Annotated in this window: 42 protein-coding genes and 1 pseudogene (2 of these 43 cut by a window edge); 7 read left to right on the top strand and 36 right to left on the bottom strand. The window is 72.3% G+C overall.

Annotated elements, in window-relative coordinates:
• From ACGFW5_RS08830 to ACGFW5_RS08815, 4 genes and pseudogenes are all read right to left on the bottom strand, one after another.
• Positions 1–48, bottom strand: partial view of a cation acetate symporter gene (locus tag ACGFW5_RS08830; protein WP_393833485.1) — the start only. The gene continues 1,551 nt to the left of window position 1, outside the view; only the first 48 of its 1,599 coding nucleotides appear in the window; its start codon is at positions 46–48; the stop codon falls past the left edge of the window.
• Positions 49–362: 314 nt separating this feature from the next.
• Positions 363–818: pseudogene (locus ACGFW5_RS08825) on the bottom strand (DUF485 domain-containing protein); the annotation flags it as partial.
• A gap of 302 nt (positions 819–1,120) precedes the next feature.
• Positions 1,121–1,636 (bottom strand): DUF1453 domain-containing protein, encoded by a 516-nt coding sequence (locus ACGFW5_RS08820; protein ID WP_393833484.1) that lies wholly within the window; start codon positions 1,634–1,636, stop codon positions 1,121–1,123.
• A 203-nt stretch (positions 1,637–1,839) separates the two neighbouring features.
• Positions 1,840–3,957 (bottom strand): type IIA DNA topoisomerase subunit B, encoded by a 2,118-nt coding sequence (locus tag ACGFW5_RS08815; protein ID WP_393833483.1) that lies wholly within the window; start codon positions 3,955–3,957, stop codon positions 1,840–1,842.
• A gap of 433 nt (positions 3,958–4,390) precedes the next feature.
• Here ACGFW5_RS08815 and ACGFW5_RS08810 point away from each other — a divergent pair, with 433 nt between their 5' ends.
• A complete protein-coding gene (locus ACGFW5_RS08810) occupies positions 4,391–4,621 on the top strand; it encodes a hypothetical protein (protein ID WP_100575885.1) in 231 nt (76 codons plus the stop codon).
• A gap of 110 nt (positions 4,622–4,731) precedes the next feature.
• Here the strand turns inward: ACGFW5_RS08810 and ACGFW5_RS08805 are convergent, their stop codons facing one another.
• From ACGFW5_RS08805 to ACGFW5_RS08740, 14 genes are all read right to left on the bottom strand, one after another.
• Entirely contained in the window at positions 4,732–5,550 is an 819-nt protein-coding gene (locus ACGFW5_RS08805) for a serine protease (protein ID WP_393833482.1), read from the bottom strand.
• Between the two features lie 132 nt (positions 5,551–5,682).
• Complete coding sequence (locus ACGFW5_RS08800; RefSeq protein ID WP_393833481.1) at positions 5,683–7,236, bottom strand: RNA polymerase sigma factor; 1,554 nt, start codon at positions 7,234–7,236, stop codon at positions 5,683–5,685.
• A gap of 322 nt (positions 7,237–7,558) precedes the next feature.
• Positions 7,559–8,443, bottom strand: coding sequence for a FadR/GntR family transcriptional regulator (locus ACGFW5_RS08795; RefSeq protein WP_393833480.1), 885 nt, complete (start codon positions 8,441–8,443; stop codon positions 7,559–7,561).
• A 160-nt stretch (positions 8,444–8,603) separates the two neighbouring features.
• The gene (locus ACGFW5_RS08790) at positions 8,604–10,328 is read right to left on the bottom strand and encodes an ATP-binding cassette domain-containing protein (RefSeq protein ID WP_393833479.1); all 1,725 of its coding nucleotides are present in this window, start codon (positions 10,326–10,328) and stop codon (positions 8,604–8,606) included.
• Between the two features lie 224 nt (positions 10,329–10,552).
• Positions 10,553–11,317, bottom strand: coding sequence for an NUDIX domain-containing protein (locus ACGFW5_RS08785; protein ID WP_393833478.1), 765 nt, complete (start codon positions 11,315–11,317; stop codon positions 10,553–10,555).
• 95 nt (positions 11,318–11,412) lie between these two features.
• Positions 11,413–13,440, bottom strand: coding sequence for a glycogen debranching N-terminal domain-containing protein (locus tag ACGFW5_RS08780; RefSeq protein WP_393833477.1), 2,028 nt, complete (start codon positions 13,438–13,440; stop codon positions 11,413–11,415).
• A gap of 261 nt (positions 13,441–13,701) precedes the next feature.
• Positions 13,702–15,150, bottom strand: coding sequence for a DUF4192 family protein (locus ACGFW5_RS08775; RefSeq protein WP_393833476.1), 1,449 nt, complete (start codon positions 15,148–15,150; stop codon positions 13,702–13,704).
• Positions 15,151–15,528: 378 nt separating this feature from the next.
• Complete coding sequence (locus ACGFW5_RS08770; RefSeq protein ID WP_393833475.1) at positions 15,529–15,726, bottom strand: acyl-CoA carboxylase subunit epsilon; 198 nt, start codon at positions 15,724–15,726, stop codon at positions 15,529–15,531.
• A gap of 53 nt (positions 15,727–15,779) precedes the next feature.
• Positions 15,780–17,348 carry an acyl-CoA carboxylase subunit beta gene (locus tag ACGFW5_RS08765; protein WP_393833474.1) on the bottom strand — a complete coding sequence of 523 codons (1,569 nt, stop codon included), beginning with the start codon at positions 17,346–17,348 and terminating at the stop codon, positions 15,780–15,782.
• Positions 17,345–17,536: a hypothetical protein gene (locus tag ACGFW5_RS08760; RefSeq protein WP_393833473.1), complete on the bottom strand. Its 192-nt coding sequence runs from the start codon at positions 17,534–17,536 to the stop codon at positions 17,345–17,347. The genes ACGFW5_RS08765 and ACGFW5_RS08760 overlap by 4 nt, the downstream gene beginning before the upstream one ends.
• The gene (locus ACGFW5_RS08755; RefSeq protein WP_393833472.1) at positions 17,536–18,324 is read right to left on the bottom strand and encodes a BTAD domain-containing putative transcriptional regulator; all 789 of its coding nucleotides are present in this window, start codon (positions 18,322–18,324) and stop codon (positions 17,536–17,538) included. Before ACGFW5_RS08755 ends, ACGFW5_RS08760 begins: the two co-directional genes overlap by 1 nt.
• A 147-nt stretch (positions 18,325–18,471) precedes the next feature.
• Positions 18,472–19,221: a 4'-phosphopantetheinyl transferase family protein gene (locus ACGFW5_RS08750; protein ID WP_393833471.1), complete on the bottom strand. Its 750-nt coding sequence runs from the start codon at positions 19,219–19,221 to the stop codon at positions 18,472–18,474.
• On the bottom strand, positions 19,218–20,666 hold the full coding sequence (locus ACGFW5_RS08745; RefSeq protein ID WP_393833470.1) for a hypothetical protein: 1,449 nt from the start codon (positions 20,664–20,666) through the stop codon (positions 19,218–19,220). The genes ACGFW5_RS08750 and ACGFW5_RS08745 overlap by 4 nt, the downstream gene beginning before the upstream one ends.
• Positions 20,663–22,102: an MFS transporter gene (locus ACGFW5_RS08740; protein WP_393833469.1), complete on the bottom strand. Its 1,440-nt coding sequence runs from the start codon at positions 22,100–22,102 to the stop codon at positions 20,663–20,665. Before ACGFW5_RS08740 ends, ACGFW5_RS08745 begins: the two co-directional genes overlap by 4 nt.
• Positions 22,103–22,262: 160 nt before the next feature.
• Here ACGFW5_RS08740 and ACGFW5_RS08735 point away from each other — a divergent pair, with 160 nt between their 5' ends.
• Positions 22,263–23,162 (top strand): LysR family transcriptional regulator, encoded by a 900-nt coding sequence (locus ACGFW5_RS08735; RefSeq protein ID WP_393833468.1) that lies wholly within the window; start codon positions 22,263–22,265, stop codon positions 23,160–23,162.
• Positions 23,163–23,273: 111 nt separating this feature from the next.
• Here the strand turns inward: ACGFW5_RS08735 and ACGFW5_RS08730 are convergent, their stop codons facing one another.
• The 5 genes from ACGFW5_RS08730 to ACGFW5_RS08710 form a co-directional block, all read right to left on the bottom strand.
• Positions 23,274–23,516 (bottom strand): hypothetical protein, encoded by a 243-nt coding sequence (locus tag ACGFW5_RS08730; protein WP_393833467.1) that lies wholly within the window; start codon positions 23,514–23,516, stop codon positions 23,274–23,276.
• The gene (locus ACGFW5_RS08725; RefSeq protein ID WP_393833466.1) at positions 23,513–24,145 is read right to left on the bottom strand and encodes a VOC family protein; all 633 of its coding nucleotides are present in this window, start codon (positions 24,143–24,145) and stop codon (positions 23,513–23,515) included. The genes ACGFW5_RS08730 and ACGFW5_RS08725 overlap by 4 nt, the downstream gene beginning before the upstream one ends.
• A 94-nt stretch (positions 24,146–24,239) precedes the next feature.
• Positions 24,240–25,961 (bottom strand): (2,3-dihydroxybenzoyl)adenylate synthase, encoded by a 1,722-nt coding sequence (locus ACGFW5_RS08720; RefSeq protein ID WP_393833465.1) that lies wholly within the window; start codon positions 25,959–25,961, stop codon positions 24,240–24,242.
• A gap of 85 nt (positions 25,962–26,046) precedes the next feature.
• Positions 26,047–31,305 carry a type I polyketide synthase gene (locus ACGFW5_RS08715; RefSeq protein WP_393833464.1) on the bottom strand — a complete coding sequence of 1,753 codons (5,259 nt, stop codon included), beginning with the start codon at positions 31,303–31,305 and terminating at the stop codon, positions 26,047–26,049.
• 90 nt (positions 31,306–31,395) lie between these two features.
• Positions 31,396–33,312 (bottom strand): FAD-dependent monooxygenase, encoded by a 1,917-nt coding sequence (locus tag ACGFW5_RS08710; RefSeq protein ID WP_393833463.1) that lies wholly within the window; start codon positions 33,310–33,312, stop codon positions 31,396–31,398.
• 217 nt (positions 33,313–33,529) lie between these two features.
• Here ACGFW5_RS08710 and ACGFW5_RS08705 point away from each other — a divergent pair, with 217 nt between their 5' ends.
• Positions 33,530–35,701 (top strand): RecQ family ATP-dependent DNA helicase, encoded by a 2,172-nt coding sequence (locus ACGFW5_RS08705; RefSeq protein ID WP_393833462.1) that lies wholly within the window; start codon positions 33,530–33,532, stop codon positions 35,699–35,701.
• 233 nt (positions 35,702–35,934) lie between these two features.
• Positions 35,935–36,603 carry a hypothetical protein gene (locus ACGFW5_RS08700; RefSeq protein WP_393833461.1) on the top strand — a complete coding sequence of 223 codons (669 nt, stop codon included), beginning with the start codon at positions 35,935–35,937 and terminating at the stop codon, positions 36,601–36,603.
• 196 nt (positions 36,604–36,799) lie between these two features.
• Here ACGFW5_RS08700 and ACGFW5_RS08695 read toward each other — a convergent pair whose 3' ends face one another.
• From ACGFW5_RS08695 to ACGFW5_RS08670, 6 genes are all read right to left on the bottom strand, one after another.
• A complete protein-coding gene (locus ACGFW5_RS08695; RefSeq protein ID WP_393833460.1) occupies positions 36,800–37,477 on the bottom strand; it encodes a hypothetical protein in 678 nt (225 codons plus the stop codon).
• A gap of 235 nt (positions 37,478–37,712) precedes the next feature.
• The gene (locus tag ACGFW5_RS08690) at positions 37,713–38,423 is read right to left on the bottom strand and encodes a ribonuclease HII (RefSeq protein WP_393833459.1); all 711 of its coding nucleotides are present in this window, start codon (positions 38,421–38,423) and stop codon (positions 37,713–37,715) included.
• 229 nt (positions 38,424–38,652) lie between these two features.
• On the bottom strand, positions 38,653–39,573 hold the full coding sequence (locus tag ACGFW5_RS08685) for an ADP-ribosylglycohydrolase family protein (RefSeq protein ID WP_393833458.1): 921 nt from the start codon (positions 39,571–39,573) through the stop codon (positions 38,653–38,655).
• 12 nt (positions 39,574–39,585) lie between these two features.
• A complete protein-coding gene (locus ACGFW5_RS08680; protein WP_393833457.1) occupies positions 39,586–40,245 on the bottom strand; it encodes a histidine phosphatase family protein in 660 nt (219 codons plus the stop codon).
• A 136-nt stretch (positions 40,246–40,381) separates the two neighbouring features.
• Complete coding sequence (locus tag ACGFW5_RS08675; RefSeq protein ID WP_393833456.1) at positions 40,382–40,987, bottom strand: YdbC family protein; 606 nt, start codon at positions 40,985–40,987, stop codon at positions 40,382–40,384.
• Between the two features lie 91 nt (positions 40,988–41,078).
• Positions 41,079–41,924 (bottom strand): arylamine N-acetyltransferase, encoded by an 846-nt coding sequence (locus ACGFW5_RS08670; RefSeq protein ID WP_393833455.1) that lies wholly within the window; start codon positions 41,922–41,924, stop codon positions 41,079–41,081.
• A 154-nt stretch (positions 41,925–42,078) separates the two neighbouring features.
• Between ACGFW5_RS08670 and ACGFW5_RS08665 the strand changes: the two genes are divergently transcribed.
• Positions 42,079–42,612: a TerD family protein gene (locus tag ACGFW5_RS08665; RefSeq protein ID WP_393833454.1), complete on the top strand. Its 534-nt coding sequence runs from the start codon at positions 42,079–42,081 to the stop codon at positions 42,610–42,612.
• Positions 42,613–42,842: 230 nt separating this feature from the next.
• Here the strand turns inward: ACGFW5_RS08665 and ACGFW5_RS08660 are convergent, their stop codons facing one another.
• Together ACGFW5_RS08660 and nrdR are read right to left on the bottom strand one after the other, a co-directional pair.
• Complete coding sequence (locus ACGFW5_RS08660; RefSeq protein ID WP_393833453.1) at positions 42,843–45,746, bottom strand: vitamin B12-dependent ribonucleotide reductase; 2,904 nt, start codon at positions 45,744–45,746, stop codon at positions 42,843–42,845.
• Between the two features lie 154 nt (positions 45,747–45,900).
• Complete coding sequence (gene nrdR, locus ACGFW5_RS08655; protein ID WP_393833452.1) at positions 45,901–46,422, bottom strand: transcriptional regulator NrdR; 522 nt, start codon at positions 46,420–46,422, stop codon at positions 45,901–45,903.
• 573 nt (positions 46,423–46,995) lie between these two features.
• Between nrdR and lexA the strand changes: the two genes are divergently transcribed.
• On the top strand, positions 46,996–47,787 hold the full coding sequence (gene lexA / locus ACGFW5_RS08650) for a transcriptional repressor LexA (RefSeq protein ID WP_393833451.1): 792 nt from the start codon (positions 46,996–46,998) through the stop codon (positions 47,785–47,787).
• Between the two features lie 101 nt (positions 47,788–47,888).
• On the opposite strand, the gene ACGFW5_RS08645 is transcribed toward lexA, so the two are convergent.
• The 5 genes from ACGFW5_RS08645 to ACGFW5_RS08625 all read right to left on the bottom strand — a co-directional run bounded on the left by ACGFW5_RS08645 (position 47,889) and on the right by ACGFW5_RS08625 (position 56,530).
• Complete coding sequence (locus tag ACGFW5_RS08645) at positions 47,889–49,859, bottom strand: ATP-dependent DNA helicase (protein WP_393833450.1); 1,971 nt, start codon at positions 49,857–49,859, stop codon at positions 47,889–47,891.
• A gap of 47 nt (positions 49,860–49,906) precedes the next feature.
• Positions 49,907–51,898: an IucA/IucC family protein gene (locus ACGFW5_RS08640; protein WP_393833694.1), complete on the bottom strand. Its 1,992-nt coding sequence runs from the start codon at positions 51,896–51,898 to the stop codon at positions 49,907–49,909.
• Positions 51,899–52,250: 352 nt separating this feature from the next.
• Positions 52,251–53,156: a GNAT family N-acetyltransferase gene (locus ACGFW5_RS08635; protein WP_393833449.1), complete on the bottom strand. Its 906-nt coding sequence runs from the start codon at positions 53,154–53,156 to the stop codon at positions 52,251–52,253.
• A 43-nt stretch (positions 53,157–53,199) separates the two neighbouring features.
• Complete coding sequence (locus ACGFW5_RS08630) at positions 53,200–55,071, bottom strand: IucA/IucC family protein (protein ID WP_393833448.1); 1,872 nt, start codon at positions 55,069–55,071, stop codon at positions 53,200–53,202.
• 37 nt (positions 55,072–55,108) lie between these two features.
• Entirely contained in the window at positions 55,109–56,530 is a 1,422-nt protein-coding gene (locus ACGFW5_RS08625) for a diaminobutyrate--2-oxoglutarate transaminase family protein (protein ID WP_393833447.1), read from the bottom strand.
• Between the two features lie 336 nt (positions 56,531–56,866).
• Between ACGFW5_RS08625 and ACGFW5_RS08620 the strand changes: the two genes are divergently transcribed.
• Positions 56,867–57,671, top strand: the 5' portion of a protein-coding gene (locus ACGFW5_RS08620; RefSeq protein WP_393833446.1) for a hypothetical protein. It continues 419 nt past the right edge of the window; the window shows 805 of its 1,224 coding nt (coding positions 1–805); the start codon lies at positions 56,867–56,869; its stop codon lies beyond the right edge, outside the window.

Below are 57,671 nucleotides of genomic sequence, written 5' to 3'. Positions count from 1 at the left end.
GCTGAACAGCAGCAGCGCCAGAGTCTGGTGGTCCCCGCCGACGTTCATCTGTTGGTCCCTCGTGTCGTTCCCTGTCCGTCGCCCTGCCGGCCCGTCTCGGCCGGTGCGGCCTGCCGGCCGAGCCGGTGGCGCGGTTCCTGCCCGGCCTGCCGGTGGCGCGCGCTCTGGCGGTCGCGCTGGTCGTAGCGGTCACGCTCGTCCTGCTGGTCCTGCTGGTCCTGCTGGTCCTGCGGGCTGCTCGGGCGCTGGTAACCGGCCACGGGGTGCTCGCTGTGCGGGAGTTGGCCGCTGTGCAGATATTCCTGACTCCGCAGGTGCTGCTGGTGCTGCCGGCGCTGCTGGTTGTTCCGGTTCTGGTGGTTCTGCTCGAACACCACCCAGCGCAGTTCGAGCGCGGCCCGGTCCCGGCGCAGCCGGGCATGGCGTGCGTACGCCCAGGTCAGCAGGAACGTGGTGAGGAACTGGGCCACACCGGCGACCATCGCGACGTTCACCGCGCCCGCCACCGGGCGTGCCATGAGGTCGGGAGCGCCGACCGCGGTGATCACATAGGCCAGGTACCAGGCGAAGAAGGCGAGCGTGGCCGGGACCACGAACCGGCGGTAGCGGCGCCGCACTTCCTGGAAGGCGGGGCTCCGGTGCACTTCGAGATAGATCTCGGCCGGGCTGAGGCGTTCGTCCTCGTCGCCCCGTTGCTGCGCGGGCACGGTCGCGGCCGCCGCCTCGCCGTCCAGCTCGCCCCACCCGGAGGCGAGGACGTCATACCAAGGGTCGTCGATCCGCGCCGCCGCGGGATCACGCCCTTCCTGCTTCTCCACCGAACAACTCTCCTTGCCCACGGCCCCGTTCGGCCACGTGCCCAAGGATGGGCAGAGGCGGCCGGACCCGGGCCACCCGGGACGGCCCCTTCACCCCATTAGGTGACGGAAAAGGCGTCAGGAGAGTGAGCTGCCGGACGGCCGGGTCAGCCCATTGCGGTAGGCGTACCGCACGGCCCGGGCCGGTAGGCGTACCGCACGGCCCGGGCGGTAGCCTCGGCGTCGAGTCGCGGCACATGGCCCACGTGCCCGGCCCCGACCGCGGTCTTCCCGCCGGGGCCGGCCGAGCCGGGTCCGCGGGGTCACACGCGGTCCTTCCCCATCTGCGGCACGCTGCTTCGGGCTGCGCCGCCGTACGGCGTGGCGGCCGGGCCGGCCCGCCACATCAGGATGCCGCCGCGGACGAGCAGGGAGGCGGCCAGGGCCAGCAGGATGGCGCCGGTGCCCAGGTGGATCCCGGCGAGGGCGCCGAGGCCGGCGAGCCCCAGCCGAAGGACGATGCCGAGGACCCATGTCCCGGCCGTGGCTTTGGTGCCGCGGGACCACATCGTGCCGTCCGCCTCGGTCCATGTCTTCGACGTCCAGGCCCAGCCCACGCCCATCAGTACCCCGATCAGGGTCTCCGCGGCGAGCAGCGCGACCGACGCCGTCGGATGGTGGTGATCGACCAGGTCGCCGTTCTTGACCGAGAAGAACAGCAGGATCGCGGGGACGAGCCACCAGCGCCGGGAGCCGTCCAGCCGCTGCGGCTTGAACTGGCGGGCCAGGATCAACGCCACCACGGCGACGGCCACCAACACATTGAGGAGCGCGGACATCGAAGCCTCCGGACGATGGGACGGACGGAACGGTCGGTACGTCCAGAACGCTACGGAAACCGGGTGGTCACAGGCATCGGAGCAGGGGTGGAGCGCGGATGGACGTTCGCTCTCCACCCAGGGGTGGAGACGGCGAACGCCGGCCCGCGAAAGGTTCGCGGACCGGCGTTCGTCAGGACCGGGTCAGGCAGGCGTCGAGCCCGTCACGCGTCGATGCGCGAGCGGTCCAGGGTGGCGGCGGAGCTGGTGATGAACTCCTTGCGCGGCGCCACCTCGTTGCCCATCAGCAGATCGAAGACCTGCTCGGAGGCTTCCAGATCGCCGATGTTGATCCGGCGCAGGGTGCGGAACCGCGGGTCCATGGTGGTCTCGGCCAGCTGGTCGGCGTCCATCTCTCCGAGGCCCTTGTAGCGCTGGATGGTGTCCTTGTAGCGGACGTTCTTGCGCTGGAATTCGAGCAGCGTGGTGCGCAGCTCGTTGTCCGAGTACGTGTAGACGTACTTGTCCTGGCCCTTCTTGGGCTGGACCAGCTCGATCCGGTGCAGTGGCGGGACCGCGGCGAAGACCCGGCCGGCCTCGACCATCGGGCGCATGTAGCGCTGGAAGAGAGTCAGCAGCAGGATGCGGATGTGCGCGCCGTCGACATCGGCGTCGACGAGGAGCACGATCTTGCCGTACCGCGCGGCGTCGATGTCGAAGGTCCGGCCCGAGCCCGCCCCTATGACCTGGATGATCGCGCCGCACTCCGCGTTCTTCAGCATGTCGGAGACCGACGCCTTCTGAACGTTGAGGATCTTGCCGCGGATCGGCAGGAGCGCCTGGAACTCGGAGTTCCGCGCCAGCTTGGCGGTGCCCAGCGCCGAGTCGCCCTCGACGATGAACAGTTCGCTGCGCTCCACGTCGTCACTGCGGCAGTCGGCCAGCTTGGCCGGCAGCGACGAGGACTCCAGCGCGGTCTTACGGCGCTGCGCCTCCTTGTGCTGGCGGGCCGCGATGCGGGTGCGGGCGGCCGCGACGATCTTGTCGAGGACGGCCCGTGCCTGGGCCTTGGCATCCCGCTTGGTGGAGGTCAGGAACTCCTTGAGCTCCTTGGCGACCACGGCCGCGACGATCCGGTTGGCCGCGGACGTGCCGAGGACTTCCTTGGTCTGGCCCTCGAACTGCGGCTCGGCGAGCCGCACGGTGACGACCGCGGTGAGCCCTTCGAGCGCGTCGTCCTTGACGACGTCGTCCTCGGCGACCCTCAGCATCTTGGTGGAGCGCAGCACCTCGTTGACGGTCTTGGTGACCGCGCGCTCGAAGCCGCTGACGTGGGTGCCGCCCTTGGGGGTGGCGATGATGTTCACGAAGGACTTGAGGTTGGTGTCGTACCCGGTGCCCCAGCGCAGCGCGATGTCCACGCCCAGTTCCCGGGTGACCTCGGTGGGTGTCATGTGACCGCGGTCGTCCAGGACCGGGACGGTCTCCTTGAAGGTGCCCGAGCCGGTGAGGCGCAGGACGTCGTTGACGGCCTTGTCCTGCGCCAGGTACTCGCAGAACTCGCTGATTCCGCCGTCGAAGCGGAACGTCTCCTCGGTCTTGCCCTCGCCGTCGAGACCGCGCTCGTCCCGTACGACGATGGTCAGGCCGGGCACCAGGAAGGCCGTCTGGCGGGCCCGCTGGTAGAGCGTGTCCAGGGAGAGCTTGGCGTCCTTGAGGAAGATCTGGCGGTCGGCCCAGTACCGGATGCGGGTGCCGGTGCGGCCCTTGGGCACGCGCTTGCCCTTGAGCAGCCCGTTGCCCGGGTCGAAGGGCGCGTCGGGGCCCTGCTCGGTGAAGATGCCGGGGACGCCGCGCCGGAAGCTGATCGTGTGCGTGGTGCCCCGGTCCACCTCGACGTCGAGGCGGGCGGAGAGCGCGTTGACCACGGAGGCGCCCACGCCGTGCAGGCCGCCGGACGCGGCGTAGGAGCCGCCGCCGAACTTGCCGCCGGCGTGCAGCTTGGTCATCACGACCTCGACGCCGGAGAGCCCGGTCTTGGGCTCGACGTCGACGGGGATGCCCCGGCCGTTGTCGCGCACCTCGACGGAGGCGTCGTCGTGCAGGATCACTTCGATGTGGTCGCAGTGGCCGCCCAGGGCCTCGTCGACGGAGTTGTCGATGATTTCCCAGAGGCAGTGCATCAGGCCGCGGCTGTCCGTGGACCCGATGTACATGCCGGGTCGCTTGCGGACCGCTTCGAGGCCTTCGAGTACGAGCAGATGCCGAGCGGTGTAGTTGGAGCCGTCGCGGTCTGCCCCGCTCAGCAGCGCAGTGGACGGAACGGACGTCTCGGCGGTCACGCAGTTCGCTCCTCGCTGAATTTCAATGGCGCCCCGATGGGTAAGGGGCCGGCGTCGGTCGCCGGTGAGAGGGTACCGAGGCCTGGTAGAGCCGTTGTAACGCCACCCTCGCGAAACCTCATGCTAGTCCAGCGTCGCAAGCATGTTCGATCCCTCGTTGGGGTGATGCGGATATCACGTTCCCAATCAGGCATGAACCATTTAGGCTCCGGGCACGTCCTCATGAACAACCGGCAACCCCGCCGGGAGGGCCAAACAAGACAAGCAACGCGAAACCCGTAAAGCTCCGCAATACGGCTCATTCGCCGCCAACCGGCAGCAGACAGCCACCTTGACCAAGAAGTTTCGAGGAAAAGCCACGAGCGGGAACGTTTTCGGCCTGGTTGGATGTTGACCCTGGTACGACAGCTCGTCGAGCTAGAGAAGAGGCGACGTGACTACTGTTCTGACCCCCGCGAGCCCCCTGACGGCCGCCGACCGTTGCGACCGCTGCGGCGCACAGGCCTACCTTCGCGTAGTCCTCACCAGCGGCGGCGAGCTGCTCTTCTGCGCTCATCACGGACGTAAGTTCGAGCCGGAACTGAAGAAGATCGCCGCTGACATACAGGACGAGACGGACCGCCTCACGGCGGTGCCCGAGTCCACGGGCGACGAGGATCGCTGAGACCTCGCACCACGACGAGCCAGGGCCGGTCCAGGACCGGCGACGGGCGGCACTCCCCGTGCAGGGGGAATGCCGCCCGTTCTCATGTCCGCTTCACACGGCGGTGCGCGTCACACGGCCGGGGCCGATGGCCAGGGCACGGCCGACACCCGGGTGTAGACCCCGGGGTAGCCGCGCTGCCCGCAGCCGTTCCCCCAGGACACCAGGCCGATGAGCTTGCCTCCGGCCACCAGCGGGCCCCCGCTGTCGCCCTGACACGCGTCGTGACCGCCCTCGGGATCGCCTGCGCACAGCATGGTGGCCCGCAGGTACGTGCCGTCCGAGTTCGGCGGGTAGGGGGCCTCACAGGCCGCGTCGGTCAGGACCGAGACCTGGGCCGCGCGCAGGGCCGTCGGATAGCTGCCACTGCCCGTCGTGTCGCCCCAGCCGTACACCGTGGCCCGTGCGCCCGGCTGGTAGCCCGGGTCCGCGGCCGCGGCCGTCGGGATCACGTACGAGGCCGGCAGCGGCTGGGCCAGGGTCAGCATCGCCAGGTCGCCCGCGTTGGTGCCCGGGTCGTAGCCGGGGTTCACCCAGGTGGTCTTCACCGGGATCTCCTGGCCGGTGGCCGAGCGCAGTTCGGTGCGGCCCGCGATCACCTTGAGGTCGCGCACCTTGGAGACGTCCATGCCCAGCACGTCGCTGCGCAGGCAGTGGGCGGCGGTGAGGACGGTGGTGGGCGAGACCACCGCGCCCCCGCAGAACTGGCCCGCCCGCGTACGTCCGAACCGGTCACGGCTGGACAGCGCCACGGCCCAGGGGCTGTCCGTGATCTGGACCTGTTGACCGCCGATGACGATCTCGTCGGCGGCCGCGGGTGACGGCGCCCCCAGGGCGGTGACCGCGAGGACGGCCGTCCCCGTGACGGCGCGGGCGATGGAGGGGCGCATACGGTCTCCTGACTCTCGGTGACACAGGCACACCCAGCGTCATTCAGGGACTGCCGCATCGCACCCCCGGACACGCGGGAGGGCCCGGTCTCCGTTGGGAAGACCGGGCCCTCGCCGGGGTGGGACCGCGACCTAGTCGAGGTAGTCGCGCAGCACCTGCGAACGCGACGGGTGGCGCAGCTTCGACATGGTCTTGGACTCGATCTGGCGGATCCGCTCGCGGGTCACGCCGTAGACCTTGCCGATCTCGTCCAGGGTCTTGGGCTGGCCGTCGGTGAGGCCGAAGCGCATGGAGACCACGCCCGCCTCACGCTCCGACAGGGTGTCGAGCACCGAGTGCAGCTGCTCCTGGAGGAGCGTGAAGCTGACCGCGTCGGCCGGGACGACCGCCTCGGAGTCCTCGATGAGGTCACCGAACTCGCTGTCGCCGTCCTCACCCAGGGGGGTGTGCAGCGAGATCGGCTCACGGCCGTACTTCTGGACCTCGATGACCTTCTCGGGGGTCATGTCGAGCTCCTTGGCCAGCTCCTCCGGGGTGGGCTCACGGCCCAGGTCCTGGAGCATCTGGCGCTGGACGCGCGCGAGCTTGTTGATGACCTCGACCATGTGCACCGGGATACGGATGGTGCGGGCCTGGTCGGCCATGGCGCGGGTGATCGCCTGACGGATCCACCAGGTGGCGTACGTGGAGAACTTGTAGCCCTTGGTGTAGTCGAACTTCTCGACCGCGCGGATCAGACCGAGGTTGCCCTCCTGGATCAGGTCGAGGAAGAGCATGCCGCGGCCGGTGTAGCGCTTGGCCAGGGAGACCACCAGACGGAGGTTGGCCTCCAGGAGGTGGTTCTTGGCGCGGCGGCCGTCCTCGGCGATGATCTCCAGCTCGCGCTTGAGCTTCGGCGCCAGCTTGTCGGCGTTGGCCAGCTTGTCCTCGGCGAACAGGCCGGCCTCGATGCGCTTGGCGAGCTCGACCTCCTGCTCGGCGTTGAGCAGCGGGACCTTGCCGATCTGCTTCAGGTAGTCCTTGACCGGGTCCGCGGTGGCTCCGGCGACGGCGACCTGCTGGGCGGGCGCGTCGTCCTCGTCCTCGTCGGACAGGACGAAGCCCTTGCTCTCGCCCTCGGGCTCCTCGTCGTCGCCCTTGCCGGGAGCGGCGTCCTCAAGGAGCTCGTCGCCCTCGACGGCCTCTTCGTCGTCGCCCTTCTTGGCGGCGCTCTTCTTCGTCGCGGTCTTCTTGGCCGCCGTCTTCTTGGCAGCGGTCTTCTTGACGGCCGCCTTCTTGGCCACGGCCTTCTTGGGGGCGTCCTCGGCCTCGTCGGCCGGTACGCCCACGGTCTCGGACGGGGTCGCGGAGGCGGCGACGGTCCTGGTGGTGGTCACGGTCGTCTTGGCCGCGACCGTCTTGGTGGCGGTGCGCTTCGCCGGGCTCTTCGCTGCGACGCTCTTGCGTGTGCGCTTCGGTGATTCCGCGGCACTGACCATCAGCGTCACACCCTCTTCCTCGAGGATCTGGTTGAGGCTGCGCAGAACATTCTTCCACTGGGTCGGCGGAATCTGGTCGGCTTCGAAGGCCCGACGCACGTCATCGCCGGCGATCTGTCCATCAGCCTTTCCTCGCTCGATGAGCGCCATCACAGACTCGGACTCGGCGATCTCCGGCGGGAGCGTACGGGATGTGCTGGCCGACACGAACAACCTCTCGAAACGATGGAAAACGGCTTCCGGCCCCGCCCAGGATCGGGCCGGAGCCGACGACCACCGGCTGGGGATGTGCCGGGGGCGCGGGCTGAACCTCGGAGCTGCACAGCGCCACGCTTGGCCGCTGTATTCCCTCCTCGGCTGTTACCTCTTAAGTCATCGCATGGTTCCGAGGAGTGTTACGCGCAATCTTCGTGGCCCGAGTCACACCCCAAAAGCGACCAAGGGCCCACAGGGGACCAATACCCCGTATTCGAGCCCGCCGGACCCCTTCGGGGGATCCGGCGGCACCGCGTGTCCTGCGGGGCTCCGGTCAGTGCTCGCGCGGCGCGGGAACGACGCGCTCCACCTCCGGGTGGACCGTGAGCAGTTGCCGCACGGCCGCCTCGGCGGCCAGGGCGTCGCCGTTGGCCAGGGCGTCCACGATCCGGCCGTGGTGCGCGAGAGAGCCGTCCGATGGCCGGTCACAGCCCGTGGCCGGGGCGCCGGAGACCTGGAGGGCGGCCGAGACGATGCCGGACAGGTGCTCAAGCATCCGGTTGCCCGCGAGCTGGATCAGCAGGGAGTGGAACTCGGCGTCGGCCCGCGAGAACGTGAGCGCGTCACCCTGGGCGAGGGCGTGGCCCATGATCTCCACCATGTCGCCGAGTCGCTGCTGGACGTCCTCGCGGCCGTGACCCGCGGCCAGGCGCGCGGCGAGCGGTTCGATGGTCCAGCGCAGCTCGGCCAGCTCGCGGCGCTGGTCGTCACGCTGGGGGCCGAAGGCGCGCCACTCGATGATGTCGGGGTCCAGCAGGTTCCAGTCGCTGACCGGACGGACCCGGGTGCCCACGTTGGGGCGGGCGCTGACGAGACCCTTGGCCTCCAGGACGCGCAGGGACTCGCGGACGACCGTGCGGGAGACCTCGAAGCGCTGGCCGATCTCCTCGGGGACCAGCGGGCGGTCCGCGCCGAGGTCCCCGGAGACGATCATCTGGCCGAGCTGCTGGACGAGTTGACCGTGCAGACCACGGCCGCGGCTGCCCGTCGACCTTCGGCCCACCCGGCCCAGCTCCGTGTCACCGCTGTCCCAGGAGGGGGCCCCGAGCCGGCCGGCCGGGCGCGCCTCGCCGTAGGGGTAGCGGTCGAGTTCGCCCGCGGCGGAGAGGCCGGCTTCGGCGGTGCGGGCGGTCATCATGGTGTGCGCAAGGGTGCTCATGCACCCTTTGTCGGCGGGACTCCCGCGCCCCTTGAGGTCTTTGGTGAAAAGCACACGAAAGGGTGATCACCGCCACCCCCGCAATTGACGCTTTATCGGAAAGAAGCGGGCATTCCCCTGGGAGTTGTGGGCAGATCCTCGCTCCCCGTGCACCAGCGACTCACCAACGGGCCCTCGCCCGAAGGTTGGTGAGCAGGTAGGCGCAGACCAGAACGGTGAGCGAGAGCGCGAGGGCGGCTCCGACCGGTGTGGCGACCAGGTGCAACACGGCGACGAGCACATGGTCCAGTGCATGGGGCCAGCGCACCCAGGCCAGCTCGCGCAGCCGGTCGGGAAGTCCGGCGACGGAGTGCACCGAGCGTCCGGCCACGGCCTTGCGCAGGAGCGGTACGACGACGACGGGCACGGCGAGCACCGCGGCGAGGCCGGCGCTGGTGGCCCGGAAGATCCCGGCGGCGAGCAGTCCCGCCCAGGCGCAGCCGACGGCGAGCCCGGCCCAACTCGCGCTCAGGGCGGGCCATTCCCGGAGCGGGCCCACCACGCCCCCTCCGTACACCAGGCGCAGGACCTGGTGGTCGACGGCGACGGCGAGGGCCGCGACGACCAGGGCCATCGTCGCGGTCACGACGAGTTTGGCCAGGAGCAGGCCGAGCCGGCGCGGCACGGTGCCCCGGTCGGCGGCGAGTGCCGGGTAGCGGTATTCGTCGCCGAAGGCGAGCGCGCCGAACAGGCCCGCGCCGAGCGCCGCGGGAGGCAGCGGGAGCAGCCCGGGCCAGGCCGCGAGCAGACGCGCCGGCGGGGTGTGCCCGCCCCGGGCGAGCAGGACCGCGAGGACCGCCGAGAGGGCCAGAACTGCCGCAGCCAGCAGGAAAGTTGTCCGTACGCCGAGGAGCCTGCGCAGTTCGTAGCGCAGGGGGCGCAGCGGCGTGCGGGGGGGCCTGCGGGTGAGGGGCAGCGGGTGGGAACTCCGGGGCTGCGCGGGGCGTTCCTGGGGTGGGACGTGGACGCTCGGGCCGGCGTCTGCGACCTCGTCGGCGAGCCGGTGGAGCAGCACGCCGTTGCGGAAGGCGGTCTCCCCGACCTCCGCGCAACTGCTGCCGTACACGGACAGATGACTGCCGTCCTCGGCGACCACTTCGACGGAGCGCCGGGCGGCGCGTGCCTCGCGGCCGACCAGGGCGCCGAGGCGGGCGGCGTGCGGGGTGGCGACGGCGACGCGTGGGCGCAGCCGGGTGCGGGCGAATTCGGTGGCGTCCTGGTCGGCGACGAGCCGGCCGCCGTCGATGGTGACCACGCGGTCCGCGACCCGGGCCGCCTCCTTGGGGTCGGCGAAGGTGCACAGAACGGTTCCGCCGTGCTCGGCGTGACCGCGCAACAGGCCGTGGAGCCAGGCGTTCTCACGGGGCGAGAGGCCTTCGGCGGGCTCGTCGAGAAGGAGGGTGTGCGGGTCGCCGAGCAGGGCGGCGGCGAGGCCGAGGCGCCGGTCCATACCGAGCGAAAGGATGCCAAGGCGCTCGTCGGCGAGGCCCGAGAGCCCGACGACCTCCAGCATCTCCTCGGCGCGCGACACCGGGACGCCGGCCACGGCGCACATCAGCTTGAGCTGGCCCCTGACGGTGCGGGCCGGATGGCCGGGCACATCACCGAGGAGGGTGCCCACTTCGTGCGCGGGGTGGGCGAGCGCGTGCAGGGGGCGGCCCCGGAAGTAGGTCACGCCCCGGCCGGGTTCGAGTTCGAGCATCAGGCGCAGGGCCGTCGTCCGGCCCGAGCCCGGTGCGCCGAGGAGCGCGGTGAGCTGCCCGGGTCTCGCCTCGAAGGTGAGATCGTCCACGGCGGGGGGAAGGTCGGGGCGGGGGGCGCTGGTGAGTCCGATTGCCTGGAGCATCGCTTCTCCCGCGGTAGGTGAGACCGCTCGGCCGACTGGGCGGGTACCGCAGCAAGATAACGCGACATTTCGGACTTTTCATGCAGGGTCGGGGTGCGGGGCTCCCGAATGTCGGCCCTTCGGCCGCGCCGCTGTCGGCCCTTCGGCCGCGTCACCACGGGCCTCTCCCCGCAGGCCGTGGCCCGCCCGCGTGCCGACCCTCAGCGGCTGCGGCTCACCCCACCTCAGACCTCGGGCCGCAGCATCGGCGGGTTGAGGAGCGTCGCGCCGCCGGCCCTGAACAGCTGGGCGGGACGGCCGCCCTGGCGGGTCGTGGTGCCGCCGGCCGGGACCAGGAAGCCGGGCGTGCCGGTCACCTTGCGGTGGAAGTTGCGCGGGTCGAGGGCGACGCCCCACACCGCCTCGTACACCCGGCGCAACTCGCCGACGGTGAACTCGGCCGGGCAGAACGCCGTCGCCAGCGAGGAGTACTCGATCTTCGAGCGGGCTCGCTCCACCCCGTCCGCGAGGATCCGGGCGTGGTCGAAGGCGAGCGGCGCCGGCTGCTCGCCGTCCCGGCCGAACCCGCCGTCCTGCCCGAGCAGATCCTCCACGGGCGCCCAGCGCGCGCTGTGCGCGTCGCCTCCCGCGCGCGGCGCCGGCAGGTCCGGGGCCAGGGCGAGGTGCGCCACGCTGACCACCCGCATCCGGGGGTCCCGCCGGGGGTCGCCGTAGGTCGCGAGCTGTTCGAGGTGGGCGCCGTTGGCGAGCGCCGGAGCCGAGGGGTCCGAGGCACAGAGCCCGGTTTCCTCGCCGAGCTCCCTGGCCGCCGCGGTGGACAGGTCCTCGTCGTCGCGGACGAATCCGCCGGGCAGCGCCCAGCGCCCCTGGAAGGGTGGCTCACCGCGGCGCACCACGAGCGCGCAGAGCGCGTGGCGGCGCACGGTCAGCACGACCAGGTCGACGGTCACGGCGAAGGGCGGAAAGGCCGACGGGTCGTAGGGCGACATGCGGCGATCATAGTCGTCTGCCTGACGATAAACACTCCCTTCGACACCCTCCGCCCCTTCTTCTCCCGTGTCACCTCCCGGCGCGTCCCGTGCGCTCAACCTCCCAACTGGAGCCATGCGGCGGCCTGCTCGACCATCCCGACCCCGAGCCTGCTGACCCGAACCGTGAACGGCTCTCCCCCGACGCTCAGACCGGCGAGCCGTACCTCGCCCAGCGGGGCCGAGCGCAGCGGGTGCAGGGCGACCGACCCGGCCGGTACGTCCGGACGGACCCCGGCCAGGGTCGTGAGCAGCTGGATCCCGGCGGCGGCCGCCACCGCGGCGGGGCGGCATGCGGCGGGGTGCGGCACGGGCGCACCCCCCGCGGTGCGCTGCTCCCCCGCGTACATCTCCGGCAACCGGTGCCCGAACGCCTCAGCGGCGGCCAGCACACCCCGCAGCAGGGCGACGGCTTCCTTCTGGTACCCGGCGCCCGCCAGGCCCGCGACGGCCACCGCGCTCTCGTGGACCCGTACCGCGCCGGCCCGGTGCCCGAACGGGTTGTACCCGGGCTCCTTGACGGCGAGCCCGCGCAGCCCCCAGCCCGAATCCAGCGCGGGTCCGCTCAGCAGCCGGGCCAGCTGCTCGGTCCGTACCTTGTCGAGCAGGCCGGGTGCGAGACGGCCGCCGCCGAGCAGTCCCGTGTCCAGGAGATGGGCGGCGCCCCCGCCCAGCAGCGGCATCGGCCGCCCGTCGGCGGTACGGGCCGCCGCGGGGCGGCCCCCGCCGACGTCGTCCACCCAGAACTCCGCCCGGAACCGGTCCCGCAGGGCCCCGGCCCGCGTGAGCCAGGCATCCGCTCCGGGACGGCCGCACTCCCGCAGCAGGTCGGCGCCGAGCACCGCGGCCCGGTGCGCGTGGGCCTGCGTCTCGGCGCGGACGAGCCCGGCCCCAGGGCCGCTCTCGGCAAGGTAACCGTCCGCGCCAAGGGCCGCCGCCAGCCAGCTCAGACAGCGCTCGGCGGCGGGCAGCAGCTCGGACACCTCCGGCTCGGGCAGGCCCCAGCGCCGGGCCTCGGCAAGCACGACGGGAAAGGCCAGCGTGGCCTCCACCCCCGTACAGCCCGGCGGAAGGAAGGGCCCGGCGTCCCTCAGCGGCCCCGGAATGCGCCCCGACTCGGCGCCGGGACCGGCCAGTTGGGTTCTGGCCAGAGCGCGCAGCGTGGTTGCCGCGAGCCGGGTGGACAGCGGCAGCGCCATCCGTGCCGCCCAGAGCGCTTCGGCGGGCGCCATCCCGCACCGCCACGGGACGCCGGCCGCCGCGTACAGATCGGCCGGGTACGCCGGGTCCCGGATCAGCAGCGCCCGCAGGTCGTCGATGCTGCACGCCAGCAGCGCCGCCACCCGGGGATCGTCCCCCTCCGCCCTGGCTTCCTGGGCCGAGGGCAGCGGGCTCGCGCCAGGGCCCGGCGGCCGCACGGGCCGGCCGGTCCTGATGTGCAGCTGGATCGTGCACGAGCCGCCCGGGGGCAGTTCCACGGCCCAGCGCAGCACCCCGGCGGAGGCGAGCGCGTCGGTCGGCGGGGGCTGCGCGGTCACCGCGCAGTGGGCACCGCCCGAGGTCCAGCGCATTCCCGAATCGTGGACGGTGGCGGGCAGTTCGGGTCCGGCGCGCCCCGCGGCCACGGCTCCCAGGTCCGCCAGGTCGGTGCCCAGGGCGATCTCCACCGGGAACCTCATGGGGCGGCCCGCGGAACTGGTCAGAGTGATCCGCTCGGTGCCGTCCGCGTGGCGCAGCCGCTCGACAGAGATCCCGGGGTCGGGCCCGCCGTCCGCGGCGGTGCGCACCACGGCGAGGAACCGGGCGCGGCCGGCCGATATCGACCTGCCCTGCACGGCGATCGGGTCACGGCCCGCCACCCTCAACTGGCAGCGTGAGAGCAGACGTCGGCCGTGCTGATAGAAGCCTTCGAGGCCGTACCCGGTCAGCTGGCCGTGCTCCGGCGACACCACGAGGCCGGGCAGGGCCACGCAGACGACGGCCGCGTGCACCGCCGGGAGTTCGCCGGGCGCCGGGCCGGGCGGCCTCGGCGGGACCGGCCCCGGCGCGCTCCCGATGCCGGCGCGGAGAGGTGTGCTGGACACATGCGTACCCTTCTGCGCGTTCTAGACGACGAAGGCGCCCGGCCGGGCGGACCGTGTCGCCCGCAGGGCGCGGCGCTCGCTACCGCGCTGCTCCCAGGTGAACGCCGCGGGGCTCGACCGGGTCACGGACGGTTCGGCCACGCGAGCCGCCCCGGAGCCGGGTGGGCCTTCCCCCTACCTCACAGGCCTTTCCCCGCGCCCCGCCCCTCCCTTCCGCCACACTCCGCCCCAGCCCCTTCGGCACCTGCGGCACCACACGTGTCACCCCTCCCCCTTCACCCTGTCCCCGCTCCTGCGGCGGGTCCGGACACGTGGCTTCCGCGCCCTGGGGCCTGCCGACGGAGGCCCGGCGGGTGTGGGCCGGGCCGGGCCGCCCGACTGCCCCTTGCCGGCGCCGTCCGGCGCGGGAACGCTCCCCGGTGCGAGGCCGCCCGACTGCCCCTTGCCGGCGCCGTCCGGCGCGGGAACGCTCCCCGGCGCGAGGCCGCCCTCCGGCGCCGGAGCGCCCGTTGCATTCACCGCGCCAGGGCCCGCCAGCCGGGCCGCGCGTTCCTCCCGCAGGCAGATGCGCAGTTCTTCCGGGTCGAGGCCCTGGTTGCAGGCCTGGTGGAGCAAGTAGGCGAACCGGTAGTCCGGGTCGGCCCGCAGGGCGAGGCCGAACGCCACCCGGGCGTGCGGGTCGTCACCGGTCGACCAGGAGACCCAGCCCGCCAGGGTGAGCAGCGCGGCCGCGTGATCGCGGTACGGCCCGACACAGCGGCGGGCCAGCGCCCGCCACAGCCGCAGGGCGAGCTGCGCCTCGGCGCCCTCCATCCACTCGGCGGCCCAGTCGCGGGTCGTGCGGTCCTGGAGGCCGAGGATCACGGCCGCCGCCTCGTCGTGGGAGATGAGCCCGTCGTCCAGCTCGTCCGACGCGTTCTTGCCGAGGAGGAGGGTGCCCGCGCCCCGGCCTGCCGCGGCGCGCGCCTCCGTATCGCGGGCCGGTGCCTGCTGCGTCTTGCCGATGCGCCGCATCAGCCGGGCCGCCAGGTCAAGCGTCTCGTCGGCCACGCCTCGCCGGTCGCCCTCGCTGAGAATGCGGGGGAACATCGCGGCGGCCGCGGCGTCCAGCGCCCGCTCCTGGTCCTGCGCCGCCGCCGTCCGCCACGGCGCGAACCGCTCCTCCATCTCCCGCAGGGACCCGCGTACGTGGATTCCCGCGTAGGTGGCGGCGGCCGCCATGACGGACGTGCCCGGCAGCGCCAACACGTTGCCCTCCGGCGGGCAGCAGCGGGTGTCCGGGCAGCAGTACGACCAGTAACGGCCGTCGGAGATGCAGAGCGCTTCGAGCACCGGGACGTCGAGGCTGCCGCACGCGGTGCGGAGCCGCTGGGCCAACGGCCGCAACCGCTCCATGACCTCGTGCGCGCTGCCGCCCCGATCCGGGTCCTGGCACAGGAAGACGACGATGCCGTCGGGCCGGGGCCCTCGCTGCTCGCTCCCCGTGACCAGGCAGTCGGCGAGCTGCTCGGCGATGTCGGGCCATTCCTGCGGTGAGGCAGGCAGCCCCACCCTGACCCGGCCGCCGAACCGTCCGCTCTCGCCGTGCAGCGCGACCAGGACCGCCGAGTCGGTCGGGTGGAAACCCAGCAAGTACGGCAGGGCGTCCGCCAGTTCGGCCGGCCCGCGCAGGGTGAGCCGGGGCTCTCCCGACGGACTGGACGGGCCCAACGGACTGGACGAGCTGGACGAGCTCGATGGGCTCGATGGGCTCGATGGGCTCGATGGGCTCGATGGGCTGGACGAGCTGGACGAGCTGGACGGACTGGATGGGCTGGACGGGCTGGGGGAATCGGATTCATGGGATTCGGATGGATGAGGTCCACTCATGTCTCGCATGACCCGAGGATTTCGCGATCCCGAATTCCCCGCCACCCCTGTGGATAACCTCTGTCCACAGAATAAAGGCGCTGATCATACAAATATCGCAGGCCTCGAATCACGCATTCAAATACCGTGAACAGGACGCCAGTTGACACCTCGCCGGGCCCAACTCCGCCCCGCTGCCCCCGCCCCCCGCCGGCCGCAAGCCACCCCAGCGACCTTGCCTCAGCCCCGCCAGGAGTGTGGCGCGCGGAACCCGGGCGCGCGCTCCAGGCGGCGCCAGCCCGCGGCGGAGCGAGCCCGTTCGAAGGCCACGGCGACGGGCTGGGCGGCGGCACGCGCGAGGAGCACCGCGGTGATCGCGGCGAGCTCTTCGGGGCCGGCCTCGCCCCGCTCGATACGTACAACGGCTTGGGTACTCACAGCGTGAACTCCCTTGTTTCTCAGGGGCTTTGACGGCGGCTGAAGAATCCCGGCTACTGGGGCGGGTTGCCGTGCTTGCGGGAGGGCAGGTCGGCGTGCTTGGACTTGAGCATCGCGAGGGAGGCGATCAGGACGGCCCGCGTCTCGGCCGGGTCGATCACGTCGTCGACCAGGCCCCGCTCGGCCGCGTAATACGGGTGCATCAGCTCGGCCTTGTACTCCTTGACCATCCGCGCCCGCATCGCCTCCGGGTCCTCGGCATCCGCGATCTGACGGCGGAAGATGACGTTGGCCGCGCCCTCCGCACCCATCACCGCGATCTCATTCGTCGGCCACGCATACGTCAGATCCGCGCCGATGGACTGCGAATCCATGACGATGTACGCACCGCCGTACGCCTTGCGCAGAATCAGCGAGATCCGCGGCACCGTCGCATTGCAGTACGCGTACAACAGCTTCGCGCCATGGCGGATGATCCCACCGTGCTCCTGCGCCACACCCGGCAGAAAGCCAGGCACGTCCAACAGGGTGACGATCGGAATATTGAAGGCATCACACATCTGAACGAAACGAGCCGCCTTCTCCGACGCCTCGATGTCCAGCACGCCCGCCAGGGACTGCGGCTGGTTCGCCACGATCCCCACCACCTGCCCGTCCAACCGGGCCAGCGCGCAGATGATGTTCCGCGCCCACCGCTCATGGATCTCCAGGAAGTCCCCGTCGTCGACAAGCTCCTCGATCACCCTGCGCATGTCATACGGCCGGTTCCCGTCCGCCGGCACCAGATCCAGCAGCACCTCACAGCGCCGGTCGGCTGGATCCTCGGCAGCGTGGACCGGCGGGTTCTCCCGGTTGTTCGACGGCAGCATCGAGATCAAATACCGCACCTCCGCCAGGCACGTCTCCTCGTCGTCGTAGGCGAAATGCGCCACACCCGACGTCTCGGCATGCACATCCGCACCCCCCAGACCGTTCTGGGTGATCTCCTCGCCCGTCACCGCCCGCACCACGTCCGGACCGGTGATGAACATCTGCGAGGTCTCGCGGACCATGAAGACGAAGTCGGTCAGGGCCGGGCTGTAGGCCGCACCCCCCGCACACGGACCCAGCATCACGCTGATCTGCGGGATCACACCCGACGCCCGCGTGTTGCGCTGGAAGATCCCGCCGTACCCGGCCAGCGCCGAAACACCCTCCTGGATACGGGCGCCCGCGCCGTCGTTCAACGACACCAACGGCGCACCCGCCGCGATCGCCATGTCCATGATCTTGTGGATCTTCGTGGCGTGGGCCTCGCCCAGGGCGCCGCCGAAGATCCGGAAGTCGTGGGCGTAGACGAAGACCGTGCGGCCCTCCACCGTGCCCCACCCGGTGATCACACCGTCCGTGTACGGCCGCTTCGCCTCCAGACCGAAGCCCACCGCACGGTGGCGCCGCAACTGCTCCACCTCATGGAACGAACCCGGATCGAGGAGCAGATCAATACGCTCGCGCGCCGTCAGCTTCCCCTTGGCATGCTGCGCCTCGGTCGCACGCTCACTCGGCCCACGACGGGCCTCCTCACGCAAGGCAAGAAGCTCGGCGACCCGGTGGCGCGTCGCCGTCGGCTGCGGTGTGTTCATGCCGGATCCCCCTCGGTTCGCGCCGCCCCCTGATGGGGCGGCCCTGCGGTGTGGTGTGCGGCGCCCTCGGGGGCCGCGTGTGCGTCGCCCTCGGACACGTCGCGTGCGGCGCCCTCGGGGGCCACGTGTGCGTCGCCCTCGGACACGTCGCGTACGGCGCCCTCGGCCGCGTCGCGTACGGCGGGCATCAGCCGGCCTGGCCCACGACGGCCATGCCGCCACCCTGGGCGGCCCAGCGCTTCTCGCCTGCGCCGTGCAGGATCTCCCGTTGCAGTTCCCGCAGTTCGGACATCGGGTCGATGCCAAGCTCCTCGCGCAGGGCGGTGCGCAGCCGGGTGAAGGCCTCAAGGGCCTGCCCGCGGCGGCCGGTGCGGTGGAGCACGAGCATCAGTTGGGCGTGGAAACCTTCGTGCAGGGGGTGGTTCTCGGTTAAGTAACGCAGCTCTCCGAGGACTTGGCGGTGACGGCCGTTGCGGATGTCCGCCTCGATGCGGCCTTCGAGGGCGGTGAGCCGGAGCTCTTCGAGGCGGGAGACCTCCAGGGAGAGCCGCGGGCCCAGCGGTACGCCGTCCAGGGGTGCGCTGCCGCGCCACAGCGCCAGACCGCGCTGGAAGGCCCTGGCGGCCTCCGCGTTGTCGCCCTCGCTGAGCGACTGACAGCCTTCGTCCACGGCCTGTTCGAAGAGGTCGGCGTCGACGGTGCCGTTGCCGAGGTCGAGGCGGTATCCGCCGCGCGAGGTGATCAGGACGTCCTTCGGGTCCAGCCGGCCGTGGGAGGACCGCGAGGTCATCAGCGACCGCAGGTTCATGACGTACGTCTGGACCGCGGTGACCGCGCTGCGCGGCGGCACCACCCCGAACCAGAGCTCGTCGATCAGGCTCGACATGGTCACCACATGGCCGACCGCGAGGGCCAGGGTGGCGAGCAGCTGCTGCTGCTTCGGTGCCGTCGGACCCCAGCCGAGTTCTCCGTCCATTATCTGGACGTCACCAAGCACTCCGATATCCAAGACAACTCCCCCTGAGCTATTGATTGCTCTGCCTTGTCAATGTTCCGAACATACCGCACGGTTTGCTTTTTCGGGTCCCCACCCTTTGCCCCAAGCACATGGACGGGGTGCAGGCTACCCAGCTTTGGCCACGCCTGTTGCCGAAATCAGATGAGTGGAGCCGAAATTATTGGAAGCCACTCCCAGGCCGGGCACGTAGAAGCGCCCGTCCTTGCCCAGGAGATGACATCCGTCGTGGTCCGTCGCCAATCCGAAATCGGCGTACGGAATCCTGCGGCCGCTTCCCATCGCCTTGGCATAGGAATTCTTCTGGGTCAGGAACCGCAGCAGCAGCGGGTGGCGCGCGGAGGGCCCTGCCGCGTGCAGGCGCTCCAGTTCGTGCCGGGTGAGCAGGTGTTCCACGGACGGCAGCCGCAGCCGCGGGGGGTGCAGGGGTGCCACGTCCACGCCCACCCGGCCGCCGTCCATCAGGCCCACGGCCACGAGCCCATCGCAGTCGCCGACGCTGATGTCCAGGTCGTCGCAGCCCCTCAAGTAGGGCCGCCCGACCGGGGTGTACGCGATGTCGAAGAGGGCCGGGTCGGCGCCGAGCAGGGCGCCCGCGGCGGCTCTGAGCATCAACCGCGAGACGATGAACCGGATGCGCCGCTCCGGTGTGGGCTGCCGGTCCGCCCGGGCGCGGTCCGCGCCGAGCAGCACCCGGATGTCCTCCGGGTCGGGTGCCGTGTCCTGCGACCACCAGTCCTCGGTCCTTCCCGCGACGACGACACACCGGCTCTCCTCCAACTCCTTTCTGATCCCTGCCACTTCCAGGTCGTCCGGCCCCCGCGCCGTGTAGAGCGCGGGGGTCGGCCCTCGTGTCAAGCCGTGCTCCCGATCTCCAGGTCGATCCGTTCCCGGGACAGGTCATACGCCAGGCCCTCCCGGTCGCGGGTGATCAATTCCTTCAGGACGAGCCCCACTTGGCCCCTCGGCAGTCGCGGCGCCGGGTGGCCCAGACGGCGCAGCACCCTGCTCAGGGCGATCAGCAGCCAGGCGCGGTCGGTGTCCTCGCCCGCGGGGGGCGCGGTGTGCCGCCGCAGTCTGCTCAGTCCGCAGGCCGCCGCCGTCAGCAGAGCGAGCCGGTCGGCGACCGCCAGGGCCGCGGGGTCGGGTGCCCCGGACGACGGCGGGCGGCTGAGATAGGTGCGGCGCCTTTCGAGGCCGCGCAGTTCCCGGTTGAGCACCCGTATGAGGTCCCGGAAGGCGCCGCCGACCGGGTCGCGGTCGGCCGGCAGTCCGGAGAAGTCCCGGAACTCCCTTCCCAGCGGCCGCAGTCCACGGCCGCCGGCTCCGGGCAGGAACTCGGTGAGCAGGTGGGCCGGGCGCCCGGGGACGGGCCCGGCCGCGGCCATCAGGGCCTCGGCCTCGCGGGCGGCGGAGAAGTCGTACGCGGATGTGGCGACACCGCCGTCCCTGCGCCGCGCACTCAGCGGAATCAGCTCCTCCGCCCCTTCGCGCAGCAGCCGGGGAACCAGATATCCGCAGACCGCGGACAGCATCCGGGTTTCGGTGCCGCCCCGCAAAGCGTCGGTCGCGGCGCCGACCACACAGTCGGCGAGCAGCGTGTCGGCGAAGGTCCCGGTCAGCGCCGCGACCGCGGACAGGTCGTCCACGGGTGCGTAGTGCTCCTGGTAGGCGTGCACCGCGGTCCGTAGCCGGGTGTCCGCGGCGGCGACGAGCCAGCCGGGCAGCACGGTCCGCACGAACGCCTCCGTCAGGTCGGGGTCACAGTGACAGTCCGGCTCGTGCCGGGGGTCCGAACAGGCCGGGACGGTGAGCCAGACCCGGGAATCGGGGCCGCCCCGGTGCGTGGCCCCGGTGTCGGGGCCACCCCGGCCGGCCGTCCCGGTGCCGGGGGCGCCCCGGCCAGTCGCCCCGGCGCCGAAAGCGCCTTGACCAGCTGTCCCGGTGCCGGGGCCACCCTGGTGGGTGACCCCGCCGCCCCGGTCCGTCTCGTACGCCTCGTACGCCTCGTACACCCGGGGAGCGTGTCCGGCGACGTACGGGCCGGGGACGGCCAGGACGAGCCGTCCGCTCTCCTTGAGCGCGGCGGCCAGGCGGGCCGCCGTCGGGGGGTGCGCCACCGGGGGCGGCGGCCAGCCGCGTTCCACGGTGGGCACTCCGTGGGAGCGGATGAGCGCCCGCACCCGGTGGATGGTCTCGTCACCGCGGTGCGCGTCGCCCCGCAGGACGGGCGGGGAGCCCGCGCCGGTGCCGCGGAGCGGCAGGCCGGCGCCGGTGGACCGGCTCGCCCGCCGCTCGCTCACTGGGCCGTACGCCGGCCGATGTAGCCGACGGCGAGCAGGGCGCCCGCCGCGAGGGCCGCCGCGGCCACCGAGAGGGCGACCTTGGTGCCGCCGTCGCCGGGCGATGCCGTCAGGACGGAGCCGAGTACGGCGACGCCGACCACGGCGCCGGTCTGGCGCGCGGAGTTGAGCGCGCCGGACGCGATGCCGGCCTGCTCCTTGGGCACCGAGGAGACCAGCGTGGTGACCAGGGAGGGGATGGCGAAGGAGACGCCGAACCCGAAGACAAGCAGTCCGACGGCGGTCAGGGCGTACTGGCCGGCGCCGTCGCCGCCCACGAAGGCGAGCTGGATGAGCGCGCCCACCGTCATCAGCGAGAAGCCGAGGATCGAGGGGATGCGCGGGCCCTTCTTGGCGACCAGGCGCCCGGTGTAGATCGGGTTGAACGCGGTGGGCAGGGTCAGCGGCAGGAAGGCCAGGCCCGCGGCCATGGCGGAGTAGCCGAGGCCCTGCTGGAAGTGGAGCGACATGACGAACAGGACGCCGGAGAGGCCGAAGTTGACGAGCAGGCCGTTGAGCAGGCCGACCGAGAAGGTGGCCTTGCGGAAGAGCTGGAGCGGCAGCATCGGGCCGCGTACCCCGGGTTCACGGCGCTCGACCACGATGAAGCCGATCGCCGCGGCGACACCGATGACCAGGGCGATGAGCACGGGAGCGGACAGCCAGCCCTCGGGCTCGCTCTGGATGACGCCGAACGTCAGGCCCGCCAGGGCGAGTACGGCCAGCAGCTGGCCCGGCAGGTCGATGGCGCGCTCCGGGTTGCGGGGCGACTGCGGCGCGACGGCGCGGGTGATGAGCACGCTGCACAGGGCGACGGGCACGTTGATGACGAAGATGAAGCGCCAGCCGAGCGTGTCGGTGAGGACACCGCCGACGACGGGGCCCGCGGCGAGCGCGACTCCGGTGATGGCCGCCCACGAACCGAGGGCGCGGGCCCGCTGCGCGGGGTCGGTGTAGGCGGTCGCGATGACGGCCATCGAGGCCGGCAGCAGAGCGGCGCCCGCGATGCCGAGGACACCGCGCATGCCGATCAGGACGCCCAGGTTGGGTGAGGCGGCGGTGAGCCCGGAGGCGATCAGGAAGGCCCAGGTGCCGGTGAGGAAGACCTTGCGGGCGCCGAAGCGGTCGGACAGGGCGCCCATGGTGAGCAGCAGCGCGGCGAAAGTGAGGGTGTATCCGTTGACCACCCACTGGAGCCCGGAGAGCCCTCCGCCGATATCATCGCGGATGGCGGGCAGTGCCACGTTCACCACGCTGGTGTCGAGCAGCACCATGAAGTAGCCGAGCGAAAGGCCCAGAAGCAGGAGCCCCTTGCGCCGGATCCCGGCCTCGGGCTTGGCGCCCGCCACAGCGCTCCCTCCTTGTGCGGCCGTCACCGTCGATGACTGCGAGGACATAGTTGTTCCCTTCTCAATTACTGACGCGGAAAAGTGAATTCGAGGCGGCCGGGGTCGTGAACCTGCGGCTGTTACAGCCTGGCGGGAGCCCGGGCGAAAGAGAAACGGGAAATTCCGATTGCACCATCGGAAGCGCCGATGGATCGGGGGAGGCCGAGAGATGCAGTTCCGTCAGTTGAACACGTTCCGCACCGTTGCCGAAACCCTCAATATCACCAGGGCAGCCGAGCGCCTGAATTATGCCCAGTCAAGTGTGACCGAACAGATCCAGTCGCTCGAAGCGGATCTGGGGGTGGCCTTGTTCGACCGTTCCGGCCGTCGGATACGGCTGACGGCGGCCGGAAATCGTTTGGTCGAATACGCCGAGCGCATGCTCCAGCTCGCCGAGGAGGCGAGAGCCGCGGTCGCCGGAATGGCGGACCCGGCCGGCGAACTCACCATCGGCGCGCCGGAAACGCTCTGTGTGTACCGGCTGCCTTCCCTGCTGACCCGGTTCCGTGAAACCCATCCGAAGGTCCGGGTCGTGCTGCGCCCGGGCAACCGGTCGGAGTCCCGCGGCGGGGTGCGTGAGGGAACGCTCGATCTGTGCTTCACCTTCGGGCCTCCGCCCACGGAGCCGGAGTTCGAGAGCATGGCGCTGGCGCCCGAGTCCGTCGTCGTGGTGGCGCCGCCCGGGCACCCGCTGACCAAGATGAAGGAAGTACGCACGGCCGAACTCGCCGGCGTGGACTTCCTGGTGACCGAGCCCGGGTGCAGCTACCGCCGGATGTACGACGAGACGCTGGGCTCCGCGCAGGGCCCCCGGCCCAACGTGGTGGCCGAGCTGACCAGCATCGGCGCGCTGCGCAGCTGTGTCGCCGAGGGCATGGGCTGCGCCCTGCTCCCGCAGATCGCGGTGGCCGCCGACCTGGCGCGGGGCGCCTTGGAGACGGTCCCGTGGACCAACGCCCGCCGGGAGACGGAGGTACAGGTCTCCTGGCGTGCGCAGGGCACCGGGTCGCCGGGGCTTCGCCCCTTCCTCGACACCGCGCGCGAACTGCTCGGCAGTCCCGTCCTGTAGGGCCCGCCCCGGCGCGGCACGCACAGCGCCGCACCGGGGCCGTCCGGCCGGGCGCGGCGGCGCGCCGGGCCGGAGGTCACCGGTGGGACGGCGACGCCCGGCGGTGGGCCCTCAGCCCTCGTCCAGGCAGAGTTCGTCCTCGTCGAGGCGGACGAGACGGCCGCTGTAGCCGCCGGTCAGCGCGGCGAACCAGATCGCGGGGCGGGCGCCGACCGCCTCGCGGGCCAGCACCAGCGGCCCGTCCGCGCTCACCTCGACGTAGTCGCCCGCGGGACGGATGCCGTACCCGGTGTCGCGGGCGACGCGTACGAGATCGTCGAACTCGGGGATGTCCAGGACGTACAGCGTGGTCATCGGGTGCTCACCTTCTCCTCGGCCGCACCGGCGGCCTGCTCGGCGTGGTCGCGGGCCAGTTCGCCCTTGCGGCGCCACATGTCCTCGACGGTGGGGCGCTCGCCGCGCGCGATGTCGGACAGCGCCCGCAGCGTCAACTCGGCGTCCCGTGCGTCCACTTCGGCGAAGGCGCGCAGCGGGCGGGTGATCTCCAGCTGGATCCCGTTGGGGTCGTCGAAGTAGAGGGATTCCAGGAGTTCGTGGGCGAGCGGCGGCGTGACCCGTACGCCGTGCTCCTTGAGGCGTACGCGCCAGGCGGTCAGCTCCTCCTCGGTGTCGACGTGCAGCGCCAGGTGGCGCGAGCGGTGCATGAGGTCGCCCGGGTCCTCCTCCTCCGGAAGACCGAAGTAGTAGAAGAACGCCAGGTGGTTGCCCTTGCCGAGGGCGAAGAAGAAGTGCACGAAGTCGGGGAAGTCCTCGGTGACCCAGCCGGTCGCCGTGATGGCGTGGACCAGGGGCAGGCCCAGCACGTCGCGGTAGAAGTGCAGGGTCTCCTCGGGCTTCCAGGTGACGTGCGCGAGGTGGTCGACGCCCTTGAGGCGCAGCGACCCGGTGTCGAGCGGCGCACCGGCCGCCGGTGTCTGCGACATGGCTTGTTCCTTTCGCTGTGCAGCGCGAAGCGTGGAGCAGGAAGGGGGAGGGACGGTGTGTCCCCATTCGGTGGCGCGGCCGGCCCGTTGGGGTTCAGGCCGGCGCGGGCGCCTGGCTCGGTTCGGTGGCGGGGTGGGCCGCGGGCCGGGCCGCGGGCTGGGTGGGGACCGACGCGCGGGAGAGCGCGAGGATGTGCTCGCGCAGCGTCCTGCGGTCCACCTTGCCGATGGGAGTCAGCGGGAACTCCGCCACCAGGTGGAGGAGTTCGGGCCGCTTGAACGCCGCCACCCCGCGTGCCGCGAAGAAGGCGTGGATGGTTTCCAGGGTGGGCCGCCGGCCCTCCGCCGGGATCACACACACCCCGACGCGTTCGCCGAGTGCCGGGTCGGGCAGGGCGAGGGCCGCCGCGTCCGCGACGCCCGGCACCGCGCGCACCAGGTCCTCCACCTCGTCGATGGAGACCTTCTCGCCGCCCCGGTTGACCAGGTCCTTGAGCCGGCCCTCGACGACGAGGTTGCCGCTGGGGTGCCACCGCACGAGATCGCCGGTGCGGTACCAGCCGTCGGGCGTGAAGGCCCGCTGGTTGTGCTGCGGTGCGCGGTAGTAGCCGCGCGGTGTGTAGGGGCCCCGGGTGAGCAGTTCGCCGGTGGCGCCCCGCGGTACGGGCCGGCCTTCGCCGTCCACCACCAGAATCTCGTCGGCCTCCGACACCGGCCGGCCCTGGGTCTCGCGCAGTACCGGCGCAAGGTCGCCCGGCCGGGTGTAGTTGAGCAGGCCCTCGGCCATTCCGTACACCTGCTGGAGGGTGCAGCCGAGGCCCGGGCCGAGGTCGCGGGCGAGCTCGGTGGGCAGCACGGAGCCGCCGACCTGGAGCAGGTCAAGGCTCGCGAGGGCCGAGGGCCGCTCACCGGCATGCTCCAGCCAGCGGTGGGCCACGGCGGGCACCACCGAGGTGACGGTGACGCGTTCGCGGGCGATCTCGGCGAAGGCGGTCCTGGGGTGCGGCGAGGGAGAAAGGACCGCGCGGCCGCCCACCGCCAGGGTGCCCAGCACGCCCGGGCAGCCGAGCGGGAAGTTGTGCGCGAGCGGCAGGACCGCCAGATAGGTGGTTTCCTCGGTGAAGCCGCAGACCTCGGCGCTGCGCCGGAAGTTGTACTCGTAGTCGTTGTGCGTCCGGGCAATGATCTTGGGGAGTCCGGTGGTGCCGCCCGAGAGCAGGAACAGCGCCACCTCCCCCGCGTCCGGGGCGCGTGCGTCGAGCCGGCGGCGGCGCTCCTCGACGTCGCCCTCGATCCGCAGTGCGGCCCGCAGGTCGACGTGGCCCGGCGCCACGTCGTCGCCGACGACCAGGACGGGCACCGGCCGCGGCCGGCCCGCGGCGATCTTGGCGCCCAGCGCCTGGTGGTCCACGCCCCGGCAGGTGTCGGGGACGGCGACGGCCGCGACATCGGCGAGGTCGGCCAGGTACTCCAGCTCGTGCTCGCGGTGCGGCATCAGGGCGAGGACCGGCGCGACACCGATCCGCTGGCAGGCCAGGAACAGCGCCACGAACTCCCAGCGGTTGGGGAGCTGCACCAGCAGGTTGTCGCCGTCCTTGAGGCCGAGCGCCGCGAGGTGGTCGGCCAACGCGTCGGCGCGGGCGGCCAGTTCGCGGTAGCTCATCCTGGTCGCGCCGTCCACCAGGGCCGTACGGGCTCCGTAGCTCTCGCTCCAGCTCCACATCCAGTCACCCAGCGGGCGCCCGCGCCAGTAGCCGGCCGCGGTGTAGCGCTCGGCCTCGGGCTCGGGCCACGGGACGGTCCCGGCGCGCTTCATCTGCTCCTCCTTCGCTCGATCGGGTGGGTCCGTGCAGGGGTGCGGCCCGGCCCCGACCTCTTGCGGACGGGGCCGGGCCGCGGTCTCAGGCGGCGAGCCGCTCGGCGAGGTAGTCGGCGATGGCGGTCACCGTCGGGCGGTCCCACAGGAGGGTGGCGGGCAGCGCCAGGCGGAACAGCTTCTCCAGGCGCCGGCGGATGACGAGGGTCATCACCGAGTCCAGGCCCATCTCCATGAGCGGCTTGCGCACGTCGAAGGAGTCGGGCGCCCACTTCATCTCGGCCGCCACGAGGCCGCGTACCGCGTCGACCAGGTGGGCGCGCAGCTCTTCGGGCTCCAGCGTCGCCCAGGCCGCCTCGCCCTGGTCGGCGCCGGACTCGGCCACCTCCACGGTCAGTTCGTCGAGCAGGGCCGGACGGACCGCGGAGGGCTCCAGCTCGATGGTGCGCAGCACCGCGTAGTACGGGGCGTCGTAGCGGGAGGCGAACTCCCAGCTGCGGAACGCCTCGGCGGCACAGATGTCGGCGGTGCCGCGGGCGGCGAGTTCGGCGTCGATGAGCTCCGACGAGGTCGACATGCCGAGCCCCCGCCACGAGGTCCAGGCGTAGCTGACGGTGGCGGTGTCGCCGAGGGCCGCGCGGTGGGCGGCGAGCGCGTCCAGGAAGGCGTTGCCACAGGCGTAGCTGGCCTGGCCGGGCAGTCCGAGCAGCAGGCCGCAGGAGGAGAAGAGGGTGAAGAAGTCCAGGCTGCCGGGTGCGAACAGCTCGTGCAGGACCATCGCGCCGGCCACCTTGGGGCCCATGACCTTGGCGAGCGATTCCTCGTCCACGTCGACGGCCATCCGGTTGTCCAGGACACCCGCGGCGTGCACGACACCGCGGATCGGCGGCAGGTCGAGGGCGCCCGGGGCGAGCGCCGCCGCGACGGCCTCGGCGTCGGTGATGTCGACGCAGACGACACGGACGCTGACTCCCAGGCCCTCAAGGGCGCGGACCGCCTCGATCTGGCGGCGGGTGGTCATGTCGGTCATCTCGTCCCAGGCGGACCGCGGCGGGAGGCCGCGCCGGCCGGCCAGGACGAGGCGCCGGGCGCCGCGCCCGGCGAGCCAGGTGGCGATTTCGAGGCCGAGCACACCGAGCCCGCCGGTGATCAGGTACGTGCCGTCGGGCCGGCATTCCAGGGCGGCCCGTACCGGCTCGCGCTCGATGGCCACCAGGCGTGCCGTCTCGATGCCGGCGCCGCGCACCGAGACGAGGTCCTCGCCCGGCTGGGCGCGTACGACGGTGACGAGCGCGGTCAGCGTCTCGGGGTCGGTCTCGTCGGCGAGGTCGACGGTGCCTCCCCACAGTTCGGGGTGCTCACCGCCGATGACCCGGCCCAGGCCCCACAGCGGGGCGTCGGTCAGCGACTCGGCGGCCAGCGATTCCCGTACGCCCCGGGTGACGCACCACAGCGCGGGCTGGGTCCCGGCCGCGGCGAGGTGCTGGGCGGTGCGGGTGACCAGCCAGGCGGCGTCCACGGCGGCGCCGCTGACGCTGTCGGCGGCGCCGGCCCGCTCGGGCACCACGAGCACCGCGGTGGTGGACGTCGGCGGCTCGGCGAGCGCGCCCAGGTCGTCCGGGGTGTCGACGGCGGCCCAGGGCAGGCCGGCCGCGGACAGCGCCTCGCCGATGCGCAGGCCGGTCTTGCGGTCGCCGACGATCACCGCCGAGGTCATCGCGGCGCGTTCCCGGGCGGGTTCGGCGGGCAGTTCCAGGGGGCGCCAGGCAATCTCGCTCACCAGGCGCCGGGGGCTGGCGGTGGCGCCGGGGTCGCCGTCGAGGACGCCGTAGCGCAGCCCGGTGAGGCGGGCCAGGAGGCGCCCGTCGGTGGCGGCGATCGACACGTCGACGGTGTCCACGGCGGCGGTGCCCTCGGCGGTCGCGACGTGCAGCAGCACCTCGGCGGGGCACTCGCCGCTCACGGCGGCCTCACGGATGTGCGCGGGCATCCGCAGGATCGGCTCGCCGGGGAAGACGACCGAGGCGATGGACAGGGCCGCGTCGAGCACCGACGCCCAGGAGCCGGGGGCAGCGCCGTCCGGCTCGGCGGCGACGACGGCGAAGATCTGGCCGTCGGCGCGCCGCATCTCCTTGACCTCCCACGGGAACCCCATGGCGGCGACGCCGATGCCGGCGAGCCGGTCGATGGTGAAGCGGTTGTCCAGGACTTCCGCGCACGCGGTACGCAGCCCGGCGGCGTCCAGGGTGCGTGGGCCGACCGTGGTGCCGGGCGACACGACGGCGGTGGTGTGCGTCAGCCAGGACGCGTCGGTGTCGTCCACGGTGGCGTCGCCGACGATCCGCGAGGCGAGGCGCACGGTGCCTTCCTGGTGGACGACCTGGAGTTCGCGCGGGGTGGAGACGGCGACGGGCACCTTGAGGGTGACGTCGGCAAGGCCCGGGCGCTCGGCGCCGTCGGCCGCGGCCGTGAAGAAGGTGTTGAGCAGCACGGTGGCCGGGATGATCTCGACGCCCTGGACGGGGTGGTCGCCCGGGTAGGGGCGGCACGATTCGTCGAGGTAGGTCGCCCACAGGCGGGCCGGGGTGCTGCCGTTGACGGCGGTCTGGCCGCCGAGCAGGGTGTGGCTCTCGACGTCGTGCTGGGTGCCGCCGCCGACGGCGCCGGCCGGCTCGTACCAGTAGCGCTGGTGCTGCCAGACGGTGTGCGGGAGGTCGGCGAGGCGGCCGGGGGTGGACGACGCCCAGTCCAGGGGCACGCCGTGGCAGTGCAGGGCGGCGAGGTTGGCGAGCAGGGTGTCGCGCTCGGGCTTGTCGCGGCGCAGGCTGTGCGCGACGACACCGTCCTCGATGCCGAGTCCGTCCAGGATCTCGCCGATGGAGTGTGCGACCACGGGGTGGCCCGACACCTCGACGAAGGCGCGGTGGCCGTCCTCGGCCGCGGCGGTGACGGCCTGGGTGAAGCGGACCGGGTTGCGCAGGTTCCCGGCCCAGTAGGCGCCGTCGCGCGGGGTGGTGGCGCGGGGGTCGGCGAGCATGGTGCTGTAGACGGGCAGCTGGGGTGCTTTGACCGTCAAGTCGTGGGCGGCGGCGGCCAGTTCGGCGAGCAGCGGGTCCATGTGGGGGCTGTGGAAGGCGACGTCGGACGCCACGCGGCGCACGGTCAGCGACTGCGCCTCCCAGGCCGCGGCGAGTGCTTCGACGGCGTCGGTGTCGCCGGCGACGACGGTGGAGCCCGGCGAGGCGGAGATGGCCGCCGTGACGTCGGCGCGGCCGGCGAGGCGGTCGGCGACCTCGTCGAAGGGGAGCGCCACCATGATCATGGCGCCCTTGCCCGCGACGCGGCTCAGGAGCGCCGAGCGGCGGCAGATGAGGCGGGCGCCGTCGGCGAGCGAGAGGATGCCGCCGACCACGGCCGCGGCTATCTCGCCCACCGAGTGGCCGATGACGGCGGCGGGTTGGAGGCCGCGTTCGCGCCAGACGGCGGCGAGGCCGACCTGCATGGCGAAGATCATCGGCTGGATCCTGTCGACGTCGCCCAGGTCGCCGTCGAGCAGCACCTGCCGGGGCGAGAAGCCGATCTCGGCGAGGAAGACGGGGTCGATCTCGTCGAGCGTCTTGGCGAACTCGGCCTCCTCCGCGAGGAGTTCGCGTCCCATGCCGGCCCACTGCGAGCCGTGCCCGGAGAACACCCAGACGGCGCCGCGTGCGGCGGCCGACTGCACGGTCCCCGACTCGACGCCGTCCTCACCTCCCTCCTCGGCGAAGGCTCTGAGTCTGGTGGCGAGCTGGGACGCGCCGGACGCGGCGACGACGGCGCGGCTCGCGGCGTGGCCGCGGTGCACGGCGAGGGTGCGGGCGACGTCGTCGAGCGGGGTGGTGGCGCCGTCGGCGTCCAGCCAGTCGGCCAGCGCGCCGGCCTGGGCGCGGGTGCCCGCCTCGGTCGCCGCGGACAGCGGGAACAGGCGTACACCGTCCCCGGCCGCCGGGGCGGTGATCGAGGTGGCGTCCTCGTCGTCGGGGGCCTGCTCAAGGACGATGTGCCCGATGGTGCCGCCGTAGCCGTAGCCGGAGACACCGGCGCGGCGGGGGCGCCCGGTCTCGGGCCAGTCGGTGGGCTCGGCGACGACCTTGAGCCGTGAACCCTCCCAGTCGATGGCCGGGTTGGGGGTGTGGAAGTTGGCCTGCGGCGGGATGTGCCCGTGGTACAGGGCGAGTACGGCCTTGATCAGCCCCGCCACTCCGGCCCCGGCCTCCAGGTGGCCGATGTTGGGCTTCACCGAGCCGATGAGGACGGGCCGGTCCACGGGGCGCCCTGCGCCGAAGACCTCCGCCATGGCGGTGGTCTCGATGGGGTCGCCTGCCCGGGTGCCGGTGCCGTGCGCCTCGATGTAGTCGACGGTCAGCGGGTCCACTCCGGCGCTGCGGTAGGCCTGGCGCAGCAGGTGCGCCTGGGCCTCGGCGCTCGGCGCCATGATGCCGTTGGTACGGCCGTCCTGGTTGACGGCGGTGCCCTTGATGACGGCAAGCACCCGGTCCCCGTCGCGACGGGCGTCGGCGAGCCGCTTGAGGACGACGACTCCGGCGCCCTCGCCGCGTCCGTAACCGTCGGCGGCGGCGTCGAAGGACTTGCTGCGCCCGTCCGGGGAGACGGCGCCCGCGGCGTCCAGGACCATGGTCAGGCCCGGGCCCGCCATGATGTTGACGCCGCCGGCCAGCGCCACCGGCACGTCGCCGTCGCGCAGCGCCTGGACGGCGAGGTGGAAGGCGACGAGCGAGGCGGAGCAGGCGGTGTCCACGGCGAGGCTTGAGCCGCGCAGGTCCAGGGTGTACGAGACCCGGTTGGCCACCGCGCAGAACGCCGCGCCGATCCCCGTCCAGGCCTCGATGCGCGGCAGGTCCTCCAGCATGCGGCGGCCGTAGTCGTCGGAGCCCACCCCGATGAACACCCCGGTGTCGGTGCCGGCCAGGGACTGCGGGGCGATGCCCGCGTGCTCAAGGGCCTCCCACGACACTTCGAGCACGATCCGCTGCTGCGGGTCCATGAGCTCGGCCTCGCGCGGGGTGATCCCGAAGAACTCCGCGTCGAACCCGGCGATGTCGTCGAGGAACCCGCCGCCCCGGGTGGTGCGGCGCAGCGCGGCGGCGTTCTGCGGGGACGCGGCCTCGTAGGCGGCCCAGCGCTCCGGCGGCACCTCGGTGATGGCGTCCGTGCCGGCGGTCAGCAGCCGCCAGAACGACTCGGGGGAATCCACTTGGCCGGCGAACCGGCAGCCCATGCCGATGACGGCGATCGGCTCCGAACCGGACCGGATGTCGCGGGGACCTTCGATCGGGGTGTTCACGTGATCCTCCATGAGGCAGCTGTGCTGGATACGGGGGGATGTGCCGTGCGGGTGGAGACGGGGGCGTGCGGGAGAAAGAAGGTGGGGCGGTCAGCGGCCGGGCCCGGTGAGCGGCCGGCCGGAGACCGCGTCGATGCGGCCGGCGACCAGGGCGGTGTGGAGCAGTGCGTGCCGGCCTTCGGCCCGCCCGGACGGGGTCTCCATGACCCAGCCGTCTTCGGCGGCGAGCACCACGGGCAGCGCGGTGGCCGTACGGATCCGGTCGGCGTGCTCCAGGACGTGCGCCGGGGCGGTGCCGTCGGGGGCGCGCAGATGCAGGGCCGATGCCCCGGCTTCGGCGGCGCCGAGCGCCCGCGTCACCAGCAGATCGCTCTCGTACGCTCCGCTCGCGGGACAGCCAAGACCTGCGATCAGCACGGCGCCCGCGGGCAGCGAACCGAGGAACTTCCGCTCCAGGAGCTGCTGTTCGGCGGCCTCGGCGTCGCTGGGGTGGCCGGTGTCGTCGAGGACGACCTCGACGACGGGGAACCCGACGGCCTCGGCCCGGTCGGCCGCCGCCGCGTCGAAGGCGCGCAGGACCACGCCGAGCACGCTGCCGTCGGACGAGACGCGTTCGAGGGCGGCGCGCCAGGCGTCGCTCTCGCCGGCGCCGACCGGGCGCCGCCAGTCGGCGAGCACCAGGGCGCTGCCGGCGACCGAGTACGCCTCGCACAGGCGGATCTGGCGCTCGGCCCGGTCCGCGGCGACGGTCACGAGGCGGTTGCGCAGGAGGACCGCGCCGAGCCGCAGCGGCGTGCCGAGCGCGTGCCCGCCGGGGGCGGGGGCCGCGGTGCGGGGCGCGTCGTGGACGTAGGCCTCCTCCGCGGCGGCGATGCGCTCGGGGTGGCGGCGGCGCAGACCGGCGAGGCCGATGGCGTCGGTGCGGGTCAGGAAGTGGAAGCCGAAGCGGTCGGGGTCCCAGTCCATGCGGGAGCCGAACGTCTCCCACCAGCGCATGCTGGGCAGCGCCCAGCGCTGGGTGCGTTCGGTCTCGGGGCGGCGCCGCGCCTCGTACCGCGCGAGGGCGCTCTCGACGGGTTCGCCCACGGTGTTCGCGGCCAGTTCCCCGGCGAGTCCGATGGCGTCCTCCATCGCCATCTTGGTGCCCGACCCGACGGAGAAGTGCGCGGTGTGCGCGGCGTCGCCGAGCAGGACGAGGTTGCGGTGCGACCACGAACGGTTGGTCACGTGCAGGAAGTTCGCCCACTTGCTGTTGTTGACCAGGAGGGGGTGGCCCTGGAGCTGTTCGGCGAAGACCTGCTCCATGAGCTCCTGGGCGTAGGTGTCGCTGACACCGGGGGCCGCGGCGCGCTCCGTGGAGGTTTCCAGGCCCGCGGCGCGCCAGGTCGTCTCGTCCGTCTCGACGATGAAGGTGTGCAGTCCTTCGCCGTACGGGTAGGCGTGCGCGGCGAACGCGCCGAACGCGGTCTGCACGAACGGGAAGGTCACCACCTCGAAGGGCGCCCGGGTGCCGAACCAGACGTATTTGCCGGCGCCGGGCCTCTCCACGGCGCCGAAGCGGTCCGAAAGAGCGCGGCGGGTGGCCGAGTTGACGCCGTCGGCCGCCACCACCACGTCATGGCGGGCGGTGAGGTCCAGGGCTTCGGCGGGGTCCTGGAAGCAAAGCCGTACGCCGGCGTCGGCGGCCTGCTCCTGGAGGACGGCGAGCAGCGTCTTGCGGGACACGGCGGTGAACCCGTACCCGCCGTAGCGCAACGAGCGGCCCCCCTGCCGCAGTTCCATGTCGGTCCAGGCGACGCTGGCCTCGACGATCCTGCGGTGCGTCGCGGGGTCGGCCCGCTCGAAGGCGGACATCGTACGGTCGGAGAAGACGACCCCGAATCCGAAGGTGGCGTCCGGGGCGTTGCGCTCGTGGACGGTGACCTGGCGCGCGGTTTTCTGCAGCATCAGGAGCCTGGCGAGGAACAGTCCTCCGGGACCTCCCCCGACGACAGCGACATCCAGCACGGCCAGCACCCTCTTCCCTGCTCGGCGGCGTCTGCCCGGGTCGGTCTCCGGGCGACGTCAGGAGCTTGGCGCGGGCGGCTCAAGCCGTTCTCAAGCGGACTTCAAGCCGGTCGGCGCCCGCCCTTCGCACCCGGCGGCCCCCGGCGTGAGCTGCGAAGACGGCCGATCGGGAACGGTTCGTTCCGCGATTGTCCGACCCGTCCTGTTGTATGGGGGCATGGAGCACACGAGCAACGCGGACCTGCGCACCGAGGCCGACACCGTCCTCGCCCGTCTCGTCGGGGACACCACCGGCACCGCGCGGCTGCGCGAGGACCAGTGGCGGGCGATCGAGGCGCTGGTCGCCGACAGGCGGCGGGCCCTCGTGGTGCAGCGCACCGGCTGGGGCAAGTCCGCGGTGTACTTCGTGGCGACCGCCCTGCTGCGGGCCCGGGGCGCCGGCCCCACCGTGATCGTCTCGCCGCTGCTCGCCCTGATGCGCAACCAGGTCGAGGCGGCGGCCCGCGCGGGCATCACCGCCCGCACCATCAACTCGGCCAACCCCGAGGAGTGGGACACCGTCCAGGAGGAGGTCGCGGCGGGCGCGGTGGATGTGCTGCTCGTCTCGCCGGAGCGCCTGAATAATCCGGACTTCCGGGACAATGTGCTGCCGAAGCTGTCCGCCGCGACCGGCCTGCTCGTGGTCGACGAGGCGCACTGCATCTCCGACTGGGGCCACGACTTCCGGCCCGACTACCGCAGGCTGCGCACGATACTGGCCGAACTGCCGCCGGGCGTCCCGGTGTTGGCGACCACCGCGACCGCCAACGCCCGGGTGACGGCCGACGTGGCGGAGCAGCTGGGCACCGGCGGCGGCTCGGACGCGCTGGTGCTGCGCGGCCCGCTGGACCGCGAGAGCCTGAGCCTGAACGTGCTGGCGCTGCCGGACGCGGCCCATCGGCTTGGCTGGCTCGCCGACCATCTCGACGAGCTGCCGGGCTCGGGCATCATCTACACGCTCACCGTCGCGGCGGCCGAGGAGATCACCACGTATCTGCGCCGGCGCGGGCACACCGTCGCCTCGTACACCGGCAAGACGGAGAACGCGGACCGCCAGCAGGCCGAGGACGATCTGCTGGCCAACCGGGTCAAGGCCCTGGTCGCCACGTCCGCGCTCGGCATGGGCTTCGACAAGCCGGACCTGGGCTTCGTGGTCCACCTGGGCTCGCCCTCCTCGCCCATCGCCTACTACCAGCAGGTCGGCCGCGCGGGCCGCGGCGTGGCCCATGCGGAGGTGCTGCTGCTGCCGGGCCGCGAGGACGAGGCGATCTGGAAGTACTTCGCGTCGGTGGCCTTCCCGCCCGAGGAGCAGGTCAGGCGCACCCTGGACGTGCTGGCGCAGGCGGGCCGCCCCCTGTCGCTGCCCGCGCTGGAACCGCTGGTGGAGCTGCGCCGCACCCGCCTCGAAACGATGCTCAAGGTGCTCGACGTGGACGGCGCGGTGCACCGCGTCAAGGGCGGCTGGACCAGCACGGGCGAGCCCTGGGTGTACGACACCGAGCGGTACGCGTGGGTGGCGCGCCAGCGCTCCGCCGAGCAGCAGGCGATGCGGGACTACGCCGCGACGACGGCCTGCCGGATGGAGTTCCTGCGCCGCCAGCTCGACGACGAGCAGGCCGCGCCGTGCGGGCGCTGCGACAACTGCGCGGGCGCCCGCTTCACGGCGGACGTGTCCGGCACCGCCCTGGACGAGGCACGCGGCGAGCTGACCCGGCCGGGCGTCGAGGTGGAGCCCCGCAAGATGTGGCCCACCGGCCTCGCCGCGATCGGCATCGACCTGAAGGGCCGCATCCCCGCGCGCGAACTGGCCTTCCCGGGGCGTGCGTTGGGCCGCCTCTCCGACATCGGCTGGGGCAACCGGCTGCGCCCGATGCTCGCGCCGGGAGCCCCGGACGGGCCGGTGCCCGACGATGTGGTGCAGGCGGTGGTGAGCGTGCTCGCCGACTGGGCCAGGGGCCGGGGCGGCTGGGCTTCGGGCGGTCCCGACGCGCCCGCTCGGCCGGCCGGCGTGGTGACCGTGCCCTCCCGCACCCGCCCGGCGCTCGTCTCCTCGCTGGGCGCCCGGATCGCCGAGGTCGGCAGGATGCCGCTGCTCGGCTCGCTCGCCCACGCCGAGGGCCCGGCGGGTGAGCGGATCGCACAGTCCAACAGCGCCCAGCGGATGCGTGCGCTGCACCACGCGTTCACGGTGCCGGACGCGCTGGCGGCGGCGCTCGCCGAGGCCGATGGTCCGGTGCTGCTGGTCGACGACGCCGCCGACACGGGCTGGACGCTCGCGGTCGCGGCGAGGCTGCTGCGCCGCTCCGGCGCCAAGGGGGTGTTCCCGCTGGTCCTCGCGGTCCAGGCGTGAGCGCGGGGCCGGGGGAAGGGGTGACCGGGGGCGCGCGTGGGCAGACATACGGCAGTGCGCGCCCGCGGATCCGGACCGGCGGCTCCGCGGCTCACCGCCGACCGTCCGCGACGCCGCGGGCACGGGGCCCCGCCCCGCCCGCAAGGACCCGGCGGGGCCGGGCGGACTGTGCCGCGGTGCTCACGCGCCCGGCTGTGCCCGCGCCGGGGGCGCGCCCGCCTGAAGGGAGGACCGTGACCTTCGCATTCGCTCCGTCCGCTGCTACCGCTGCTTCGGCTGCTTCGGCTGCTTCGCCGGCAGCCTCAAGGCCGCTGTCGGCCGGCTCCGTGCACCGCTTCGCGAGGATGCTGGAGCCCGCCGAGTGGGCCGCGGCCGGCATTCCGCTGCTGCGCAGCCCCCGCGAGGTCGTCGGCGGGCTGCATGCACGGCACCGGCCCACGACGGGGACCGCCGTGGTCGCGGTCCTCGATCATGAGGAACGGCTCGCGGCCAGCGCGTCGTTCACGGCGCGCGCGGCGTCGGTCGACGGCTGGGAGCTGCGCAACGCCCTGCTCACGCATCTGCGCCGGGTGGTCCCGCACGATCTGCGCCGCCGCTCGCCGGTGCGTACCGCCGTGCTGCTGTACTGCAGGGACGGCGACGAGCGCTGGACCGCCGAGGACGGGGCGTGGATGTGGGGGCTGCGGGACGCCTGCACCCTGCACGGGCTGCGGTGCGGCGCGTACATCACGCTGACGCGCGGGGGATGGCAGGTGCTCGGCGACGGCCGGGGCGGCCGACGTCCCAGCTCCGCCGCAGGGCCGGAGTCGTCGCTCGACGCCCCGGGGGAACGGGCCGGGCCGCCGGCCTCGGGTCCCGGATCCGCCGCGCGGAACATGCCGGGGCGCAGCGCGGCCCACTGAAGCGTCGCGGCACCGGCGGGACTCGCGGGGCCGAGGGGGGCGGCGCGCCCCGGCCCGCCCCGCCGGACGAGTCCGGCACGGGCGGGAGCGGCACGGCTCAAGACCGCGCACGCGGGCCCCGGTTGGCCGGGCCCGCCCCACCCACGCGTCCGGCCGCTCGCTCGTGCGCGGGGGCCGGATCGCGCGCGTGGGGGTTTCAGACTCCGGCGCCGAGCGCCGCGTTGATGCGCTCGGGGTCGCCGCACACGATGAGCAGCGCCTCGGCGCGGGCCAGGGCGAGCGGCAGCGCGCGGCCGGTCGCGTCGTCGGCCGTCTCCGCGCCGCCGGCCGCCTCCGCGCCGCCGGCCGCCTCCGCGTTGGCGGTCGTCTCCGCGTTGGCGGCGACGACGACCACCGGGCGGGCCGAGGCCCGTGCGACGGCGGCCGCGTCGGCGTAGAAGACGTCGTCACGCGCATCGTGCTGGGCCCAGTAGGCGGCTTCGCCGAAGGACAGCTCGTGCGCCGCCCACGGGTGTGGCTCACCGGTGGTGAGCACCAGGATGTCGCCCGGTGCGCGGCCGGCGTCGAGCAGCAGGTCCACTGCCTCGCCCGCGGCGTCGAGCGCGCCGTCGGCCGACGCCGGGATCAGCTGGATCTGTGGGCCGTCCTGGGCCGGTGGCCGGGGCGGCGGGGTCTGCGCTGCGGAACCGTGCGACCGCTGCGCGTGGGGCGTGGGCCTGGCCGGGCCGGGGCCCGGACGTCCGGGACGCGGTGCGGCCGCGGAACGCGGACCGGGTACGGGGCGAGGGGTCTGCGCGGTGCGGCCGGCGGCCGGGGTGACGCGGGGACCCTGGGCACTCTCGTGAATCTGAGGCTCCTCGGGGATGAGAGGCATGAATGGATGTCTATCAAATGCCGGTGAACGCGTCACCGGCGGGTGGCACAAAGGTGCGATCGTGGCGGAGTCTCCCCGCAACTGGGCGGGAAAGTCCAGGGATTTCAGGATGGGGCACCGTACTTTCGGGCCGCCGTGAAGCGGACCGTAAGGCTCCGGGAACAGCGGGGGGAACACGGAGGGCGCCATGGCAAAAACGGACCTGCGACCTCCGGAACGTGCGCCGCGGTCCGGATCAGAAGTCGAAGCCGAGCTGTCCCCCGCTTTCGAGTGCGGCCGCCTCCGCGGAGAGCCGCGTCTTCTTCAAGTGCCGCCACTGGGGCAGCGCGTCCAGGTATGACCAGGACAGCCGGTGGTAGGGGGTGGGCCCCCGCTCCTCCAGCGCCGCCTTGTGCACGGGCGAGGGGTAGCCGGCGTTGTCGGCGAAGCCGAATCCCGCGTACTCCCCCTCGGCGCCCACCAGTTCGGCCATCATCGCGTCCCTGCGCACCTTGGCGATCACCGAGGCGGCCGAGACCGCGACACAGGACTGGTCGCCCTTGATCACCGTACGGACCTGCCAGGGCAGACCGAGGTAGTTGTGCTTCCCGTCGAGGATCACCGCGTCCGGCCGGACCGGCAGCGCCTCCAGGGCGCGCACGGCGGCCAGCCGCAGGGCGGCGGTCATGCCCAGCTCGTCGATCTCCTCGGGCGTGGAGTCGCCGAGCGCGTACGCGGTGACCCAGCCCTCCAGCACCGCGGCGAGCTCGTTGCGGCGCTTGGGGCTGATCAGCTTGGAGTCGGTGAGCCCGACGGGCGGGCGGCGCAGGCCGGTGACGGCGGCGCACACCGTGACGGGACCGGCCCACGCCCCGCGTCCGACTTCGTCGACACCGGCGACGATCTTGGCCCCGGTGGTGGCGCGAATCGAGCGCTCGACGCTGTGGGTGGGTGGTTCGTACGGCATGGCGCCTCAAGGTTACGCCGCCCCGGTCCGCCCGCGGCACCCAGGTCGCACCTGGCCGGCCCCGGCACCCGCGCACCGCTCCCCCAGCGCCCCTTGCGGCCCCCGCCCGCACGCAACGGCGACACCCCGGCCGGACCGTTCACCCGCGCACTTCCCCCACCTTTTGCCCTTGGCTTCGGCGCACCGTCAAGCGGCGTCGCCGGCCGGCGACCGGCGACCGGCCGGCGCGTCAGCCGGCCCGGCCCGCCGGGACCCAGTCCGGCAGGGGCTCCGTGCGGTCCAGCCAGGCGGCGGGAGGCGCCCCCGCCGCGCCGGACGCAATCACGCCGCCCACGATCGCGCAGGTCGTGTCGACATCGCCGCCCACTTGTGCGGTGGTCCAAAAAGCCCGCTCGTAGTCACCGATCCCGCGCGCCGCGGCCCAGAGCGCGAACGGCACGGTGTCGTGCGCGCTGGTGCGCCGCCCGGATCCGAGCACCGCGGCCACGGTCGCCGCGTCGTCGTAGTCGAGCATGTCCCGCGCCCGGCGCAGCCCGGCACCCACCGCGCTGCGCGGCACGAGCGCGATCACCGCGTCGAGCAGATCGCCCGGCCCGGGCGGCCCGGAGGGCGCCGCGACCAGCGCCGCGGCCGCCGCGACGGCCATGGCGCCCACGACCGCCTCGCGGTGCTGGTGCGTGGTGTACGAGGAGATCTCGGCCTGATGGGTGGCCTGTTCGGGGTCGCCCGCGTACCAGGCGCCGAGCGGCGCGATCCGCATGGCGGAGCCGTTGCCCCACGAGCCCTGGCCCTGGAACAGCGCGGAGGCCAGCTCCCGCCAGTCCCCGCCCTCCCTGACCAGGCGCAGCATCCGGTTGACGGCCGGGCCGTAGCCGCGGTCGAAGTCATGGTGGTGGGCGAAGGACTGCGCGAGTGCGTCCTGGTCGATGCGGTCGTGCGTGGCGAGCACGGCCAGCACCGAGCAGGCCATCTCGGTGTCGTCGGTCCACTGCCACAGTCCTTCGGGCAGTTCCCGGCGCTTGAGGCGGGGATAGTTGACGGGGACGAAGAACTGGGAGCCCAGTGCGTCGCCGACGGACAGCCCGCGCAGGCTGCCCAGCGCTCGCACGAAACGCGGGTCGAGTGATTCGGTGGCGGAGTCAGCGGTCATCGCTCAGCCACTCTATCCGGTGATGCCGTACGGCTCCGGGGCACGCCACCGCTGGAACGGCCGGTCCAGCGCGTATCGCCCGTCGGCGCCGAGCAGCAGCGTCCTGGTCTCGGCGTTCCCCGGGTTGGACAGCGACTCGAAGTCCGCCACGCTCCAGTGGAACCACCGCATGCAGAACAGCCTCATGGTGAGCCCGTGCGTCACGAGCAGCACGTTGGGCGGATGGTCCGGCGCTTCGAAGCTGCGGTACAGGCTCTCCAGGAAGGCGCCCACCCGGTCGTAGACGTCGGCTCCCGACTCGCCCTGGGCGAAGCGGTAGAAGAAGTGTCCGTAGGCGTCCCGGTACGCCTTCTGGAGCCTCACGTCGTCCCGGTCCTGCCAGTTCCCCCAGTCCTGTTCCCGCAGTCTCGGCTCCTCCCTGATGCGCACCTGCTCGGGGGCGAGGCCCAGCGCGCGGAACGTCTCGTGGGTGCGCCGGTAGGGCGAGACGTAGACGCTGACCCGTTCGTCGCCGAACATCTCCCGCAGTCGCTCCCCCGTCGCCTCGGCCTGCCGCAGGCCGTTCTCGGTGAGCCTCAGCGCATGGTCGGGCTCGCGCTCGTACACGGTGTCGTCGGCATTGCCCTGCGACTCGCCATGCCGGACGAGGACGATGCGCCGTGGTCGTGCCATGCCCAAACCCTAGATCGCCCGCGCTTCGATCGAGCGACTGTGCGGCCGCCATCCGGCGTAGACGGCGACGGGCGCAGCGACCGGCCGAACGCCGCGGAAGCCGCCGGGGCGCCGGGCATCGGGCGCCCGGCGTCGGTCAGACCGTCCAGCCCTCGTCGAGCTGTACGACGTCGCCGCTCAGGGAGGCGATGTCGGTCTCGGTCCCGGCCCGCAGCGAGAGCCGTTCAAGGCCGTCGGGCCGGTACTTGCCGCGCTCGGCGGCCGACCGCCACATGGACAGCACCAGGAACTCGTGGCCGGGCGCCTCGGCGAACACTCCGCGCAGCATGCCCGGGGACCCCGCCATGGCGGGGTTCCACACCCGCTGCTGCATCAGCGCGAAGTGCTCGACCCGCTCCGCATGCACCGTGCAGTGCGCGACCCGGACCACGTCCGCGTCGGCGAAGTGCGGTTCGAAGCCCGTCTTCACATCGAAGCGGTGGACGAAGAGCTTCGATTCGACATCCTTGTACGTACCCGACTGGGAGGCGGCGAGCCGGTCGTGCGCCCGCGCCATGTAGGAGTCGTAGAACGCGCGGCTCTCCCAGAATCCGAAGACATGGGCCACTTCGGGCCGCCGCCGGCTCCAGCCGCCGCCCTGCCCCCGGAAACCGGGCTCGCCCAGTAACCCCGCCCATTTCCGCTGTCCCCGCTCGAAACCGCGGCGGTCCACCACGGTGCAGCGACTCCACTTGACCAGCACGGCGCCATCGTACGGCGCGCCGCCATGCCCCGGTCACGCTCCGGCCGACTACGTCCGTGGCCGGGTCCCGGACGAACCGAAGCCCCGTTCACTACCGAACACGAGCCCGAGGCGCCCCCTCCTCCACTGCGCTCCCCAGAGCGCCCAGTTGTACGAGATCTTCCTGTTCCAGCACGATATCGAAGGCCTCTGACAACACCCGTCCGAGTTCATCGGCGGACACCCGCTGCCAGTCCACCGTGCCGTCCGGCCGAGCGGTGGTGAACTCGTCCCTGACCAGCGCCCGGCGCACGCCCGGCGCGGTCCGCTGCGCCACCACCTGCCCCACGAAACGGGATTGCGGATGGGAGGAGCTGTAGTGGTTCATGACCGTGAAGTCGGCGGGGTGGAGCGCCTGCGGGGCGAAGGCGTAGAGGTCGGCCCATCCGCCGGGCCGCAGGGTACGCAGGACCTGGGTGCCGTCCCCCTCGGTCCTGATGCCGAACGTCCAGCCGCCCTGTTCCACGACCGCGCCGTCCCGCAGCGGCACCGGTTCGAGCGGGCCCTGGTGTCCGAATCCCGCGTCGCACAGCCAGGGTTCGCCGTCGACCGTCGTCACCAGGAGCGCGTGGGTCACCGGCGGCAGCGACGCCCCGCGGCTGCGGTTGCGGGCCCCGCGCCCGGCGGACGCGAAGCCCAGCCGCTCAAGGACGGCGGCGAACAGCGAGTTCTGCTCGTAGCAGTAGCCTCCACGCGCGCGCCCGACCAGCTTCGCGACGAGGCTTTTCACGTCCAGCGGCACGGGCCGCCCCAGCGCCACGTCCAGGTTCTCGAAGGGGATCGTCAGGACGTGCGCCCGGTGCAGCGCTCTCAAAGTGGCCAGCGTCGGTGGCGTATCACCGCCGTAGCCGATGCGCGTGAAGTAGGCGTCCAGGTCGACGTCCTGACCGTTCCACATGCTGATCCCCCGTCGGTCCAAGGGCCCGTCCGGCCCGGGCCCGCCCAATGATCACCGATCGGGCGCCGCGCGCCAACCGGCCCTGCCCGCAGGCCACATGGAACGTGGCAGCATAGGAGACAGGCGGGGTCGGCAGGTCCGGGAGGGGTGGGGAATGAGCGGCATCAGCAAGGGGCTCGGCACGGTCGAGGTGGCACTGCGCTGGGATCCGAGCCCGCTCGGCTCCCCCGCCCACGACCTGGACGTGGTCGCGGCCGTCCACTCGGCGCGCGCCCCGTACGGACCGCCCGCCTACCGGGTGTACTTCGACAGCCGCTCCCCCGACGGCACGGTCCACCTGGACCGCGACAGCCGTACCGGCCAGGGCCTCGGCTACGACGAGGTCATGACCCTGGAGCTCGACCGCATGCCGGCGGAGCACGGACGCGTCGTGATCGGGGTGGTCATCCAGCAGGGGGCCGGGCGCCGCGTGTTCGGCGAGGTGGCCAACCCGGGGGTGCGCATCCGGGAGGGATACACCGAGCTGTCGCACCACGACTTGTCCACGGTGGCGGACGCCACGGCGGCCACGGTCGCGGAGTTCACCCGGACCGAGTCCGGCGCCTGGCACTTCCGGGAGGACATCCGCGGATTCACCCTTGACCCGGACGCCTTCATCGCCGCCATGGGGGCGGCCCCGAGCCGGTGAAGAACTCCGGCTCCCCGCTCCGCTCCGCCGGGCGGCCCCCGTCCGAGCCGTGCGTGGCGGCGTGCCGGGCCGGCCGGCGGCCTTGCCCGGACGGTGGTGCGGCGGTCGAGCAGTGACCGCAGCACGCGGCGAAGGGGACCGGCCGATGGCCGGTCCCCTTCGCTTACTGCTGGTCAGCTACCTGTGCGGGTCACTCCGGATGTCGGCATCCGATGCGATTGCGCTCGAAATCAGCTGCAACCGCTGGTCGAGCCGCAGCCCTCGCAGATGTAGCAGGAGCCGGCCCGCTGCATCTTCGTACCGCAGGAGAAGCAGAGCGGCGCGTCGGCGCTGACGCCGAGCTGCATCTCGACGAGTTCGGCCGAGTTGTGCGCGACCTTGGGGGCCTCGACCACGGCCGGCTTCGGCGCGGCGACGGCCTTCAGGGGCTCGCTCTGGCGCGGAGCGGACTGCGCCAGGCTCTCCACGTCCAGCTCGTCCTCCTCCATGGTCGGCTCGTACGAACCGGTGTCGAGGTGGCGCTGGCGCTCCTCGGCGGAGTGGATGCCGAGCGCGGAACGCGTCTCGAACGGCAGGAAGTCCAGCGCCAGGCGGCGGAAGATGTAGTCGACGATCGACTGCGCCATCCGCACGTCCGGGTCGTCCGTCATGCCGGCCGGCTCGAAGCGCATGTTGGTGAACTTCGAGACGTAGGTCTCCAGCGGCACGCCGTACTGGAGGCCGACGGACACCGCGATGGAGAAGGCGTCCATCATGCCCGCCAGGGTGGAGCCCTGCTTGGACATCTTCAGGAAGACCTCGCCCAGGCCGTCGTCCGGGTAGGAGTTGGCCGTCATGTAGCCCTCGGCGCCACCGACCGTGAAGGACGTGGTGATCCCCGGGCGGCCCTTGGGCAGGCGCTTGCGGACCGGGCGGTACTCGACGACCTTCTCGACCGCGGTACGGATGGTGTCCTCGGCCTTGGCGGTGACCGCCTCCTTCTCCCCGTCCGTGACCGTCTTGGTCTTGGCGGAGAGGGGCTGGCCGACCTTGCAGTTGTCGCGGTAGATGGCGAGCGCCTTGACGCCCATCTTCCACGCCTCGAAGTAGACCTCTTCGACGTCCTCGACCGTGGCGGTCTCGGGCAGGTTGACCGTCTTGGACAGGGCGCCGGAGATCCACGGCTGGATGGCCGCCATCATGCGGACGTGGCCCATCGCGGAGATGGAACGCTCACCCATGGCGCAGTCGAAGACCTCGTAGTGCTCGGTCTTCAGGCCCGGGGCGTCGATGACGTTCCCGTTCTCGGCGATGTGGGCGACGATCGCCTCGATCGCCTCCTCCTGGTAGCCGAGACGGCGCAGCGCCTGCGGCACCGTGCCGTTGACGATCTGCATCGAGCCGCCGCCGACCAGCTTCTTGAACTTGACCAGGGCGAGGTCGGGCTCAAGGCCGGTGGTGTCGCACGACATGGCGAGGCCGATGGTGCCGGTGGGCGCGATGACCGAGGCCTGCGCGTTGCGGAAACCGTTCTTCGCGCCGAGCCGGATCACGTCCTGCCAGGCCTCCGTGGCGGCGGCCCAGATCGGGTTGTCCAGGTCGTCCACGTGGACGGCCGTGGCGTTGGCGTCGGCGTGCTGCTTCATGACGCGCTGGTGCGGCTCGGCGTTGCGGGCGTAACCGTCGTACGCGCCGACGACCGCGGCGAGCTCGGCGGAGCGCTTGTAGGAGGTGCCCGTCATCAGCGAGGTGATCGCGCCGGCGAGCGCGCGGCCGCCGTCGGAGTCGTACGCGTGACCCGTGGCCATCAGCAGGGCGCCGAGGTTGGCGTAGCCGATGCCGAGCTGGCGGTAGGCGCGGGTGTTCTCGCCGATCTTCTGGGTCGGGAAGTCCGCGAAGCAGATCGAGATGTCCATCGCGGTGATGACCAGCTCGACGACCTTGGCGAAGCGCTCGACCTCGAAGGACTGGTGGCCCTTGCCGTCGTCCTTGAGGAACTTCATCAGGTTCAGGGACGCGAGATTGCAGGACGTGTTGTCCAGGTGCATGTACTCGCTGCACGGGTTCGAGCCGTTGATACGGCCGGACTCGGGGCAGGTGTGCCAGTGGTTGATGGTGTCGTCGTACTGGATGCCCGGGTCGGCGCAGGCCCAGGCGGCCTCGGCCATCTTGCGGAAGAGGGACTTGGCGTCGACCTCTTCGATGACGTCACCGGTCATGCGGGCGCGCAGGCCGAACTTGCCGCCCTGCTCGACGGCCTTCATGAACGCGTCGTTCACGCGGACCGAGTTGTTGGCGTTCTGGTACTGGACGGACGTGATGTCGTCGCCGCCCAGGTCCATGTCGAAGCCCGCGTCACGCAGCGCGCGGATCTTCTCCTCCTCCTTCACCTTGGTCTCGATGAAGTTCTCGATGTCGGGGTGGTCGACGTCGAGGATGACCATCTTGGCCGCGCGGCGGGTGGCGCCGCCGGACTTGATGGTGCCGGCCGAGGCGTCGGCGCCGCGCATGAAGGAGACGGGGCCCGAGGCGTTGCCGCCGGAGGACAGGAGCTCCTTGGAGGAGCGGATGCGGGAGAGGTTCAGGCCGGCACCGGAGCCGCCCTTGAAGATCATGCCCTCTTCCTTGTACCAGTCGAGGATCGACTCCATGGAGTCGTCGACGGCCAGGATGAAGCAGGCCGAGACCTGCTGCGGCTGGGGCGTGCCGACGTTGAACCACACCGGCGAGTTGAAGCTGAAGATCTGGTGCAGGAGTGCGTACGCCAGCTCGTGCTCGAAGATCTCGGCGTCGGCGGGCGAGGCGAAGTAGTCGTAGTCCTCGCCGGCCTTGCGGTAGGTCTTCACGATCCGGTCGATGAGCTGCTTGAGACCGGTCTCGCGCTGCGGGGTGCCGACGGCCCCGCGGAAGTACTTGCTGGTGACGATGTTGACCGCGTTCACCGACCAGAAGTCGGGGAACTCGACGCCACGCTGCTCGAAGTTGATCGAGCCGTCGCGCCAATTGGTCATGACGACGTCACGGCGCTCCCACGACACCTCGTCGTACGGATGCACGCCGGGGGTGGTGTGGATGCGCTCGATGCGCAGCCCCTTGGTGGCCTTGGATCCCTTGGCTCGGGAGCCTCGTGCCGGGCCGCTCGCCGTCTCTGTCATTGCCGCCTCCCATACGCGGGCAAAAACGCCCAAAAGTGCCTGAATGTTCCCAGAGCACGGTGTTTGTCTGATGCCACGGGCGCAGCAGAAGCGCACCCCTGGCAGGTCCTGGATGCCGCCGATCGGCGACCGCGGGCCCGCCCGGGCCCCTCGGTCAGTCGGCGGCGGTGGCGGGCACGGGGACCTCGGGGGTCACGCCGGCCACGCACTCGTCTGGTCGATCCCCGGGGGGCCGCTGCTCGCGGAGTTCCACGATGGCGGCCTCGAAGTCTTCGAGCGTGTCGAAAGCCCGGTATACGGACGCGAAGCGCAGGTACGCGACGAGGTCGAGCTCCTGCAAGGGGCCGAGTATGGCAAGGCCCACGTCGTGGGTGGTCAGCTCGGCGCTGCCGGTGGCGCGCACCGCCTCTTCGACCCGCTGGCCGAGCTTGGCGAGGGCGTCCTCCGTGACGGGCCGTCCCTGGCACGCCTTGCGGACGCCCGAGATGACCTTGGTGCGGCTGAAGGGCTCGGTCACACCCGACCGCTTGATGACCATCAGCGAGGCCGTCTCCACCGTCGTGAAGCGACGGGAGCAGTCGGGGCACTGGCGGCGCCGGCGGATCGACGTACCGTCGTCGGTCGTACGACTGTCGACGACACGGCTGTCGGGGTGCCTGCAGAAGGGGCAGTGCATGGTTCCCAAGCCTCCTTCACAGCACGACTGAATAGCTCCGGCGGGCCCGGAAACGGCCCCGCGAAGCGACCCCAAGCATAGGCGATGGCCAGGGCCTTGGCGGACCACGGACCACAACTTCTGGGTGGCTGCACCAATCCAACCACTAGATCTAGTAGATCTCGGGCTTTGCCGCTTATCCAGTGCCACCGCGTGTCGCGGGACCGCGCCGGGCCCGCCGGGCGATTTCCGGCCGCCCAAGAGAGTACGGGAAGCGCGTCGCAGCGGTGGATCGCGGGGTGCCGGATGTCAGACTGGCCGCCGGTGCTCCGCAGTCGCGGGCGACGCGCGGCAGCCGCCCGGAACGGCCCCCCAGGGGGGTGGTCGCCCAGCGGCCGCCCCGGCGGTGAAGGGTACCGTAATCGCCCGAATTGCCGTTCGACGGGCCCCCAGTCGGGACTCGCACATACACCCAGCCATAGGAACGCGTAGCGCGTTCTGCGATTTTTCACTCGAACGTGTGTTTGGCGCAACCTTTCGAAAGCAACTACCGTTGTCCAGCTAGGGAGACCACATTCGAGAGGGGCCGCCGACGTGACCACGACCGCAGACAGTGCCACCATCACTGCCCAGGACCGCTCCCAGACCCGACTTGAGCCGGTGCATGCCATGAATGACGCAGTCACGAACCAGGGGGCGGAGGCCGCACGGCCCGCCCGCTCCCTGCCCGGCAGGCCTCCAGGCATCAGGGCGGACAGTTCCGGGCTCACCGACCGGCAGCGGCGGGTCATCGAAGTCATCCGCGACTCCGTGCAGCGGCGTGGCTACCCGCCGTCGATGCGCGAGATCGGTCAGGCCGTGGGCCTCTCCAGCACCTCGTCCGTGGCCCACCAGCTGATGGCCCTTGAGCGCAAGGGCTTCCTGCGCCGCGACCCGCACCGGCCGCGCGCCTACGAGGTCCGCGGCTCCGACCAGCCGAGCAGCCAGCCCACGGACACCGCGGGCAAGCCGGCCGCGTCGTACGTGCCCCTGGTCGGCCGGATCGCCGCCGGTGGTCCGATCCTGGCCGAGGAGTCGGTCGAGGACGTCTTCCCCCTCCCCCGCCAGCTGGTCGGCGACGGCGAGCTGTTCGTCCTGAAGGTCGTCGGCGACTCGATGATCGAGGCCGCCATCTGTGACGGCGACTGGGTCACGGTCCGCCGCCAGCCCGTCGCCGAGAACGGCGACATCGTGGCCGCGATGCTGGACGGCGAGGCCACGGTCAAGCGCTTCAAGCGCGAGGACAACCACATCTGGCTGCTGCCTCACAACGCCGCATACCAGCCGATTCCCGGCGACGACGCGACCATCCTGGGCAAGGTCGTGGCGGTGCTCCGGCGGGTCTGACCCCTCCGCCGGCTCGTGACCGGGCCCCGGGACCTCCTGCGCCGGTCCCGGGGCCCTGCTGTGTCCCCTCCTGTCCCCCCGTGGCCACAGCGCCCCTCGCGCTACTTGCCGTCCGCCTTGGCGCTCGCGTCGATCGCCGCGAGCGACCGACGTGCCTGGTTACGGTCCGTGGTGTACCAGAAGTCGGGCAGCGAGGCCCGCAGATAGCTGCCGTAACGGGCGCTGGCCAGCCGCGGGTCCAGGACCGCGACCACACCCCGGTCGCCGGTCGCCCGTACGAGACGGCCCGCGCCCTGCGCCATCAGCAGCGCGGCATGCGTCGCGGCCACCGCCATGAAGCCGTTGCCGCCGCCTTCCTCCACCGCCTTCTGGCGGGCGCTCATCAGCGGGTCGTCGGGCCGCGGGAACGGGATCCGGTCCATCACCACCAGCTGACAGCTCGGCCCCGGCACATCGACGCCCTGCCAGAGCGACAACGTGCCGAACAGGCAGGTCTCCGGATCGGCGGCGAACGACTTGATCAGCTCGCCCAGCGTCTCCTCGCCCTGGAGCAGGATCGGATGGTCCAGCCGGCCGCGCAGCTCCTCGGCGGCGGCCTGCGCGGCCCGCATCGAGGAGAACAGACCGAGGGTGCGACCACCGGCCGCCTCCACCAGCTCGGCCAGCTCGTCCATCATGTCGCCGCGCGAGCCCTCACGGCCGGGGGCCGCCAAATGCTTCGCAACATACAGAATGCCCTGCTTGGGATAGTCGAAGGGCGAGCCGACATCGAGCCCCTTCCACTGCGGCACGTCCTCCCCGACGGTGCCCTCCGGGGAGAGGCCGAGCGAGGCACCCACCCCGTTGAAGTCCCCGCCCAGCTTGAGGGTGGCCGAGGTGAGCACCACCGAACGCTCCGCGAACAGCTTCTCCCTGAGCAGCCCCGACACCGAAAGCGGCGCGACCCGCAGCGACGCCCCGAAACGGTCGTGCCGCTCGTACCAGACGACGTCCCACTCGGAGCCGTTGGTGATGCGCTCCGCCACGCCGTGCACCGACTCGACCATGGCGAGGGCCTGCTTGCGCACGGCGTCCTCGTCCTGGACGGACTTGTCGCGGGTGGAGCCCAGCGCCGAGACCACCTCGCGGGCCGCGTCCCGCAGCGCCATCAGCGCATAGCCCAGATCCTCCGGGACTTCCTCAAGACGGCCCGGAAGCGCCAGCTCCATGACCCGCTCGAAACCCTCGGCGGCGGTCTGGAGCTGGTCGGCGACCTTCTCGTTGACGAGCTTGGCGCTGCGCCGAACGGCTCGGTTGACCTGGCCGGGAGTGAGCTCGCCGGTGGCGACGCCGGTGACCCGGGAGACCAGCTCGTGGGCCTCGTCGACGATCAGCACCTCGTGCTGCGGAAGCACCGGCGCGCCCTCGATCGCGTCGATGGCGAGCAGGGCGTGATTGGTGACGACCACATCGGAGAGCTTGGCGCGCTCGCGGGCCATCTCCGCGAAGCACTCCGCCCCGTACGCGCACTTCGTCGCGCCCAGACACTCCCGTGAGGACACCGAGACCTGCCCCCACGCCTTGTCCGAGACCCCCGGGGTCAGGGCGTCGCGGTCGCCGGTCTCGGTCTCGTCCGCCCAGTCCCGCATCCGCAGGAGGTCCTGGCCGAGCCTGCTGGTGGGCGCGGCCGACTCGAACTGGTCGAAGAGGCCTTCGTCCTCGTCCTGCGGCGCGCCTTCGTGGAGGCGGTGCAGGCACAGATAGTTCGAACGGCCCTTGAGCATGGCGAACTGCGGACGGCGCCGCAGCAGCGGATGCAGCGCCTCCACGGTGCGCGGCAGATCACGCTCCACGAGCTGGCGCTGGAGCGCGAGCGTCGCCGTGGCGATCACCACCCGCTCCCCGTGGGCCAGCGCCGGCACCAGGTAGCCGAGGGACTTTCCGGTGCCCGTCCCGGCCTGGACCAGCAGGTGGGAGGTGTCGTCGACGGCATCGGCGACGGCGGTGGCCATGGCGACCTGGCCAGGCCGCTCCACGCCGCCGACGGCGGTGACGGCGGCGTGCAGGAGCTCGGGGAGTGAAGGCTTTGTCATAGCCGGACCAGCCTAAGGCTCGCCACTGACAACCGCGGACCGTCGCATCATTGCGCCGGTCCCAGAGGGTTCGCGACGGTGCCGTGCACGGTGGCGTGCGGCCGCTCGGGGCGGTCCCGGTAGCCGTCCGTGTGCAGCCGGTTCCGGTTCAGACAGAGCCTGTCGATCCGCGGCGTCAGCAGGTCGAAGGTCTCGTAGCGGTCCTTGTCGTCGGGGAAGCGCGCCTGGTAGCGCACGATCTCCTCACGCACCAGCGCCCAGAAGTCGGCCTCGGCGACGCCGAGTTGATCCTCGCAGAGCGGGGCGAGGAAGCGGAAGACCCCCACGAAGAGCCCCGAATGAATGAATTGGGTGAGGAATCCGGGGGCCTCGGTGAGCAGGATGTTCCGCACGTCCTCGGGCATCGTGTCGTGTTCGGGCAGGTGCTCGGCGCTCACGTTGATGTCGTCGACGAAGTCCTTGATCGCCAGGCGCACGGGTACGTCGTGGTCGTCGAAGACGACGATGGCGTTCTCCCCGTGGGGCGAGAAGACGGTTCCGTAGCGGTAGAGGAAGCGCAGCAGCGGCGGCAGCAGGGCGCCGAAGAGGTGCCGCAGCCACACCTGCGGCGCGAGACCGGAGCGGTCGACGAGCTCGGCCGTGAAGGCGCGCCCTTCGGGGTCCGTGTGCAGCAACGCGGCCAGGGTCCGGGCCCGCTCGCCCGCCGCCAGCCTCGGCGGCAGGGGCTCGCGCCAGATGGCCCCCAGCAACTCCTTGTACTGGTACGGAACTTCACCGACCCGGTCGTAGACGGGGTGCTCCACGGCCACCGAGGCGACCTCTCCCAGCAGGATCACGCGGCACTCGTCCCGCAGGAACGGGTCGCCGTCGCACAGGCCCTGGATCCAGGTGGTGACCGCGGGCGCGGCGACCGTGCGCTCGGTCGGCAGGCCCCGCCAGACCAGGGTGTTCAGGATGGACAGCGGGAGCTTCACCGTGTGCCGGTCGGGCTTGGAGAGGTTGAGGAAGGTGCGGATGGACTGCTGCGGAAGCCGCACGTCACCGTCGGTGGGAAGGGGCACGATGGCGTTGCCGGCGATGGCGGGCGCGAAGAGCGGAAGGATCATTTCCGTCCACTGCCAGGGGTGGACGGGCAGATACAGATACGCGGCGGGATCGAGCCCGCGGGCCCGCAGCGCGGCGGCGAACGCCGCGCGCACCGGGGCGTCGAGCTCGCGCGCATAGAGCCGGTCCGGCGTGGCCAGCGCCTCGACGCCCCGGTAGTCGGCGAGATCCGTGCGCACCGCGATCCAGGGCAGCCGCGCCGGGGTGCGGGCTTCCGGGCTCCACCGGGCGGCGTCGTCGGCGGAGAAACCGAGCCGCCCCTTGTTGAGCACGAGCCAGGGGTGCCCGCACTGGTGGCCCTCAAGCTCCGCGTACCCGAGGTCGGCGAGCCGCGCTGCGGGCAGTGCGGTGCTCTGCAGGCGGGCGTCGGCGGCCAGGGTGGCGGAGAGTTCCCGTACGAGGTGACCGAAGGTGGCGCCGTCGACGCCGAGGGTCCGGCGGGCGAGCGCGAGGAAGCGGAGCGGATCCGTGAGGACGTGTCCTGGCCCACCGCGGGGCTCGCGGGGCTCGCGGTACGGGTGGTCGGTGCTCTGCGAGTACGGGAGCTGGGTGTTCTCCCTGTACTGGCGGTCGGCGCTCTCCGCGTCCGGGTGCTCGGTGCTCGCCGCGTACGGACGCTCGGCGCTCCCCGCGTAGGGGAGCTGGGTGCTCTCGCCGTCCGGGTGCTCGGTGCTCGCCGCGTACGAGTGCCCGGCGCTCCCCGCGTCCGGGCGCTGGGCGCTCTCGCCGTACGGACGCTCGGCGCTCTCCGCGTACGGACGCTCGGCGCTCTCCGCGTAGGGGAGCTGGGTGCTCTCGCCGTACGGGCGCTCGATGGTTGCGCCGTACTGGCGCTCGGCGCTCCTGGCGTTTGCGCGTGGGATGTTCTCGGCGGCCGGTGCGACCCGCTCGATCGGCTCGACCCGCTCGACCCGCCGCACGGATTCGGGGTCCACCTGCCAGCCACCGTACGCGCCGCGCCGCGCCGCGAACGTCAACGTACTGCCGTCATCCAACGCGAACCCGTACTGACCTGCGGTTTTTCCACCGGGACCGGCATTGTCAGTGGGGCACCCTACCGTTGGCTGCACGATCTCCTCGTACGCGAAGGCGCCGATCATCTTGGCGAGGAGGAGTCGTCCCGCGCGGTCCCACGCCTCGCGGTTCAGCTCGGGCGGGGCCAGCAGTCCGGGCGGGGCTTCGGGGTCGAGGGGGCCGCGGGAGTCACGGGGGGAAGGAGGGTTCGGCACGGAGACTCCTCGGGGTGGGACCGATTCGGCTGGGTGTGTATGCGCTGCGGCGGGGCGTTCACAGCAGGTTCCTGAGCGCGCGGTCGCGGACCATCAGGGCGGCGCGCTTGTCGGGAAGGTCGACCTCCGCGTGGAAACGGAAGCCGGCGCTGAGGAACGCGGAGATGGAGGGGGTGTTGCGCAGATCGGGTTCGGCGATCACACGGGGGCAGTACGGGCGGTTGTCGATGATCAGGTCGGCGACGGTCCTGAGCAGGGTGGTCCCGACGCCCCGGCCGCGGTCGGCGACACCGCCGATGAGCAGATGGATGCCCGTGTCGTGCGGGCGGGCCGGATAGTGGCGGGCCAGCGGGTCCAGGTCGGCGCGGTAGACCTCCCAGTAGCTCATGGGGGTGTCGCCGAGCACACCCAGGCAGGGCACGCTGCGGCCGTCGCCGTCCAGCTGGCGCAGCAGATGGGCGGCGGTGACGGATTCGGGTCCGGCCAGGTCCCAGAAGGCGGCCACGGCAGGGTCGTTCATCCACCGGGCGAGGAGGGCGAGGTCGCGTTCGAGTCGTACGGGTACGAGGCGGAACGCTCCGAGCGGCGTCGTGGCGGGCGCCCAGTCGCCCGGCGAGTCGAGCAGGTCCTCCACGACGGGGTGGGCCCTTCGGGGGCCGCTGCCCGGCCCCTCCGGCCGGCCGGCGACACCGGCCGACGCCGCGCCGCCGTGGGGGGACGAAGTCGGCGCGGGGGGCGCCGAGTCGGATCCGGCCGCAGATCCCTGGCCCGGTCCGTCGGCAGGGCCGGGCCGGGCGGGGGCCGCGGACCTGCCCCGGCCCGGGCCGCCCGGCCCGGCTGTGTCGTCGCCGAACAGGGCGCCCGGCTCGTCCGGGAGTTGCAGGTCCAGAGTGTCCTCGGCCGCGTCCCTGGGCCGGGGGGCCGGGCCGGCGTCGGCGTCGGCGCTCGCATCGGTGGGAGGCACGGCGACGCTCCTCTCAGCAGTTCGTATCAGCAGATCGCACGGGTCATGTGCCGTTGGTGTGGAGGGGGTTGGCGATGGTGACGTAGACGGACTGGGTGTCGACCGGGCCGACGAGTTCGTCGAGGCCGTGCAGCCGGGTCAGCAGGTTGGCCTTGCAGCGCAGCGTCGCGCTGGTCAGCAACTGGCCGGGCAGCGGCGAGCCGAGACCGGCGGCGTGGGCGAGGAACCGGCGCAGGGCGGCCAGGAGTACGCCTTCGTCGGCGAGGTGCTGGGCGCCGAATGCGCCGATGAGGCCGAGGATGTTGTTGATGCCGAGGTAGTAGGCGAAGCGTTCGTCGGTGACGGTGTCGGCGACGAAGGTGTCACTGGTGGCGCCGATGCCCGGCAGTCGTCGCTCCAGGGCGGCGCGGTGCGACTCGCGGAAGTAGTAGCCCTGGTTGTCGCGGTAACGGCCGCCGACGGGCCATCCGTCGGGGTCCAGCAGGACCAGCGTGTTCTGCTGATGGGCCTCCAGGGCGATGCCCGCCGTGCCGTCCAGCCACAGCAGCGGGCGTACCACCTGGTCCAGGTAGCGCAGGAACCACTCGGCACAGACCGCCGTGGTGGGCCGGCCGGTGCGGGCGGCGAGCCGGCCCACCACATCGGCCAGGCGCGAGCGCATGCCCGGGTGGCCCGCCATGGGACGCGGCGCCGTGAGGGCGGCGATGCAGACGGCGTCGTCGCTGTGCGTGAAGGGGTTGTGGCGGATCATGACGTCGAGCCCCGGCAGCGCCTCGCCCTCCGGGGTGTCGACGGCGAGCCAGGCGGGGTCGCGGACGATGTCGAAGCAGGGGTGGGCGGACTGCCATTCCTCGCCGAGCCCGGCCCGCAGCAGACGGTGGACCTCCACACCCCGGTGGAGTTCCTTGCGGAGGTTTTCACGACGGGAGTTGGTGATGCGAACGCCGAGTGACAGTTTGAGCATCGCGTCGGCGCCGGGACGGTGCACGGTGCGGACGGACGAGGTGGGGTACCAGTGGGCGCCGTGCGCGCCCAGGTCGTGCAGGAGCCCGGCATCGAGCAGTGCGGCCACGGCGGGCCGCTGGACGACGTCGCGCGCCTGCCAGGGGTGCAGGGGCAACGGGACGGTGCCGGGCGGGAGTTGAAGGCCGGCGCCCGCGAGCCGGTGCGCCAGGTCGCCGGCGGCCACGGTGCGGCCGCCCTCCGTCCACGCCGAGTCCGTGGCGAGCACGGTCGGGTCGACGGCCATCCAGTGCAGCGGGAAGTGGCCGTACAACTCGGGTGAGTAGCGCCGTACTTCCGCGTCGGACAGGCCCTCGCGGCTCTTCGGGGTGGGGTGCTGCGGGTGCCCGAGCAGGAGGGACTGCTCGGCGGTGAGGAAGAGGTCGGCCGTGTCCCGGGGGCCCGGGTGGCTGCGCCGGTCGGCGATGAAGCACGCCGTGCGGCGTACGGAATCCGCGACGCGCCCCACCAGGTCGGCGCCCTCGCTCTGACCGGCCTCGCGGCCCAGGAGCGCGGCGACGGTGACGGCGTCGGCGGGCGGGGCGTCGAGGGCGGCGCCCTGAAGAGCGGGCAGGCCGAACCGGTGCCAGCCGGTGGCCGACCAGTACCGCACGGGTACGAGCAGCGCGGCGCCGCTGGCGGGGAGCGGGATGCGCAGGACCATGCTGTCGGGGGCGGCCAGGTCGTTCTCGCGCACCCAGCAGCGCAACAGGTTCTCGACGGCGGCCGCGTCGGCGGCGGCGCCCGGCTCGGGGGCGTCCAGCGGGTCCTGGTCGTGCGGGGTGGTCAGTCGTTCGCCGTGGATCCCGGCCTTCTGGCGCGGCACCGTCGTCGGCTCGTCCACCAGCGGGCCGCGGTGGGCGGTGGCGGGGCCCTCGGCCTCGTGCGCATCGGGTGCGGGTGTGGGATTCACGGGGGTCTTCCTCGGGAGCTCGTGGGGTGGTCCTGGTTCAGTGGGACGGCCCGGTCTCGGCCCGGTGGTGTGCGCCGGGCCCGGGGGCGGGCCTCGTGTCGGCGCGTGTGTGCGCTGCACGTGCGGCGGCGGCCAGGGCGTCGGCGAGCCGGTCGAGGACGGCCACGGCCTGTTCGTCGGTGAGGGTGAGCGGAGGCAGCAGCCGTACGACGCTGGAGTGCCGGCCGCCGAGTTCGACGATGAGCCCGCGTCGCAGACACTCCTGCTGTACGACGGCGGCGAGGGCGGGCGCGGGCGGCGGCGGGTTGCCGGAGCTGAGGTCTTCGCGTTCGGGATCGACGAGTTCGACACCGATCATCAGGCCACGGCCGCGGACGTCGCCGATGCAGGGGTGGTCGGCGGCGAGGCCCTGCAACTGGCCGAGCATGCGGGCCCCGAGGACCGCCGCGCGCTCGGCGAGCCCGTTCTCACGGACGTGGGCGAGGGTGGCCGTGCCGGCCGCCATGGCGAGCTGGTTGCCGCGGAACGTACCGGCGTGGGCGCCCGGTTTCCAGACGTCGAGACTGTCGCGGTACACGATCACGGCCAGCGGCAGCGAACCGCCGATGGCCTTGGAGAGCACCATGACGTCGGGCACGATCCCGCTGTGCTCGACGGCCCAGAAGGTGCCGGTGCGGCCGACGCCCGTCTGCACTTCGTCCGCGATCAACGGGATGGACCGGCTCGCGGTGATCTCCCGCATCCGCCGCATCCAGGTGTCGGGCGCGGGGATCACACCGCCCTCGCCCTGGACGGGTTCGAGGATCATCCCGGCCGGCGCGGGGACGCCGCCCTTGGGGTCGTCGAGAAGGTTCTCGGTCCAGCGGGCGGCGAGTTCGGCCCCGCGTTCACCGCCGGCTCCGTACGGGCAGCGGTAGTTCTGCGGGTAGGGAAGCCGGGTCACTCCCGCCTCACCGGCGCCGCCGGACACGGCGAGGGCGCCCGCGGTCATGCCGTGGTAGGCGCCCGTGAAGGCGAGCATGCCGGAGCGTCCGGTGGCGGTGCGGACCAGTTTCAGGGCCGCCTCGACCGCGTCCGTACCGGCCGGGCCGCAGAACTGGATCCGCCCGTTCTCGGCGAGTTGGCGCGGCAGTGTGGCGAACAGCTCGGTGGTGAAGGCGTCCTTGACGGGTGTGGCGAGGTCGAGGACGTGCAGCGGCGCGCCCGAGTCGAGGACCTTGCGGATCGCTTCGAGCACGACGGGATGGTTGTGCCCAAGGGCCAGCGTTCCCGCGCCCGAAAGGCAGTCCAGATAGCGCCGCCCGTCCGCGCCCTCGATCGTCAGGCCGCGGGCCCGCACGGGAACGATGGGCAGGGAACGGGCGTAGGTGCGGGCCGCCGACTCCCGCAGGGACTGCCTTCGCAGGATTGCCTCATGAGCGCCCGGCAGCGCCGTCGGAGCTGGTTGGGTCACGGACACGACTGCTGGTCCTCCCGCTGTGACGGTTCCGTATCGCGTCCGTTGCGCACTGCGAACGCCCGCACTGAACGCTGTCCTGATGTCCCCCGTACGTACCAACGACGCCGGGACCGCGGGATCACGGCCTGACAAGAAGTTCCTTGCCACCAAGGAAGGTTCGCCTTACCGGCGGGGGTCCGGTGCCCCGGCGGGAGCGCGACCGCGGCCCTGCCGCGTACCGTCCCGCCGCGCACCGGCATAGTGGGGGCCGCACTCCGGCACCGGTTCGTGGTGCCGCTGCTCACGAGTTCAGAAGACGAAGACGCTTTGATGACGAAGTTCCAGGGGGAGTTCGAGATGCGACCGATACGTCCGTCCAGCGCCGAGCGTACGGGGAGGAGCACGCGCCGCGGGGTCTCGCCGGTCCTGGCCGCGCTCGGCCTCACGGCCTCGCTCGCGCTGACCGCCACCGCGTGTGGACCCGGTGATTCCAGTGCCGACGGCAAGCCGACGGCGTCGGCCGCCACGGATGGCACTGACAAGATTCAGATTCCCGATGACGTCAAGGAACAGCTCAAGAAGCACGGGATCGATCTGGACAAGTGGAAGAACGGCGAGTGGAGGAACTGGGACAAGGACAAGTGGCTTCGTGAGGCGAAGGACTACGTCAACCCGATCATCCAGGGCCTGTGGGACCCGGACCGGATGCGCAAGGCGGACAAGCCCCCGGAGAAGGCCGTCCCCAACGACATCTCCGGCGACAAGGGCATCACGGACCCGACGCCGGCGCCCGTGAAGGCCGCGGCGGTGAAGGCTCCGTACCACCAGAGCCTTCCGGAGCTGGGCAAGCTGTTCTTCGACAGCCCCGAGGGTTCGATGGTGTGCTCGGCGACCGTCGTGAAGGACCCGGCGCACCCCGGAAAGTCCAACATGGTGTGGACCGCGGGCCACTGTGTGCACGCGGGCACCAAGGGCGGCTGGTACCGCAACATCGCCTTCGTCCCCTCGTACAACAACACCGACCTGCCGACGGCCCAGTTGCAGAAGGCCACCAAGCAGCAGATCGCGCCGTACGGCGTCTACTGGGCCGACTGGGCGCAGACGTCGCAGCAGTGGATCGAGGGCGGCGGCCCGACCGGCGGCCAGGGCGCTCCGTACGACT

Source organism: Streptomyces sp. NPDC048416, assembly GCF_043200435.1.
In the GTDB taxonomy this organism is placed as follows: domain Bacteria; phylum Actinomycetota; class Actinomycetes; order Streptomycetales; family Streptomycetaceae; genus Streptomyces.
The sequence above is the reverse complement of the archived record's forward strand: the minus strand, read 5'-3'. Positions and strand labels throughout refer to the sequence as shown.

Coding starts and splice junctions, on each gene's coding strand:
- ACGFW5_RS08740 (WP_393833469.1), bottom strand. CDS start 22,102: ATGTCCTCGCAGTCATCGACGGTGACGGCCGCACAAGGAGGGAGCGCT.
- ACGFW5_RS08695 (WP_393833460.1), bottom strand. CDS start 37,477: ATGCCTCTCATCCCCGAGGAGCCTCAGATTCACGAGAGTGCCCAGGGT.
- ACGFW5_RS08680 (WP_393833457.1), bottom strand. CDS start 40,245: ATGGCACGACCACGGCGCATCGTCCTCGTCCGGCATGGCGAGTCGCAG.
- ACGFW5_RS08790 (WP_393833479.1), bottom strand. CDS start 10,328: ATGCTCCAGGCAATCGGACTCACCAGCGCCCCCCGCCCCGACCTTCCC.
- ACGFW5_RS08660 (WP_393833453.1), bottom strand. CDS start 45,746: ATGACAGAGACGGCGAGCGGCCCGGCACGAGGCTCCCGAGCCAAGGGA.
- ACGFW5_RS08765 (WP_393833474.1), bottom strand. CDS start 17,348: ATGAACACACCGCAGCCGACGGCGACGCGCCACCGGGTCGCCGAGCTT.
- ACGFW5_RS08755 (WP_393833472.1), bottom strand. CDS start 18,324: ATGGACGGAGAACTCGGCTGGGGTCCGACGGCACCGAAGCAGCAGCAG.
- ACGFW5_RS08735 (WP_393833468.1), top strand. CDS start 22,263: ATGCAGTTCCGTCAGTTGAACACGTTCCGCACCGTTGCCGAAACCCTC.
- ACGFW5_RS08730 (WP_393833467.1), bottom strand. CDS start 23,516: ATGACCACGCTGTACGTCCTGGACATCCCCGAGTTCGACGATCTCGTA.
- ACGFW5_RS08795 (WP_393833480.1), bottom strand. CDS start 8,443: ATGAGCACCCTTGCGCACACCATGATGACCGCCCGCACCGCCGAAGCC.
- ACGFW5_RS08690 (WP_393833459.1), bottom strand. CDS start 38,423: ATGCCGTACGAACCACCCACCCACAGCGTCGAGCGCTCGATTCGCGCC.
- ACGFW5_RS08760 (WP_393833473.1), bottom strand. CDS start 17,536: ATGCCCGCCGTACGCGACGCGGCCGAGGGCGCCGTACGCGACGTGTCC.
- ACGFW5_RS08820 (WP_393833484.1), bottom strand. CDS start 1,636: ATGTCCGCGCTCCTCAATGTGTTGGTGGCCGTCGCCGTGGTGGCGTTG.
- ACGFW5_RS08665 (WP_393833454.1), top strand. CDS start 42,079: ATGAGCGGCATCAGCAAGGGGCTCGGCACGGTCGAGGTGGCACTGCGC.
- ACGFW5_RS08705 (WP_393833462.1), top strand. CDS start 33,530: ATGGAGCACACGAGCAACGCGGACCTGCGCACCGAGGCCGACACCGTC.
- ACGFW5_RS08685 (WP_393833458.1), bottom strand. CDS start 39,573: ATGACCGCTGACTCCGCCACCGAATCACTCGACCCGCGTTTCGTGCGA.
- ACGFW5_RS08785 (WP_393833478.1), bottom strand. CDS start 11,317: ATGTCGCCCTACGACCCGTCGGCCTTTCCGCCCTTCGCCGTGACCGTC.
- ACGFW5_RS08725 (WP_393833466.1), bottom strand. CDS start 24,145: ATGTCGCAGACACCGGCGGCCGGTGCGCCGCTCGACACCGGGTCGCTG.
- ACGFW5_RS08720 (WP_393833465.1), bottom strand. CDS start 25,961: ATGAAGCGCGCCGGGACCGTCCCGTGGCCCGAGCCCGAGGCCGAGCGC.
- nrdR (WP_393833452.1), bottom strand. CDS start 46,422: ATGCACTGCCCCTTCTGCAGGCACCCCGACAGCCGTGTCGTCGACAGT.
- ACGFW5_RS08805 (WP_393833482.1), bottom strand. CDS start 5,550: ATGCGCCCCTCCATCGCCCGCGCCGTCACGGGGACGGCCGTCCTCGCG.
- ACGFW5_RS08645 (WP_393833450.1), bottom strand. CDS start 49,859: ATGACAAAGCCTTCACTCCCCGAGCTCCTGCACGCCGCCGTCACCGCC.
- ACGFW5_RS08670 (WP_393833455.1), bottom strand. CDS start 41,924: ATGTGGAACGGTCAGGACGTCGACCTGGACGCCTACTTCACGCGCATC.